Source organism: Corynebacterium pseudokroppenstedtii (assembly GCF_019754945.1).
Taxonomy (GTDB): Bacteria; Actinomycetota; Actinomycetes; order Mycobacteriales; family Mycobacteriaceae; genus Corynebacterium; species Corynebacterium pseudokroppenstedtii.
The window spans coordinates 173,014-230,684 of the sequence record NZ_JAEUWU010000005.1; the positions used below are offsets into that span (position 1 = coordinate 173,014).

Consider the following 57,671-nt stretch of genomic DNA (forward strand, 5'->3'; position numbering starts at 1 on the left):
GCCTTGACTAGCCGGTGAGCATCGTGGTGAGCGTTGTCAATGGCCGTCGCGAGTGCGGCGTCAACAGGGTGCTCAGGCATCGACGTGGGGTGTGCCATGGCCACATTAGCGCCACCGAGAACCAAGGCTGCGGACGCCATAATGGCCGCCGACGAAGCCGCTACACGACGCGTCCGAGCAGTCATGCCGGAATGAATAGGAGCGGGGGATTCACAAGGGGACAATGTTTTCGTATCCATATTTCACAACATAATCACTGCAACGTTTCGACGTAAACAGAATGCTCAACTATGTACTAATTGTGATGAAAAAAGAATAAAAATAACGATTTGTTCACGATTTGTGAATCCCGGACATGAAGGTAATTATCACTTCCGACGCCGACCGCGACGCATACTCCAGACCGCAACGGTAATAACGAGCACGGCAATTCCAGCCGTAATACCAAACGCCTTCGGGTGCCGACGCAGCTCGTTTCCACCATGTGACGCAGAGTGGTTCTCCTCCGCACTATCGCCACTAAAGCTTTCATTCTTCCCCGCCTTCTTGGCAGCAGGGGAGCCGACCAGATACCCCACGGAATCGTGAACGGGCCACGCAGCGTCAAGAAGCCTCGTGGCTTGATCCCAGCCTTTTCCGGCAGCATTGGTGGCGTTCAGCTCGATGACCGCTAGTTTTCGCCCGTTACGCTCTGCGCCACCGGAATACGTGTGGCGGGCGTCGTCGGTAAACCCGGTTTTCCCACCAAAAGCGCCCTCATAGTTGAAGAGCATCTCATTGTCGTTAGAGATTTGGAAACCTGGATTATCTTGATAGCCGGGAAAATCAATGAGTTTCGTATTGACTATTTCGTTAAACGTCTTGTTGTGAAACGCCTCGCGGTACAGCAGCGCCAAATCGTAGGCGGATGTTTGTAACCCCGGCGCGTCGAGCCCCGAATACGACGTCACCCGCGTGTCCTGCGTACCCAACCCCTCGGCCCGTTTTTGCAAGTCAGCCAGGACTTTTTTCTCTCCACCCAGGGTGCGCATGAGCAGATGAGCACAGTCATTACCGGACCGCATGAGCAGCCCCTGCAGCGCCTGCCTCACCGTATATTTCCCATCCGGACCAATTCCAGCACGAGAGCCCTCCATATTGGCATCCTCTTGCGTCGCTGTGAGCACCTTGTCCAGCGGTAAACGATCAATGGCTTCGCGGGCTAACAACACTTTAAAAATGGAGGCCGGCCGGTACCGCCCATGTGGGTCCTTCGCGGCAATAACATCGCCCGAGTCGACGTCGTAAATAAGCCACGATCCGACAGTGAGTCGCTCCGGAACCTTAAACCCCTCCGGAACAATGACGCCGCAGGACTGCAGTTTTTTGCCGCCCTCGGGGTCCGTGTTGACCGGGATGGGAGTGGGACTGGTGTTGCCTGGTTGGACCGTCTCGGATTCATCGACGGCCGGGGGAGTGTGCTCCCGGAAGGGGCAAGACTCGGTGTGGAGAGTGGGATCGTCGGGTAGTGGCTGGTCAGGCGGCACCTCAACGGGGATCCAGTTGGGATCAATCGGGCGAGTCGGGGTTGTCTCATCCTGAGCTAACACCGACACCGAGGGAGCCGACGCAGCAGCCGGGGTTGCCGCAGCCGGCGGCGTGGCTAATGCCATGCTTGGGATAAACGACGTAAAGCCCAGCGCGATGCCCACGGTGCTGGCCACGATGGTTCGCCGTAGAGCCGTCGGCGAGTGTGGGCGCCGCTGATACGCGGACCGCTGAAGGTGGGGAGCAAAGCGCTGGGAAGCCATAGTCCAGCATCTTAGGAAAAATTAGGCCCTGAACACATATGACACTTCGGGGTGCCATCAGGTTGCGGCAATGTTGCGGCCTCGACGGCATGTCCTACCCATCGGCTAGCCTGAACCCTATGGCAATGAACGCGCAGAAATCACCGTATTCCGCCAGCATGGGGCCGCGCCCATCGATTAGTCCGGATCACAAAAGTCTCGACCGTGACACGGTCGCCCAGCTGCCCAAGGTGGAGCTTCATGATCACATTGATGGTGGTCTCAGGCCTTCCACGCTGCTCGAGCTTGCTGAGCAGTCCGGCTACTCCGGTTTGCCGGACAGCATCATGTCTCAGCCCCAGGACGCGCGTGCGGACGCATTAGAGGAATGGTTCCGCACGTCCGCCGAATCAGGGGATCTCCCCTCGTACCTGGAATTATTCGCCCACACCACCGCCGTGATGCAAACGGCCGAGGCCATCGAGCGCGTGACCCGTGAAGCCGTCGAAGACCTAGCCCGCGATGGCGTCGTGTATGCGGAACTCCGTTTCGCGCCGGAACAGCACCAGGAGCAGGGGCTCGATCTTCAACATGTTGTCGACGCCGCGATCGCCGGTGTTCGCGCTGGCGAACAGAGTGCCGCGGCGGAGGACAACCCGATCGTTGCGCGGCTCATTCTGTGCGCGATGAGAAATAACAATCGGTCTACGGAGATCGCGCGCCTCGTCGTCGATAATGCGGGGGATGGATCCGGATATGTTGTCGGCTTTGATTTGGCTGGCCCGGAAGAAGGATTCTCGGTCCGTGAGCATGCCGAAGCATTGGAGCTGCTCCGTGAAAACCTCGTTCCGTTCACGATCCACGCGGGCGAAGCTGACGGAGTGGGCTCGATGAAGGACGCATTAGCCCTGGGTGCGTCACGCATCGGACACAGTGCTCGCATTTACGAAGATTTCGGCGCGTCCCTCGACGGGATTGAATTGGGCCCTGTGGCTGCTCGAGTTCGCGACCGCACTGTTGCCTTGGAACTCTGCCCGACGTCTAACCGCCAGACAGGCCTGGTCGACTCGATGGAGGATCACCCGTTGTCCCTTCTGTATGAACTCGGTTTCACCTGCACCGTGAACACGGATAACCGGACCGTCTCCGGCACGACGATGACCGACGAGATGTTGCTGCTTGGAGAGTATTTTGATTTCGGTTACGACGAGCTGCTGCACCTGACCCTGAACGCGATGGATGCCGCATTCCTCCCTCTGCTGGATCGGCAGCGCCTGGCCAGAGATCTGATCATTCCGGCGTATGAGGAACTGGTTGGCGATCCCGATATGAGGGCCACCAGCCGAAACGACGGCTCCGGCCACCACGACGATGGTGCCGACGAGAATGGCGCTGAGGGGCACTCGCATGATCACGCTCACGGAGCCCACGGGCATAACCACTCGGGCGCGGGCACATTGAATATCGATCTGGGTGATTTAGGCCTTGATGACATTGACGGGCTCGCCGGTCTGGACGGATTAGATTTAGGCGATCGCGGTTCAGATAAGCGTGAATAGCTGGGCCGAAGCGAGCTACAGGGTGCGGGGGCAAAAGGGGGTAAAAAGTGACGGTAACCGGTCACAGCTATCCCTGTTCAGATTATATGAATCGTTCAACACCAGCAGAAACAGATTTGACCACCCCCACTGAGGAGGGTGAAATAGCGAGATTGATCAGACATGTCCGTTATTCGCAGCCGCGGGTAACGGGATCTAGCCACTGACACTCTTAAGGATCGGGATACCTGTGCACCACCGTGTCTCTTACACCGTTCGACGGTGTGCCGTCGCCCTCGTGGTTGGTGCCGTAGCTCTTGCGGGCGCGGCATGCTCATCCACCGGCGGAGCGCCCCGGAGTTCCGGAAGCTCCGGCGGGGGAGGAACCGTCGACACTCCCCGTATGACGGTGGCGATGGTCACCCACGGTGCGCCCGGGGATACCTTCTGGGACCTCGTGCGTAAAGGTGCCGAGGACGCCGCGAAAAAAGACAACGTTGACTTCAGATATTCCTCTGATCCTCAAGCGCCGAACCAGGCCAACCTGGTCCAGAACGCGATCGACTCCAAGGTGGATGGGATCGCTGTCACCATGCCGAACCCGGAGGCCATTGGGCCCGTCGCCAAGAAGGCCGACGATGCGAAGATTCCAGCAGTCGGGTTGAACGCCGGGATGGACGTCTGGCAGAAGTACGGGCTGAAAGGGTTCTTCGGCCAGGATGAGAAAGTCGCTGGGGAAGCAGTGGGCGACAAGCTCAAAGAACAAGGCGCCCAGCACACCTTGTGCGTCATTCACGAGCAGGGCAATTCCAGCCAGGAAGCCCGCTGCGGTGGCATTAAAAACAAGGTGAATACGGAAATCCTCTACGTCAACGGGCAAGATCTGCCTTCGGCACAGGCCACCATCGAATCGAAACTCGCGCAGGATCACAGCATTGACTGGGTGATGGGGCTGGTTGCGCCGGTCGCTCTCCGCGCGGTGGACGCGGCTCGCGACGCCGGTTCGCAGGCCAAAATCGCTACCTTCGACACCAATGCGGAACTAGTCAACGCCATTAAATCGGGCAACGTTCAATTCGCCGTGGATCAGCAACCGTATTTGCAGGGGTACCTGGCCGTGGACTCGTTGTGGCTGCACAAACGCAATGGGACATCGATCGGAGGCGGCCGTCCCGTGTACTCGGGGCCGTCCTTCGTCGATTCCTCCAACGTGGATTCCATTGCAGATGCTGCTAAGGAGGGTCTGCGATGACGACAGCGTCCGAATCTGTGCCGGCCACTGAATCGTCCGCATCGACGTCTGAATCTGTGCCGACGCGGCGACCTTTGTGGCAACGAACTCTCATGAGGCCGGAAGCAGCCTCCATCTTGGGTGCCGTCATTGTCTTCGCCCTATTCATGGCGGTGGCCCCGTCATTCCGCTCCTTCGCCGCATTCTCGACGGTGCTCTATGCGTCGTCGACCATCGGCATCATGTCCCTGGCCGTCGGCTTACTCATGATCGGCGGCGAGTTCGACCTATCCTCCGGCGTGGCCGTCACCACGGGCGCGCTGGCCGCCACGATGATGAACTACAACTGGCACCTCAACTCATGGACCGGCGTCGCGCTGTCACTGCTCCTCGCCGTTGCGATAGGCACGTTCAACGGTGTCTTGGTGATGAAAACAGGGCTGGATAGCTTCCTCATCACCCTGGCTAGCTTCCTCATGCTTCAGGGCCTCAACTTGGCGATCACCAAGTGGGTCACCAACGCGGTGTCGACGCCGTCCATTTCGGACATGCAGGGCTTCGGCAGCGCCAAAGACGTGTTTGCGTCGTCCATCACTATCGGCTCCGTGTCCGTGAAGATCACGGTGCTGTGGTGGCTCGTCTTTGTTGCCATCGCGACCTACGTCCTATATTCCACTCGCTTCGGCAACTGGATTTTTGCCGTCGGTGGGGACCACGCCTCGGCCCGCGCACAAGGCATCCCTGTCACCCGGGTCAAAGTGCTCCTCTTCATCGGGGTGTCGGTCGCCGCGTGGTTCGTCGGTATGCACACACTCTTCGCCTTCGACTCCGTCCAGGCGGGGCAGGGCGTCGGCAATGAGTTTTTGTACATTATCGGCGCCGTCATCGGCGGGGTGTCGATGAAGGGCGGAAAGGGAACCGCGATCGGCACGGCTATCGGCGCGTTCATTTTCGGCATGATCAACCAGGGCATTGTGTACGCGGGCTGGAACCCCGACTGGTTTAAGTTCTTCCTCGGGGCCATGTTGCTGCTGGCGGTGCTGTCGAACCGGGCCATGGAGAAAAGGAACAGCACACGATGACTGATACCGCGATGATATCATCAGCCACCACGAGAGCAGAGGCAGAGTCACAGACCCCGATTCTCGCCCTTGACGACGTCACCAAGGCCTACGGGACGCATGTCGCGCTCTCTCATATGACGCTGTCGGTCTATGCCGGCGAGGTGACCTGCGTGCTAGGCGACAACGGCGCAGGCAAGTCGACGCTGATTAAGACGCTATCGGGTTTGCACAAACCCACTGAGGGGCGTGTTCTTATCGACGGCGAGACCGTTGCTCTGAAGTCCCCGAAGGACGCGATCGCTCGTGGCATTTCCACTGTTTTCCAGGATTTGGCGGTGGTGCCGGATATGCCGGTGTGGCGCAATTTCTATCTCGGGCACGAGGTGGTTCGTGGGCCAAACTGGCTGGGCATGGTTGCTCCCTTGGACGCGGAGCACATGAAGAAAACCACCGACAGCGCGCTGACGTCGATGGGCATTGATCTACCCGACGTGACGGTCCCGATCTCGACGTTGTCCGGTGGACAGCGCCAGGTTGTGGCGATCGCCCGAGCGGTCCACTTTGGTGCGCGCGCAATCATTCTGGACGAGCCGACGGCCGCGCTGGGCGTGAAGCAATCGGGCATGGTGCTGCGTTTTGTTCAGCAGGCGAAGGAACGAGGGCTGGGCGTTATCTTGATCACCCACAACCCTCATCACGCCTATTTGGTTGGGGACCACTTTGTGCTGTTGGGGCACGGCCGGATGCAGTTGGATGCGGGCCGCCAGGACATCACGTTGGAGCAGCTCACCGCGCAAATGGCTGGCGGTGAGGAGCTCGAATCCCTATCCCACGAGCTAGGGCAGGTCCGCGCCTAGCCCGCGCGTGGGTTTTAGGCTCGTGCCTAGGACTTGCTGAACCGCTCGCTCAGCGTTTCTTCCAGGCGACGCCATCCGTCGGCCTCGGTGTCATACGGTGCCGAGGGGAGGTAATTCGACGACGTCCCCAGCATGTACGAGATGTATTCCTGCAGCTCGGGCACGGCGAGGAGCACGGAGTTCACGGCGTCGTCCTCTGCCCAGTCGGAAGCGTCGGCAATGACCTCATAGGCCTGGCCGAGCTGATCAGTGTCGACGGCGTTCGGCCCCTTGGCGATGGACTCCGCCAAGTTGGTGAAGACGTAGTTGTTCGTGGGGTGCGTTTCTACCTTGAGCTCACCGACGTTGGCTTTGTCGACGAGTTCTCCCCAGGTGGAAACCGTCGCCAGGTCGTGGTCTTTATGGTCAACGATCCAGCGGCTGAGAGCGCGCCCGGACGTGAACGTGTAAATCTGGCCGAATTTGCCGAGGAACACGGGGCGGTCGTTGATGTAGCACCGCAGGGTGTAGAGAGTACGTCCATTCATCACGATCGTGATCGGATCAATGCCGACGGACGCCCAAATGGTGGAGTCATAGGGGTCGGTGGCCGGCGTCGAGCTGGCCTCCTCGTTCTCTGCCTGGGTTGCGCGCTCTGCAGCGACCTCTTTTTCGTGGTCCTCACGTGCGGCAATAGCATCGTCGATGCTGCGTTGGGCATTGTTGATGGAATCGGTGGGGTTGTTCCCGGGAATGGCGGGAGTGACGAAGACGGGAGCAGTGCGCGTTCCAGTTGCGCCCGCGTTGCTTACCGTGTCGCCGGTCGGTGCGCCGACGGGGACGCTTGTGCTGGTAGACGATAGGTTCGCGGCATCGCCGGATGCGCCGGCGTTGTCGTCGAAGCCGCCGTCGTTCACGGCTTCGTTGTCGAGCGCGTCGAGGACAGGGCCCCAGTTGGAGAGAATCGTTTGGCCGATGGCAGACCATTCGCCATTGCCGTCGTCGCCAGTAAAGTGCTCAGCTCCGCGGCTGAGGTTGGAGAGCAGCGAGTAGCTGTTGAAGAACCCGTTGATGCGGTCGATTCCGCACACCCGGCCGAGGGAGCGCGCCATAGCTAGGTTTCGCTCGACTTTGTCGACGGAGGCATAGCTGGGTTTTTCTGCCAGCATGGCGGGAACGGCGACCAGGTCGTAGACGTGGCGGGGCGTGGGGACAGCCTGCGATTCCGCGTCCTTATGCAGGAATGCTCGCCACTTGGGGTGCTCGGCGAGATCGATGGGTGCGCCGGAATTGATATACGCCAAGAGTTCGGCGGGCGAGGTGAAGAAGTAGAGGCTATCGTCTGATCCGAGAAACGCCTGCCATTCTTCACCGTTCTCTTTCCAGGACGGTGCCCATAGGGTGTAGTACGTTCCGCTGGTCAGTTCCAGTTGGACTGGGATTATGCTCTCGGTGGCCATGACCCCTCATCGTAGCGTGCTTTATGGTTAGTGCTAACAGGTTGGGTGCGTTAGTGCCGGCAGTTACCCCGTGGGCCGGTAGAAGCCGAGGAAGTTCATCCCCATGTTGGTGGTCCGCAGCGGCGAGGTTTGGACAGGATCACCTGCTTCTATCATCATGCCGTCGCCGACGTACATCGCGACGTGCCCATCCCACACCACAAGATCACCGGGAAGAAGCTGGTCTTGTGTGACCTTCGTGCCGACGGTTTGCGCCTCAGCAAGCCGAGGAATGTCCACTCCTGCCTGGGCATAAGCCCAGTGCGTGAGCCCTGAGCAGTCAAGACCGACGCCGGGGGTGTTTCCTCCCCACTGGTACGGGGTTCCGATGGCACTGCGTGCGGCTTCCACCGCTTGCAGTGCTTGGGGTGAGGCCCCGCTGGCAGACGCATGAGACGCCGGCGGTGGTGCAGTAGGTGGTGCCGAAACGGCAGGTGGTTGGGTGGCCGGTGCAGACGCCGACGCTCCCGATGATCCTGACATCCCCGGTGATCCGGCCGCCACATCATTCGCAGCGTTAAGCGCGGGTGGGGCTCCAGCGGGGGTCGTTACCGCTGCCGATGGCGGATCGGACGGTATGTCCACCTCACACTGCGGGAAGCCAGGCGACGGCTCCTCCAACAACCGCTGAAGTACTGCAACATCGCCTTCGAGTTCCGTGTTAATGCGGTCCGCTGCGGTGTCGGCCTCGTGCCGCGCGTCGGCAGAGGCTTTTTTCAACGCCGGCATGATCCCGGTCCCGGGCTTCAGAGGGATCGGGCCCAAGAGGATAGGGATGCTCATACTTCTAGTGAGCAGTGACGTCGCGGTCGTGAGATATCGGTTAGCAATACCGGAGATGTCGAGAGCGCCTTTGATGATGGTGCTGGCTATGCGGATGCTCGCGTGCGACGCGGCCTCGGCAGAGCGTCGGAGCGATTCCGAGCCCTTGCCAGCACGATCCAGTCCGTCGTGCCACGCGTTTCCCGCCTCACCAACCAGCGCACTATCGACGGTCGACATGCTCTCTTTCCACGGCCCGGATAGCATCGCACCGAGTTCGCGTTGCGTGGCGTCGAAAAGCGGGTAATGGTGAGTGAAATCTGGCAGTGGCGTCTCCGGGGTGATCGGGAGCAGCGACGTGATGTAGTGAACGGTATCTTCAATGAGCGTTGCGGCCTCGGACGATACGGGCGATCCAATAAACGAAGGCATGAGTTATCGTTGCCTTCCCCCGGGGTTACCAGGAATTGTGCTGGTCAGCGTGTTCATACGCACGGCAGCCACGGTGTCAGAATGATCGACGGCATCGGCCAGCGTCCGCGTGCCCTGTGAGATCGATAACAACGATTCGTTGAACCGTCCGAGTTCGTGTCTGAGGCGGTCATGGTTCTGTCCCAGCGACTCGATAGCGCGCTGAAGAGCGGGTATGTGAGGGGAACACTTGGCAAAGCCCGGGGGATTGGCCTCATAACCATCGCGTAGTCGGCTGACAGTATCTGCACACCCGGCCAGTTGATCGGCAGCGGTGCGTAAAGCGTCAGGTTGGGCGGTAATCGAGCCGGTCTCCATCATTGCGGTGTCCTCCTGTGTATCGGTCGAGCCAGAGGCGTTCGAGGTGCGCCAGGCGTGCCCGCCGGGCTATGTGACATTTCTCGTGCGGTGGGGTTAGACGCGCGAGTTTCGTTATGGTTCCCCACAGGTAAGCTGGTTTTTATGGAGATTAGGGTCGTTGATCATCCGTTGGTGTCGTCGAGGCTGACCATCATGCGCGATAAGCGCAGCACAAATGAAGTCTTCCGCGCGGCGTTGTCAGATTTAGGCATGATGCTGGTGTACGAGGCCAGCCGAGATCTCGCAGTGGATACCTTCCCCGTATCCACCCCGGTAGACCAGGCTGATGGATTCCGCCTGACAGAGCCCCCAATTATCGTTCCGATTATCCGCGCCGGGCTTGGCATGGTGGACCCAGCATTGTCCATGATTCCCGACGCTCAAGTGGGGTTCATCGGCTTGGCTCGTGATGAGACGACGCACAAGCCTGTGCCTTATTTAGAGGCGCTACCGGATGACCTTTCTGGCCGCCCCGTTTTCCTCGTCGACCCCATGTTGGCGACGGGGGGCTCGCTGCTCCACGCGATCCGCCTGTTGGCCAGTCGGGGTGCGGACGACATCACCTGCATCTGCATGGTGGCCGCCGAACCGGGGGTGCAGGCGCTGAAGGACGCCGACCTTCCTGTCACACGGTTGGTCACGGCGACGATCGATCCGTCATTGAATGAGGATGCCTACATTGTCCCTGGTCTAGGAGACGCGGGCGATCGTCTGTATGGTCCTCGCAATATCGATCTGTAGCTACAGGCGCGATGTGTAGACACTCAGCCCCGACGGTCTACCCCTCTTTGTGGCGTCGGTGGTGTCTGCTTTTAGCCCGAACCAGGGTTATGTGTGGGGTTTAGTTTATTCTGAAAGAGACGAGCTGCGCCTTGACGACGGCCGTAGTGAGCCTTGCACATGTGACCGTGTGCCGGGTTCGGTCCTTGTCTCTGGGCGTTGAGTATGCCCCTGAAACATCACCACATCGAGGAGCGAACTGGTGGCTAAACGGATCGTGATTATCGGCGGAGGCCCGGCGGGGTATGAAGCCGCATTAGCAGGTGCGAAATATGGTGCGGAGGTCACGGTCGTTGAAGATCAGGGCATGGGGGGATCGTGTGTTCTGCACGACTGTGTACCGTCGAAGAGTTTTATTGCTGCCACGGGTATTCGTACGGACATGCGCCGGGCGGATGCGATGGGTTTTCACGCAGGTTACGACGGCAAACGGCTGCCGTACGCGGAAGTGAATAAGCGCGTCAAGCACCTGGCTCAGACGCAGTCGGACGATGTGCAGCGGCAAATGATCGCCTCGGAAATTCGCCTGATTCCGGGGACCGCCAGGTTGAACGATTATGAGCCGGGCCGCACCATTCACCGCGTTTTGGTGGAACAAGCCGATGGTTCAGAAGAAACAATTGAATGTGACCTTGTTCTCTTGGCGACGGGGGCCACGCCTCGTATCCTCCCCGGCGCGAAGCCCGATGGGAACCGCATCCTGACGTGGCGTCAGATTTATGACCTGGAGGAAGTGCCGGAGCACCTCATTGTTGTCGGGTCCGGTGTGACGGGCGCGGAGTTCGTGTCGGCGTTCACCGAGTTGGGGGTAGAGGTCACGATGGTGGCCTCGGGGGACCAGATTCTTCCGCATGAGGATTCCGACGCTGCACGCGTGCTGGAAAATGTGCTGGATGAGCGGGGAGTTCACCTGGTCAAGCGTGGCCGGTGTAAGGCTGTCGAGTACACCGATAACGGGATCAAGGTCATCCTTAACGACGGGCGTGAGGTGGAGGGTTCTCACGCGTTGATGACCGTGGGTTCTGTGCCGAATACGCGCGGTCTGGGGCTCGACAAGGTGGGGGTTGACCTCACACGTTCGGGCCACATCAAGGTTGACCGCGTATCCAGGACGTCGGTTCCTGGCATTTATGCGGCGGGGGACTGCACCGACTTGTTTCCGCTGGCGTCCGTTGCCGCGATGCAGGGACGTATTGCTATGTATCACGCTTTGGGTGAAGGCGTCACGCCGATCCGGTTGCGGACGGTGGCGTCGGCCGTGTTTACCCGCCCGGAGCTGGCAACGGTGGGTGTATCCCAGAAGCAAATTGAATCGGGTGAAGTGTCCGCGCGAATTGAGACCTATTCGCTGAAGGGGAATCCGCGTGCCAAGATGCGGTCCCTTAACCACGGTTTTGTCAAGGTTTTCTGCCGCAAGAATTCCGGCATCGTCATTGGTGGTGTGGTGGTTGCCCCGTCAGCGTCCGAATTGATTTTGCCGATCGCTATTGCGGTGACGAACCGGTTGACCGTCGAGGACCTGAGCCGGACGTTCTCTGTGTACCCGTCGCTCTCTGGTTCGGTGACAGAGGCTGCCCGACACCTGGTTGCTCACGACGACTTGGATTAACGACGGTGCCTGCGGGCTCCAACGTTAGGCGAGCCCACGCCACATAAAGCCCTGTTAAATGAGGGTGACGGTGAGCCCGAGATAACCTTCGGCCCATCGCTTGATTGTTCCCTCGGCTTCCTCAACAGCATCGCCGACGGTTTTCTTCTCTGCGTCCGGTTCATTAGGAACGACGCGAGTCGGGTCGCCTGCGGGACGAATAGAGAGAGTCGCGTGCGTGGCCTTGGGGACACTGTGTGCATCATCGCTCTGACCATAATCGCTTGAGGCTTCGCTGTCCTCGGACGGATCCACGATGACGCCGTCGTCGGAAAAGAGGATGGCCTCTGCGAGCATTTCAACCTGAGTTTGTTCGCACACTGCCCAGGATAGAGCCGTCCCGGTCAGCCATTGATTGCGGCGAAGTTCGATGAAACTTTCATCAATCGTGCTGCCCGAACCGGCACTGTGCGCGGACTTATCGCTGGAATGATCCGCCCAGTCGGCGGCTAGCGTCAGCGCGGGGACGTCGTTAATGCGGTCATCGGCGGACAAAGGACGCAGATAAAAGCGGCCGCCGTTCAATTGCATGGGTTCCATGAGAATCAATTTTAGGAGGCCGAGGGAAGGCCAGCGTAGCGTCGTCGAGTGACATTGAGCGCACGCTACAACCCAGCGACCCCTACCGACGCCGGCGGGCAGAGATTCCTTTCGCGGAATTCACCACGGTGTGCGCAAAATCCACGGCGGAACCCACGGCTTCTTGTTGAATATCCCGACGCCGTTGCTTCTGCTCCAGCTGCAGCTTCCGCCGCTCCAACTCCAGCTCTTCCTTCTGCGGCCTCAGCTGATTGCGCTGCAGACGCTTCGCTTGGCGGATCCGCGACGCGGTGTGCCACGATTCCGGCCCCACCTTCATGATGTAGAGCAGGATGAAAATCAGGGGGATCAAGAACAAAATCGGTGCGAGCGCGGCATTAATCGCGACGGGCATAGCCAGAAGAGTTGATGACCCCAGCAGCAACCCTAACCGTATATTGCGCCCATACGACGCAGGAGGAAGAACAGTGCCATCGGCCATCGTCACCAGCGATTGAGAGCTCTTCGTAATGGTTGCAGAGGGAAGGCCCGGTAAGTCCGTGAACAGTGCGTTGAGGTCATTATTATTCTGCGCAGCAGAGGCCACCGACACCCTCTGGTCATATTCGTCAATCGTCAAACGGCCTTGTGAGAAGTGGATGCCCAATAACTCGATGGCGTGCTGGCGATCCTCATCGCTTACTCGGTAGGCGCCTGAAGGGAAAGGCCCCGTGTTGGTAGGCATCCGAAGCGCTCCTTGGTGTCATCGGCGTCGCTGGTCGGGAAACCCGAGCCCACGCGCCGGACATCCCTTTATTCCTCAGGATAGCGCAGTGGGATTGTCGCCGAAGCCATCATGGTCATCGTCGGCAAGACCATACGACGACCCGCGAGGCGTGTCGTGAGCAGTCGTACCATCTTTGTGCGATGCAGGGGCCCTTGTACCGGTGTTAAACATGAGGTTCAGCACAATGGCGGCAACCGAGCCGATGCAAATCCCGGATCCTAGGAAAGTCTGCGCCCATGTCGGCATCTGTGAAAATAAAGTCGGGGACGTTGCGGGTAACAGCGCCAGCGCCAGCGGAATCGCCACGACCAAAATGTTTGACGAGTTAAACCGAACCGTGGAGAGTGTCCTCACTCCCGACGCCGCCACCATCCCGAATAAAGCAATCCCAGCGCCACCCAACACAGGTGCTGGAATAGCGGCCACGACTGACGCCGTCTTTGGGATCAGACCGAGCACGATCAGCATCCCGCCGGCGACCGAGGTTACCCATCGCGAGCGCACGCCGGTGATCGACAACACGCCGATATTCTGGGCAAATGCCGTGTACTGGAACGTGTTGAAGACACCGCCCAGCACGGTAGCAGCGCCGTCGGCGCGGAGACCGTCGGCAATTCGTTTGTCATCAATGGGGGACTCGGTGATCTCCCCAATCGCGACAATGTCACCGGTGGCCTCCACCATGGTGACCAGGGACACGATGCACATCGCGCCGATTGCCGAGGGAATAAAATGCGGCGCACCAAAGTAAAAAGGCTGTGTGGCCCCGATCCACCGCGCCGACGCCGTGGAACCCCAGTTCACCATCCCCAGCGGAATGCATGCCACCAGGCCTGAGAGCATCCCGACCAGCACGGAAATGCGGGCCAGCCACGCCGGCCCCCAGCGCTCAATGACAAGGATTAAAACTAAGACGAAACACGCGATCAGCAGGTTCTTCCCTGTCCCGAATTCGTGGGTGCCTTTTGCTTCGGACCCGCCACCAATCCAGTCGGCGGCTACGGGCATGAGGGTTGACCCAATAATGAGCAACACAGTGCCTGTGACCAGCGGCGGGAACAGCCGCAACAGGCTTGAAAACAGTGGCGCGAAGATGATCATGAACAGACCGGAGGCAATCACTGATCCATAAATGGCGGGCACACCATAGTGCGAACCAATACTCACCATGGGAATTGCCGCAGAGAACGTGCATCCTTGGATCAGGGGCAGGCGGACACCGAAGCGCCACAGACCAACAGACTGAACTATTGTCGCGATGCCAGCGACTAACAGGTCGGCAGCAATTAAATGTGGAATGTCGGACGACGACATCCGGCCAGCGTCAACTAACGCGTAGCCAACAAAAAGAGGCACAGCCACTGCACCCGCGTAGGCCGCCAGCACGTGCTGGAAGCCGAGAATGAGTGCTTTGACTGTGCCGGGCCAGGCATCGACGGCGATCGCCTGGCCTGAGGGGTTGGGAGAGTGGTTAGGGCTCGAGTGTGATGTGGTCTTAGCAGGGGAGCTCACAAACACTTAGGTTAGTCATGCACCACCTGCCGACGTTCATCACCTGCCAAGGTTCACTGCCCGACGTTCGCCGCCTACTTGAGTTCCATCAGCGGATCTCCCTTGGAGACACCCCTGCCCTCTTCCACATCCAGTCCGGTAACCGTACCGGACTTCGTGGCCTTCACAGGGTTCTCCATCTTCATGGCCTCCAGGACGACGACGGTCTCGCCTTCCTGAACTTCCTGGCCTTCCTCAACATTGACCTTGATGATGGTGCCCTGCATCGGAGCCACAACGGCGTCACCCGACACCGCCTTGCCGCCACCGCGACGCTTCTTCGACTTCTTCTTCTTGGCGCCACCATTGCCGCCGCCCAGCGCCAGATCGCCCGGCAGCGCCACCTCAACCCGTCGGCCGTCGATCTCGACAACGACCTTCTGCGACGGAGTGGTGTCCTCATCCGCATCGGTGTCACCCGCGTACGGCTCGATCGGGTTGGTCTCCATCCACTCTTGCTCGATCCACTTCGTGTAGACGTCGAAGGAGGAGCCGTCGCCGACGAAGGCAGGGTTCTTCACGATGTGGCGGTCGAACGGGATCACCGTCGCCAAGCCCTCAACCTGGTACTCGTCCAGGGCGCGGGCCGAGCGGGCAAGCGCCTGGTCGCGGTCCTTGCCCCACACAATGAGCTTGGCCAGCATCGAGTCGAACTGGCCACCAATGACCTCGCCCTCATTAATGCCGGAATCCATACGGACACCCGGACCAGAAGGCTCAACATACTTCGTGACCGTGCCGGGAGCCGGCATGAAGTTGCTGCCCGGATCCTCACCATTGATACGGAACTCAATGGCGTGGCCATTCGGAATCGGATCTTCCTTGCGCGACAATTCCTTACCCTCCGCGATACGGAACTGCTCTTGCACAAGATCCCACCCGGTCACTTCCTCCGACACGGGGTGCTCCACCTGCAGACGAGTGTTCACCTCCAGGAAGGAAATCAGACCATCGTCGGCAACCATATATTCGACGGTGCCGGCACCGTAGTACCCAGCCTCGCGGCAAATATCCTTCGCCGACTGGTGCAAACGCTCATTTTGCTCATCCGTCAAGAAGGGGGCGGGGGCCTCCTCCACGAGCTTCTGGAAACGACGCTGCAACGAACAGTCACGGGTAGAGACCACCACATAATTGCCATGCATGTCCGCCACCACCTGGCACTCCACGTGGCGAGCCTTATCCAGGTACCGCTCGACGAAGCACTCCGACCGGCCGAACGCCGCCATGGACTCACGGACGGCGGAATCGTAAAGGTCACGGACCTCATCCAGACTGTGAGCGACCTTCATACCACGGCCGCCACCACCAAACGCCGCCTTAATCGCAATCGGAAGTCCATGTTCCTTGGCGAACTCGACAACCTCATCCGCATCCTTGACGGGTTCCTTCGTTCCCGGAGCCATAGGAGCATTCGCTGCCAGCGCGATGTGGCGGGCCGTCACCTTGTCGCCCAGCTTCCGAATCGAATCAGGAGATGGGCCAATCCAGATCAACCCAGCATTCTCGACGGCCTCCGCGAAGTCACCGTTCTCGGACAAGAAGCCATACCCGGGGTGGATCGCGTTCGCGCCCGACTTCTTCGCCGCGTCTAAAATCTTGTCGAAATTCAAGTACGAATCTGCAGATGTTTGGCCACCCAGTGCGAAGGCTTCGTCGGCAAGATGGACGAACGGCGCCTCGGCATCGGGCTCGGCATAGACCGCAACGCTGGGGATCCCAGCGTCCTTGGCGGCGCGGATCACACGAACCGCGATCTCACCACGGTTGGCGACGAGAACTTTCGTGATTTTTTTGGTCTCGATTGTCTTACTGTCGGCGGACACGAAACCCTCCTGTATTCGCTGTGCAACTCTCGGCTGGTGTGCATCAGTAGTCGGTCACGCGGGCAGGCCTGGGCTGGTTAACTATCGTCAACGCCCCATCATCAGGGATCAAGGGCATTCACTCCGGCCAAGCGGCGACGAACTCGCGGTAATCGTGTCCAGATGCACATATTCAATGGACAGCTTTAATTCTGGCACAATGGTGGCTAAGACCCGTGAACTTTGGCGAGCTGATCGCCCTCAATAGGGGGGCTAAATATGAAATGACCCGCAGCTGTACCGCGACAGGCTGATAAACAAAGTTCGCTACGAAATTCAATAAGGGGTAAATACGGGGGTAATAGATAAAAGCGGACTACATCAGAGCGGGCGGTCACCGCGCGCGATGGGCATCCCCACCATGTTCCCCCACTCGGCCCACGAGCCGTAATAGCTCTTCACGTCATCCCATCCCAACAAATAACGCAACACGAACCACGTATGAGCACTGCGCTCACCCGTCACGCAATAGGTCACCGTCGGGTTCGACGAATCCAACTCACCGAAAATCTCGCGCAATTCCTCCATGCTGCGGAAATTGCTATTCGGATACACCGTCGAATCCCATGGAATATTCACCGCGCCGGGAATGTGGCCGGTCCGCAACGTTGATTTCGCCGTCGACGACGAGGCGTCATCGGGGGTTCCGCCGCGGTATTCCTCGGGTGTACGGACGTCGATAAGCTGGGATGATTCGTAGGATGTGCGGAGGTCGCCAACGGAGATCAGTCCCGTCGTGCACACATCTGGCACGGGGTAGGTGGACTCCGGGTTCTCCGGGACGGCGAATGTTGTTTCTCGCTCGGCCCTGATCCACGCATCGCGGCCGCCGTTGAGCAGGCGAACATCGGGGTGCCCGTAGAGGGTGAAAACCCAGAACGCGAAGGCCGCCCACCAGTTGGAGTGGTCGCCATAGATAACGACGGTGTCTTCTCGGCGGATCCCCTTCTCGCGCATCAATCGCGCAAACGCTTCGGGGGAGATGACGTTTCTGGTGATTGGATCGGAGAGGTCCCGTCGCCAATCAATGCGAATGGCCGTGGGGATGTGGCCGAGATCGTAGAGCAAACTGTCTTCGTCCGACTCGACGACGTGAACGTCGGGAGTGCCCAATTTTGCCCCCAACCATTGTGAGGTAACAACTTTTTCCGGGTGGGCGTAGTCCTGAAGCAAGGGGTGGGGGTCAAGTGGCGCGGCCATGGTTCCCAATCCTATAAGAAACCTGGGGTGGGGGAGGGGGACAGTGGGTAGCGATCCCTTCTGCGCAAGTAACAGCGGTGGAATATAACCGCACTCGGGGGTGAAAACGGGTGGTGTTATTTCCCACAGCTCAATATCCAGCGTGGCCCGGGGAGGTCTATTAGTGTTTTAGCTGGTACATCCATTAATTCAGGGCTTGTGCAGTAGGGATTAGAGGACTCTGAAGATGGTAGTGACCTGCACCCACACCACATGGGGGCGCGAGACGTAGACGGTGCTCACCCTATATCCCACAGTGGAGAGCCGGGTTTACGTTGATAACACCAACCGACGGCAATACCGAGGAGAATAGCCAGTGCAGAAGAACATCGTTGTGTTCGAAGTTGAAGGCGGAAACGACAAGGGACCCGATGGTCACCGCAAAGACACGATGCCCATCGTTAACGCAATTAAAGCTCACGACGGCTGGGATTCAGAGGTCATCTACTACGACAACACCAAGGCCGACGAAATCTTCGAGAAAGTATCCAAAACCTCAGGCGGCTACATTTCTCGCGTGAACCCCGGCAACATTCCCGGTGGTGAAAAGGGCTACTTCGAGTTGCTTACCCGTTTGAGCGACGCTGGCCTCGTCGGCATGTCGAGCCCTGAAAAGATGATGGACTACGGCGCGAAAGATGCGCTGGTGAAGCTCAACGACACGTCGCTCGTGCCCTCGGACACGGCAGCGTACTACGACGTCGAGAGCTTCCACGAGACCTTCCCGAAGTCCCTCTCGTACGGCGAGCGCGTGCTCAAGCAGAACCGCGGATCCACGGGTTCGGGCATCTGGCGTGTTCGCATCGAAGACAAGGAACTAGCCGACTCCGTTGAGCCGGGCACCGCTCTTCCGCTCGACACCATGCTGGTCTGCACGGAAGCCGTCGATAACCACACCGAGCACAAGAAGCTCGGCGAGTTCATGGACTTCTGTGACCAGTACATCGTCGGCGATAACGGCATGCTCGTGGACATGCGCTTCATGCCCCGCATCGTGGAGGGTGAAATCCGCATCCTCCTCGTCGGCGACAAGCCCGTTTTCGTCGTTCACAAGAAGCCAGCCGCCGGTGGGGAAAACTTCTCGGCCACCCTGTTCTCTGGCGCGCAATACACCTACGACAAGCCGGAAGAGTGGCAGGACCTAATCGACGAATTCGCCGCTGTCCGCCCTGTTATTGCCGACAAGTTGGGTGGCGACGGCAACGTGCCGCTGATCTGGACCGCTGACTTCATGCTTGACGACGGTGAGGACGGCGAGGACACCTACGTGCTGGGCGAGATCAACTGCTCGTGCGTGGGATTCACCTCTGAGCTGGACATGGGCATCCAGGAAATGGTTGCCGACGAAGCAATCCGCCGTGTTGAGGAAGCCAACGCTTAACAGCTCTGACTGGTTGTTATAGCCCGGTTGTTATAACAATCTGCCCCCATCGATCTGTGATCGGTGGGGGTAATTGGTGTGTGGCTTTAGTGTGGCGCTAGTTCTGCTTTGCTGTGCGTCGAGCCTGACGACGACCTTTGCGACGTAACCACCACACGCGGATGGCGCCGAAAATGGACAGAACAATGACGAGGCCGATGTTGCCAAAGATGTCGAGAATGACGACGCCGATGCCACTTTGGCCGGTCGGATCCTGGTGCGCGAGGTAAATGAACGGGATGGCGAACCCGGCGTAAATCCCCGCCGCGGCGGTGTATGCACCCGTGTAGATGCGTGGCGTGAGGCAGGACAGTGCTGACGCTGATCCCACTATCAGAACCATGACGGCAACGATTTGATACGGCGCGGTGTTTGTCGGGGGAGGCCACGTCGGCATGGTTGTCGGTGACCAGGTTAAACACACACCGGCAGAGACCAGGGACGCCACGATTGACCAGAAGAAAATGGTGAATTCACGCGTGGCGGGGACGCCATTCGGGACTGTACCTGCCTCGTTGTTTTCCGCCTGGACTCCGGCTTGGTTATCCGGCACTCCACGTCGGCGAGCCGATCGACTCGCAGTTTCAATCCGGTAGGTCGCGCGGATGATGACGTACCACACCATCAGCGGGAGCCCGAAAAAGAACAAGACACCTAATAGAACTGACATCGGCTGTCACTCCTTATGTCGTTACTCGCTGCGCCGTCTATTCTGTGCCGACTACTTTGCGCCGAGCTGATCATCTATCAACGATGAGACACATGACGGATCAGAGTCCTCGAGGAGTTTCCGGCAGCGGTCGTATTCGTTATCTTCCCCAATAGCTCGGGCAGCGAGCGCAAGAGCAGCAATAGCTCGGAGAACCCCGCGGTTCGGCTCATGCGACCACGGCACCGAGCCCCATCCTTTCCAGCCGTTCGCGCGCAAGGCATCAAGGCCGCGGTGATAACCCGTTCGCGCGTACGCGTAGGCCGCAACGGCCGCATGGCGATGATCGTCGGAACTCTGAGCAGTAGTCACGTCGACAGAACGCAGTGCATCTTCGGCAAGTTCTGCCCATGCGAGTGAACTTGTGGGCACGGCGACGACGACGTCGTTGAGGTTCTTTCCCTCGTCAATCAGCGCTTTTGCGGGATCGGCGGGTAGTTCGACGGGCGCGGGGGCTAGGAAATCACGGTGCTCACTCATAGGCCCAGTTTAAATGCGCCTACATAACAATGCTAGGGACTGGATTGCCTGCCCTTCGGCGCGCCGGCGGCCACCGCCGTCGGCTAACTAGCTTCAGGCTCGCTATTCCCCGGCCCGATTCCGTGCTCAATACCGGCAATGATGAATTCAACTTTGCTGTCCAGGAAACCTGTTCCCGGCATGTCCTTCATACCGAAGACATCATCGTTGTCATCGGCCGATGTGGTGTACCGGTCAAGCGGAGTTTCTCCAGCGTCGTCGGTTGTTGTGAACGACCGCATCTGAATAAACGTGGTGATGGTGATATCCCCAATAAAGTCCACGGCGAATGACGCGGACGGGAACCCACCGGGAATATTGAGGCGAACCAGCCGATCAATGAGCCTTCTGAATCCAGGCAGAACACCGATAATGGCCTCGGGTTTGGTCATGATCACCGTGGGCGCCTCGGGATAACGGGAAAAAAGGTCCCATGATCGTGAGCTAAACAGCCTCAGCGCGTCCTGCCACGTCGTGGCCACGGCCGGGTCATTGATGTGCTCGGCAAGCTTTTGCATCGCCGCTGCTTGGAGTTCGTCCCGGGAGGAAAACATCCGGTACAGCGCCGGGGGCTTGATCCCGAGTTTGTCGGCAACCCCCCGGAGACTAAAAGTAGCGACGCCTTCCTCGAGCGCGGCTTGTACAGCCTGTTCCTTATCGAAGACGGGTTTGCGACCGGGCCCGGGACTCAAATTAATGACCATCCTTGTGCTGCTTCGCGGGCACTCCATAGGTGTTGGTACATTCCACTCGATGCGATGAGTTCATCGTGGGTGCCGACCTGCACAACGTTACCATCCTCATCGAGCACGACGATCTTGTCAGCATCGCGGATCGTGTTGAGCTTATGCGCAATAACAAGCACCGTCGAGCGATCCCGGAGGTCATTGATGGCCTGCTCGATGTTCGCCTCATTGTCGGGATCCAATGCCGACGTCGCCTCATCGAACAACACGATGGGCGCCTGCTTGAGCAAAGCCCGCGCGATGGAAACGCGTTGACGCTCGCCACCAGAGAGGCGGTTTCCGCCCTCACCCACGGTGGAGTGCCACCCACCGGGGAGCCGCTCAGCAATTTCATGAACACCGGCCAGGGCTCCAGCGTGGTACACGTCATCGTCGGTGGCATCGTCGTTTCCGACCTTGATGTTCTCGTACAGGGTGGTGTCGTAGAGATACACATCCTGGAACACCATGGCAATCTGTTCCATCAGCTGCTCAGTGGGCTGTTCCTTGACATCGACACCGCCGACGCTGACGCTTCCCGAGTCGACATCCCAAAAGCGGGCTATGAGGCGGAAGAGCGTTGTCTTTCCGCTTCCCGACGGGCCGACGATCGCAGTAAGACCGTGTTGAGGTGCAGTAAAAGACACGTCATGAACGACGGGGTTGCCGCTGTGGTACCCGAACGTTGCTGACTTCATTGCCACTGTGCCCGGTTCGGGGAGCGATACACGTTTGGCAGGCGTCGGCAATTCGGGTGCGGACATAATCTCTTCGACCTGCCCAATAGGCTGACGTGCAACTTCAATAGCCAGAGTATTGCCGACGATCTCCTCAAGGATTTTTGAGAATCGAAGCGACACACCGATGAATGCCACTGTTGCAATGGGGGTCAACGTGCCGCTTGTGCCCAACACTACGGCCACGATAATGAGCGCCACGGTGATAGCTTGTGCGCCGATCCCTGAGATCACATTGCCCGCCAGGCTCACCCACAGGTCTTTAGCATGGCTGCGGTAGTTGCCAGATCGTGCGCGGTCGAGCGGTTCATACGACTGTGCTCGCCCGGAGGCCCTCAGTGACGGCTGCGTGTGCGCAAATTCCACCACACGGCTGGCGAAGTCGATTTCCGTCGGAATAGTCATCCGTTCGCCGGCACGTTTCAGCGCGCGGGTTCCCGTCGTTAATAAAAGTATGACCGGAATGGCGATCAAGAAGACGAGCCCAAGTTGCCATGCCCAGAACCAGGCCAGGACGGTCATCACGATCATGGTGGTTAAACCACGAACCAGTGGCCCGAGGAAGTGCGCCGCACCCTCACCAATCTGCATGAGTGATTGGGTGAGGAGGATGGATAACCGCGAGGACATCGTGCGGTCGAACCACCCCAGGGGGAGCCGAGCTACTTTATTGCCGACGTTAACAGTGCAATTGCGCAGCAGATCCATGGCCGCCATATACCCGGTTGTTTGCTGGGCGTAGGTCATGATGGCCCCGGCGATGGCGAGAACAATGAGAACCAGGATCCATTGCGGCCATGTGAGCCCCATGGAGGTATCGCCATTGCTGTAGGCGGTGATGGCGGGGATCACCGCGAAGATGCCCACGCCTTCGATAATGCCGAGGACCACGGCAAACCACAGGCTGCGGGTGAACCTCTTATAGCCTTCGGCGGTGAGGATGTGCCGGAAGTCCTTAATAAGGAGCAGGTTACGTGCCCACGCAAGGGTGGATTGAGATTCAGAGCTCATTGTGCGACTCCTTGTGTGAGATGCTTCCAGAAGGGCTGCTCGGCCAGCTCATCGGCGGTGCCTTGGGCGACGATGCGGCCGTGCTCCATGACACAAATATGGTCAGCACCGGCGACGGATTCGGCGTGGTGCCCGATCGCGAGGACCGTCCGACCACGTGCAAGCTGGGCGAGTGCGCGTTGGATGTCCGCCTCACAATCCGGGTCGGTGGCGGTGGTGGCTTCGTCGAGGACGAGGACGGGGGCGTCGGCAAGGAGAGCGCGGGCGATCGCTAGCCGCTGCTTCTGACCGCCGGAAAAGTCTGTTTGCCCGCCGAGGGTGGTATCAAAACCGTGGGGCAGCGCTTCGATGTCGTCGAGAATGTTGGCCTGACGTGCGGCTTCGCGTATTGCGTCGTCGGATGCGTCGGGGCGGGGCAGCGAGATGATGTCGCGGATCGGGAGGTCCTGCAAGTAGGGGTTTTGTAGGACGAAGGACACTGTGGAATAGAGCTCCCGTTCGCTTAACTCTGTTAGCGGTGTGCCGCCGATGGTGATCGTTCCCGAATCGGGATCGCGGAAGCGGGCGAGCATTGTTGCAAGTGTGGATTTCCCGGACCCCGACGGGCCGACGAGGGCTGTCACCGTGTTGGGGCGAAGTCGGAGGTTGATATCGCGCAGGGCGTCGACTTTGCCGTCGGCAGTGGAGTAGGCAAAGGAAACGTGCGAGAAGACGATGTCCTGGTCACCAGCGCTGGCTGGAGCTTTGTCCTCCTCGGGATTGCGCTCCTCGGGATAAGGAATTTGTTCGGTATCCAGCACTCCCTTGAGGCGTAGCGCTGCGTTGCCTGCTTGCTGATACGCCCACGCCGTCGATCCCAGAACCTCAATCGTCCGCGGGAGGATCAGCGCGATGAGGGAACAGGTGAGAACCTCGGGGACCGTGACCCATCCCGCGCTGGCCATCAGCAGCCCAAATCCCACGTTGATGGCCATGAGTGTCGAGACCGAGATGAACGAAAGTGATAGGGCCGAGGCGCGGATGAGTGGCCCACACCATTCCCAATAGAAGGAGGCAAAGTCTTTACATGCCTGGGTAAAGCGGGCGTGCGTCTCTCCGGTTCGTCCGAAATTCTTGACGACGTAGATGCCCTCGGTCAGTTCGACCGCTGCGGAGGAAATATCGCCCAGTTTGTCGTCCATTTCGGCGGTTTTGGTGCCCATGTTTCTCATGGTGAGTGCTTGTAGCGCGCCGTAAATGGGGAACGTGGCGATGGAGAGGAGACCGAGCCTCCAGTCGACGATGAATGCGTACGCCAGGAGAACCAGTGGCCCGGCGACCGCCGCAGTTTGTTCCACGGGGGCGTGGGCGATGAGCGTATGCACTTGTTTGACGTCGTCGTTAATTGCTTTGCGCACTTTGCCGGTCGAGGTGTCGCTGAACCACGACAGGGGCGCCCGCGCAAGGGTCTTTACCATCTTGCTCTGGATCGTGTCGCGCAACCGCAAATCTGCGAAGTGCGAAATAGCCAGCGCAAGCGTGTACAAGAACGCCTGCGTCAGGAAGGCGTAGACAAGAATGATGGCGTTGCGTTTGATGTCGTCGTGGCTACCGTCGTTAAGAAGATGATCACCGATGTGGGTGAGTGCGACATAGGGGGCGACGGCGACGATGCACGATGCGAAAGCCAGGATCCTGCACACCAGCAGCCGGCTCTGAACTGGCTTGATGAGCTGTTTGAGTGCGGCTTGGCTGGCTTTTCTTTTGTTTGAGTAACTCTCGGCGGCAGCCGTCGATGCTGATTGTGACGACGGTGATGGTGTGGATGAGTCAGCGGTAACTGAAGTCATTGTTTTCTCCTTGGTGACGGATTACCGCGCGAGGCCGGCCCGCTCGAAATGCTTACGGCTCATGCGGACACCGAACCACCCTCCGATAATGCCGAGGATGACAACAGTGATTCCCCACCCCACGAGGACCGGCACAGAGAACAGTGCCTGCATATCGTTCGCGTAGGAATCGCCCATTTGTTCACTCACCTGCTCGTAGTAGCTGTCACTGTTAAAGACCATGGGCAGAAGGGGAACAATCATCCAGATCTGTGTCACTGCATAGGCGACGATGAAATTAGTGGGGCGAACACGGGTGGCACGGCCGCCTTCTGTGGCAATGAGATCGGCAATAAACCAGATGACGAGGCCAACCGGGATGATCCATATGGTGTGTCCCGGTGCCATGCCTAAGCCGATGATGAACCCGGTAAGTGTTAACGCGCCGAGCTTGGGAACGCGGGACACCAGCAAAGCGATGATGACCCCGCCGCCGATGATTCCTACCGCCCACCCAACGAACATGAAGGCTGGCCCAATAAAACCGACCATTCCGCAGATGTAGAAGAAGACGAAGTCAATGACGGCAAAGATAGCGATGTTGATGAGATCGCGTGTGGAAAGCGAAATCTTCATGAGCATCCTTCCAGGTGTAATTCGTGATCTGCACAGAGGCCGATCAGTTCTGAGTCGTGGGTAATGACGATGACCACTCGCCCGTCGATCGCGAGCTGCCGGAGCAGTGAGGCAATTCCACGTAGGTGGTGGGCGTCGACGCCTGACGTGGGTTCGTCGAAAATGACAATTCTTTTGTCGGCGGCGATGGCTGTCGCGATTGCTAATCGCTGGGCCTGGCCGCCAGATAAGGACAGGGGGTGACGGTCGGCGACGTCGGTGAGGCCGAGTTCCCCGAGTAGATGATCCGTGTCGGTATCGGTGGAGCACCCGAGGGTGATTTCCCCGGTCACGGTGTCGCTGAATAACTGACGCCGAACGTCTTGCAAGACGAAGGCACAGTGTTGTCGTCGACGACGACGGGGCAGCGGACGGCCCTCGTATTCGAATGAACCCTGCGCCTTGTTGAGGCCACAGATGGCGCGGGCCAAGGTCGATTTTCCTACTCCGTTGTGCCCGGTGATGGCCGTTATTTTTCCCGACGGGAAAGACAGCAGCGGGTAGGACAACACCGGGTGGTCCCGTGTGTAGGAAAACTGGAGGTTCCGTAGAACTAAGCCATTGTCCGACGGCGGAGGCGGAGGAACGTGGGCGTCGGTAAAAGACAGTGCGCGCAGCCCGCGTGCGGTGCGTTCCTCGCGGTCGAGGGAAAAGAGCTCTGCGCCCGTCATGTGTTCGACGACGCGGCCATGATCCATGCGGTAGACGTCGTCAACAAGATCGCGGAACAGGTGGAGGCGATGCTCGGCAATGACGAGTGTCTTCCCGGCGCGTTTGAGGTCGCTTATAATCTCGCGGAAATCTGTGATGGCCTCGGGTGAGAGGTTCGAGGTGGGTTCGTCGAAGAAGTACAGATCAACTCCGGCGACCAGGGCACATGCGCACGCGACGCGTTGGAGCTCGCCGCCGGAGAGCGAATCGATGCGCCGGCCGAGGAACTGCGTGATGTGGGTGTGCCGGGTGGCTTGGGCGATCTTGTCCTCAATCACCGCCGGCGACACGCCATAGTTCTCGAGGCAAAACGCAAGCTCGGTGTTCACGTGAGAAGTGAAGAACTGTGTGCGGGGGTTCTGGAAAATAGATGATGAATAGCGCCCAATGTCATGCAGCTGAGTCGTGGCTACGTCGCAACCGGCGAATACCTCGCCGTCGAAGTCCCCGCCATAGAAGTGTGGGACCAAGCCATTCATCGTTCGGAGAAGAGTGGACTTCCCGCAACCGGATGCGCCGACGATGAGCGTCACCGACCCAGGCGCAAGGTTCAGCGTGATATCCGATAGCCCGTAGGCAGGCGAAAGATCAGAGGGGTACTTATAGCTGATGTTACTGAGCGTGATCGGGGCACTGGGGGAGGCCGTCATGTGATCAACCCCCAGTCTTTCGCCATTTCGTAGCCTCGGAAAGTCATCACCACGCCGAGCGCGATGAGTATGCAGAGGTCAGTGGAGGAAAACCGGAGGTGGCTAATCGTGGTTCGTGGGCCTGATCCGAGTCCTTTGATGATGGACGCTGCAGAGAGTTCGTCGGCTAGACGGGCACCTGCCGCAAGCAAGGGGATAATGACATATTCGACAGTGCGGAGAGGGCCTATTGTGTTGAGCTTTCGTAGTGCTAAGGCCTGACGGATTGCCTGGATTTCGGCGACGGCCATGGGGAAGAACCGGACGATGACCATGATGGGAACGAAAAGAACACGTGGAGCGTGCATCCGAGTGAGAACCGCGCCAATCTCGTCGATCCGGATGGCGTATACAGCGGCAACTGTCGCACCGACGATCCCTGCGAATCGGAACATCCAGTACGCGATGAAGGTGAGGAACACGGAGACCGGTGAGTGCCATAGGTGGGGGAGGATGTAGAAACAGCCAGCCCAGACGACGATGAAAAGTGCCCACCCCGCAGAGAAGGCGAGTGGAGTGGTGGCAGCGAGAAATACTCCGATGATGATGAGGGTCAGGGCGATGAGCGGTAACGATGAGCTACCCATCACGACGAGGTTGCAGACAATCACGTAGAGCGCGAGGGTTCGTGGATCCGCATGTATGCCTCTGCGTGACCGCGTCCACATGTGTTAGCCCTAACTACATTATGAAAAATTAAAGCAATTAATAAATATAGGGCAGGTGGGCTGGGGTGTCAATAAGGTTTTATTTGATATTTCTCACCCGACGAGTCGACGTCGTCGCCGGGTGTGATTCACAGTGACGGTGGGTTTAATTCGCGTGTTCGGAGCGGTTCCAGAATTCAGAAACCTCGTAGCCGAAGCTGTATAGCGCCTCCCGCACAAGGGGGAGTGAGAGGCCAATGACGGAGGAGGGATCCCCTTCGATGCGGTCGATGAACCACCCGCCCATAGCCTCGAGTGTGAACGCTCCAGCGCAGTTCAAGGGCTCCCCGGAATTCGCGTACGCGCGGATATCGGCGTCGGAAGCCTGTGCATAATGCACTGTGGTGGAGACGGCACGGAGGAAGGTGTCCTCGTCCGTCACCGTGGTGTCCAGGTTGATAATGCAATGCCCGGTAATGAGTCGCGCGGTTTTCCCGCGCTGGTTAGTCCAGCGCCGGATCGTTTCCTCGACGGTGTGGGGTTTGCCTTGGAGTTCACCATCGAGATAGAGCATCGAATCCGCACCAATAACCACACGTGGGGTGGGATTTTCGCCTCCCGGGTGGACCGATGTGAGATGCCGCGACGCAATAGCCGTGGCTTTCGCGTGGGCGAGGGCGCAGACTTGATCTTCAGGGGATTTGTCGCGCACAGTGCGCAAAATGGCGTCCTCGTCGACCTCGGGCGGTTCGATGGCCGGCTCGACGCCAGCAGAGCGGAGGACGGATAACCGCGAGGGAGATGAGGACGCCAGAATGATCATGGTCCCATTAAAACACGAGTAAAACACGCCGAACCATGAGATCAGCGGGCTTAGTAGAACCTCAGGTTCGGGAAGTTCCCTGCATTCGACGTGTGTGTGTTCGTGAACTTCTCGTCGAAGCGTCCCCAGTTGTTCGGTGTCTCGGGTTCGCCATCGTCGCTCGCGTTAGCTGACATACCTGCGAACAGAGCCGTCAGGGCTGCCACTTGTGGCGCGGTGGGATTTCCCTTGATCACTTTAAGGAAAACAGGCTTCTTCTCAGTCGCTGTTCCGTCACCGGGTGCGCCCGTGTCCCCAGCGCTGGGTGTGGTGTCGTCCGCGTGTGAGCCGTCAGACATGTAAACTCCATTTCTCGCTGTTACTCCCGTGGAGGCCGTCGTCGTTAATAGCCGTCGTTAATAACGGTTACTAACGACGGAGGGGCAGGGAAGGTGGTCGCCCCTCGGCCACGTTGGTTACAGCGGAATGTTTCCGTGCTTCTTTGCTGGGACGTTTTCCACCTTGCGGTCCAGCAGACGCAAGCCTTCGATGATCTGGCCGCGAGTTTCGCTCGGCGGAATGACGGCGTCGACGAAGCCACGCTCTGCTGCAACATAGGGGTTGACCAGGGTGTCTTCGTACTCCTGCTCATACGACTTCTGCAGAGCAGCAACGTCCTTGCCCTCTTTAGCCGCTTTCTTCAGCTCCTTGCGGTAGACGAAGCCGACGGCACCGGCAGCACCCATCACGGCGATCTGAGCGGTAGGCCATGCGAGCGAAATATCCGCGCCCATGTCCTTGGAGCCCATGACGCAGTACGCTCCGCCGTAGCCCTTACGCGTGATCACCGTGATCTTCGGGACGGTGGCCTCGGCGTAGGCGTACAGCAACTTAGCACCGCGACGGATAATGCCGTCGAACTCCTGGTTCGTGCCGGGCAGGAACCCTGGAACGTCGACAAGCTCGATGATTGGAATATTGAACGCGTCGCAGGTACGAACAAATCGCGCAGCCTTCTCAGAGGCCTTAATGTCCAAACATCCTGCGTATTGCATGGGCTGATTGGCGACGAAACCGACGGCACGTCCCTCGACCCGGCCGAAACCGATGATGACGTTTTCGGCGTAGCCTTCCTGGATCTCCAGGAACTCCTCATCGTCGGAGATGTGGGTGATGACATCTTTCATGTCATACGGCTGGTTGGGGGAGTCTGGGATGATCGTGTCGAGTTCGCGGTCCGCGTCGGTGATGTTGTCCTCGATGGAACCCTCGAATGGATCGGCTGGGACTCGCGGTGTTTCGGCCCGGTTGTTTTGTGGCAGGTAGGTGATGAGTTCCTGCACGAAGTCCAGGGCGTCTTCGTCGTTTTCCGCGGTGTAGTGGGATGTACCTGAGGAGCTCATGTGGGTTGAGGCACCACCGAGTTCCTCCTGGGTGATTTCCTCGCCGGTCACGGTCTTGATGACGTCCGGGCCGGTAATGAACATCTTGGAGGTTTTGTCCACCATGATGATGAAGTCCGTCAGCGCTGGCGAGTACACGTGACCACCTGCGCACGCACCCATAATCAGGGAGATCTGCGGGATAACGCCCGATGCGCGCGTGTTGCGGAAGAAGATCTTGGAGTACAGGCCCAGGGACACGACGCCCTCTTGAATACGGGCACCAGCACCTTCGTTGATGCCGATCAGCGGCACCCCGGTCTTAATGGCCAAGTCCATGATCTTGACGATTTTTTCGCCGTACACTTCGCCGAGTGCACCACCGAAGATGGCGACGTCTTGCGAGAACACGCAGACCTTGCGGCCATCGATCGTTCCGTAGCCCGTGACAACACCGTCGGTGAGAGGGCGTTTAGCGTCGAGCCCGAAGTTCGTGGACCGGTGCCGGGCCAGGGAATCAACTTCGACGAAGGAACCGTCGTCAAGGAGATATTCGATGCGCTCGCGGGCGGAAAGCTTGCCGCGGTCGTGAATCTTTTCGATGGACGCTTGGCCCATAGGCATCTGGGTCTCTGCGAGACGCGACCGTAGATCGGCCAACTTGCCGGCGGTGGTGTGGATGTCTTGTGCGGTTGTATCTGCGGTGAGTGTGGCGGCTGTCATGTGGTTAAGTCTAGGCCCAAATACCAACAGGAACAGACTGAAACGTCTGCAATTCCCCCGGATGAGCCCCCCATAAAGAGGGAAAGGGATGGAAAGGAGCATGATGTGCCGGTGTGCGCTCTTTGTGGTTGCTGGGCGACCTCACTGCGTCATCAATACTTATGCTTCTCAATCCTTATGGTGAAGAATAAGAAACATGACTCACGACGATAAGCACGGCAAGAACGACGACACAGGCGACGAGCGACGGAACGCGCAGAACGGCGGAGATCCTTCTGCCAAGGGTGCTCAGGTGCCGCCGGGCAAGTGGTCCGACGGTGGCGATGCGTCGGCGAAGGGTGCGCAGGTCCCGCCGGGAAAATGGTCCGGTGCAGGTGATGCGTTCGCGAAAGGTGCGCAAGTGCCCCCAGGCAAGTGGTCCGAGAGCTCGCAAGGGGGCTCCGGCGAGCAAGTCAACCGCACCGACACCACGTCGCCAAATGATAATGAAAGTGAAAATGCGGGGGTAAGGCCACCGTTAGATCACGAGCGCGTGGTGAAGGCTCTGCGTGAGCAAGGGTGGAACGATATTGCGATCGTTGAGTCAACGGGATCGACCAACACTGATCTTCATGCCGCAGCCAGCACGTTGCCGGACCTTTCCGTTCTCATTGCTGAAGAACAGGTGTCCGGACGTGGCCGTTTGGGGCGAGCATGGAGCGCGCCGCGACACAGTCAGGTCACGCTGAGTGTGTTGCTCCGTCCGGAAGTGCCGCCGACGAAACTCGGGTTGCTCCCACTTCTGACCGGGGTGGCGGTGGCCGATACGGTTCGCTCTTATGGGATCGACGCCCGTGTGAAGTGGCCGAACGACATTTTGGTGCGGGGCGACAAGATGTGCGGAATCCTCGCCGAAGCGGTCAGTATGTCTGATAATCCCACAGTCGTCGTCGGGTTCGGGCTCAATATTGATCTCACGAAGGCGGAACTGCCCATTGATAATGCGACCTCGTTTGCCCTGGAAGGCAAGCATGTCGATCGAACAGAGGTCACCATCGCGGTCCTGGGCTCGCTGCTCGAGAGGCAGCGGCAATGGAGAAATGCTGGGGGATCGGCGTCGTCGTTTATCGACGATTACAAGGCGGTGTCCGCAACCCTGAATGAGTCGGTTAGCGCCGGGTTGCCCAATGGCGGAAAACTGACCGGCACAGCAGTGGATATTAGCGACGCAGGCGAATTGCTCATTCGCGATGCTCGGGGACAAATTCACACCGTGGCGGCCGGCGATATCACGCATCTGCGCTACTCATGAGCCTGTGTCCACGAGGTCGTGTCCCGTCGCCCACTATGATGTTGCAGCAGATAACACTGGGATACTGACGTTAATCATGTGACAATTGGTAAAACTGGTAGTTTTGTCGAGGATCCCGTCGCGAGCTACATACACCAAAGACCAATACACGTCGCGAAGGGACTCACGCTGAGAAGGGAGGTGCCCCACTGTGGCCATCCGAAGCCATGCGTACCGACCGACGGATGACCTCGACGAACGCGATGGCCGCAGAGGTTACGGAGGCTCCGGCCTGTGGGGCCAAGATGACAGTGGCGAGCCCCTCGACGACGATTCGTTGGAACCACTCCCGCCCTTCAACGGCGGCTTCCCCGAATACCGCATCGCGGACGATGAAAGAGTTCTCGTTGACGTCCATTCCAAACGTGGCACACTCGTTTTCCCAGTCCTAGAGACCATCCTCATCAGCGGAATTATGTGGGGAATCATCGGAATGATCGATGGCGCCGCCGGCCCCTTTGTCGATGGTGGCTTCGGCGGACTGCGCCAGTTCCTCCTCATAGCGTGGGTCGTCGCCGTTGCCTGGTTCTTCGCCCGCCCAGTCATGAAGTGGTGGCGCAATCGCCTCGTCGTCACAAACTATCGCGTCGTCGCTAGGTTCGCTAAGGACGACATTGTCGATATCCCATTAGACCAGGTCACCGGGCTGCACCGTCGTCGATCAACCCTTATTTTCGACGTCTACCGCATGCCTCCCTTGATGGTCCCCAATGTGGCAAAAGTACGCAGAGTAAAACGTGTGACCACCAGACGCCTGCGACACCGCTGGTAGCGGCCCCTATACTTAACCGGGTGAGTGCTAGATCGGAAGATACCGTAGACAAGGCAGATCGGGTCGCGTCGGATTCGCATATCGAAGGCCAGCCCACTATCGCTGTTGTCGGCGACGGGCAATTGGCTCGCATGATGCAGCCTGCCGCGGCGGAATTGGGGCAGTCCTTGCGATTGCTCGCCTCAGATACCTCCGCGTCCGCTGCCCAGATCATTCCCGACGTGGTCATTGGTGATTACACGAATCTCGACGACTTGCATCGCGTGGCATCGGGGGCGACCGCTGTCACTTTCGATCACGAGCACGTACCCCCGGAGCATTTGCGTACATTGCAAGCCGAAGGGGTGAATGTGGAGCCAGGCCCCGACGCGCTGCTCTACGCCCAGGACAAGCTGGCTCAGCGGAAGAAACTCCGCGAGATGGGCCTACCCGTGCCTCCCTTCATGGCGATGGAGTCGGTCGATGACGCGCGCCAGTTCTGGCATGTTATGGACGGGGAAGTATGCATCAAGGCGTGCCGTGGCGGGTACGACGGGCATGGCGTCTGGTTCCCCGAATCCGAAGACGAGTGTGCGGACCTCGTCGCTACTCTCATCGACGACGGCACGCCTGCGATGGCCGAGCGCAAAGTCCACCTGGTCCGCGAACTTTCCGCGATGATTGCGCGCACGCCATCGGGCGAGAGCGCACTGTGGCCCGTCGTCGAATCGGTGCAAAAAGACGGAATTTGTTGGTTGGCTATTGCTCCCGCGCCGGGGTTGGAGCCTTCTCTTCGCGACGAAGCGCAGCGGATTGCCACGCGCATTGCGACGGAACTCGGCGTAACTGGCGTGATGGCCGTCGAGCTTTTCGAGACGACGGATGTGGACGGCGATCCGGCCGTGGTGGTTAACGAGCTGGCGATGCGGCCGCACAACACCGGCCACTGGACGCAAGATGGATGTGTGACCAGCCAGTTTGAGCAGCATATGCGGGCGGTGGCGGATATGCCGCTCGGAAGCACCGCGATGACCGCTAACTGCACGGTGATGGCCAATGTGCTGGGCGGTGACGAGGATCCCGATATGGCCTGGTCAGAGCGCATGGTTCATGTGTGGAAGCGCTTCCCGGAGGCAAAAATCCATTTCTATGGCAAAGGGTTCCGGCCTGGGCGGAAGATAGGGCATGTGAACATCTCGGCGTCGTTGGTGTCGGATTCTGCTGACTCAGCTGGCTCCTCCGGCGAGCAGTCGAATGCTGTGTCTCCTGACGATGTTCGGAAGAAAGCGCAGGAAGCGGCTTATTTCTTGGTTCACGGGCAATGGCCGGAGACTGCCGATTAGGTTTGGCGCACCGAGGCAACAAAAGTTCCGGGCAAGAGAGGACAATTGACATGACTGACAACAGTGGACAGACAGCTAGCGCTGATTCGCAGCCCAGCGGCCCCAAAGTAGGCCTCATCATGGGGTCGGACTCAGACTGGCCAACAATGAAACCAGCCGCCGATATTCTTCAGGAGTTCGGGATCCCCTTCGAGGTCGGCGTGGTCTCAGCGCACCGAACCCCACAGCGCATGCTTGATTACGCACGTCAGGCCCACAAGCGGGGCATCTCGTGCATCATCGCCGGCGCCGGCGGGGCGGCGCACTTGCCCGGCATGGTGGCAGCAGCGACGCCACTCCCAGTCATCGGTGTTCCCCGTCCACTGGATAATTTGGAAGGCATCGATTCCCTCCTCTCTATCGTCCAGATGCCCAGCGGCGTTCCCGTCGCCACGGTCAGCGTCGGTGGTGCCAAGAATGCGGGCCTCCTGGCCGTGCGGATTTTGTCGGCAGGGGATTCGTCGTTAATCACGAAAATGGTGAAGTACCAGGAAGATATGGAGACTAGTGTCCTGAAGAAGGACCTTGCGCTCCGCCAGAAGCTCATGTCTGGCGCGGAGTGACCTGCCAGAAAGCGAGCTGCCAGTGAAGAAGACCGCGCGGACCCCTGCAGCCGCTGTTGCCCTGACCGGAGCTGGGGTGATCGGTTGGTCACTCTCTTTTCTTATCGACGTGGGAACGTGGCGCTTACTTCCCGCGGGGCTTGCCGTGACCGGGGCAGTGGGGGCGTGGACAGCGCGGAAGATGGGCCGAGCCTTACACACGCCCGACGGCCGAGGGCCTATCCACCTGGCTGCGGTGACGGCGACAGCGTGGTGGACGTCCACTGTCATCCCGGCCGCATGGATTGCGCTGATGCCGACGGATGTGCAGCCACTCGTCAGGGTTGTTGCCGGCGGGTATTCGCTGGTGTTCGTAGCGCTAGGTGCCGGCTTTGTGTGTTTTGTGCGGGCTGTGCGGCGTCATCGGTCAACGCTTCGGTTGCGTCATGTGGGCCAGCATGACAGTCCTGGTCATCGTTATGCAGGCGTTCCGGACGGGATCATCGTCTGCGGCGCTGGGCTGATTCAAGGTCGGGTGTCCCGCGTTCTGGCGTATCGCGTCGACAAGGGAATAGCAGTCTGGCGTGACACAGAGCGCGCATATCCGCCGAAAAGCTCCCGCGATGAGGGGCCCGAGCACGAACCGGTGTTGGTGCTCTGCGGTGGGCGGGGAAATGATGAGCCGCGCCCCGAGGCGGAGGCGATGGCGGAGTACGCGCGCGAACAAGGCATGCAGCCGCAACACATTGTGGTTGAGGACACCTCGACGACGACGGAAGAAAACCTCCGGCATGCTCACGCGATAATGACGGAGCGGTTGGGGAGGGAACCGGAATCGCTCGTGGTGGTGAGCACGGATTTCCACTGCATACGCATTGACATGATTGTGGAGCGGTTGCGTCGCGCCGGGCTCTTTCGTGAGTGCGATGTTGAGGTTGTAGGAGCGACGAATCCCCGCAGTGTGCAGAACCATAGCTTGTTGAGGGAATATGCCGCGGTGGGAATGCACTACGCGAAAAATTTGTTTCGTTAACCGTGTGGGCGTCTGCAGCGTGAGCGTGTGTGCAGAGTGGCTGCATTTGCGACGAAAACCACACTACAGGCGCGTGGATGGTGATTAATGTCCTGAATGCGCCTACAATCGACAACTGACCTTCACCAGAATCATTACTGAACCAATCCGACTCATGAGGTGAACATTTATGTCTAAGCTTCTGCGTTTCATTGGCCGCGCGGCCATCGCCCCTGTTTTTATCGTCGGCGGGAAGAACGCCTTGGACAACTCCGAGCAGCTGTCCGGTGTTGTTGAGCAGGCCGCTGACAAGCTGGGAATTAAGGAACTCCCGGTTTCCTCCAACCTTCTTGTTCAAGCAAATGGTGTTTCGATGATGGGCTTGGGAACCGCCTTGGGCCTCGGCATTTTCCCGCGCCTTGCAGCACTTGGCTTGGTGGGCTCCCTCGTGCCGACGACCTACGCCGGCCACCGCTTCTGGGAGGAAAATGAACCAGAGAAGAAGAACACTCAGGCTCTGAGCTTCGCGCTGAACACCGCTATCGTCGGTGGTTTGCTGAACATCGCTGCTGCTCCGCGCACGAAGCACAAGGAAGTTTCCAAGAAGGAATCCCGCCGTGCACGCAAGGCAGAGAAGAAGGCTGCACGTGCAGAGCGTAAGGCCAAGATTGAATCAGCCAAGAGCAGTGGCTTGCAGAAAGTTGGCCGCACCGGCGGGAAGCTGGCTTTCCTGACCAAGTGCCACTCGAAGTGCCACTCCAAGTAAATTCTGCTTGCTAATTTTTAGATGAAGCGGGTGCCGACGAGACATCCGCTTTTGTCATGCAGTGACGTTTGGTCTCTGGTTCCTGTGCCGGTTAGTTCCCCGCGGATTGTACCCTTAGTGCGGATAATCACTGGTAGCTGCTTTTTCTGTCTCCGCAATATCGCGGTACCGGCCGTCATTCCGGTTGGTTTCATCGGAATAAATGACGAGTGAGCCATTATTCATCCAGGTCCCGACGGCGACGATCAAGAAGTCACGGATGGTTGGCCACGCGCCCAGAAGTGCACGGTGTGGCTGAGGTGTGGTCTCGCTGTCGTCCGCTGCCGCATCATTGTCGTGAAGTTGCGCCTCGTACCAGCGCTGACCAGCGTCATAGAGCTCGCCGACGGTTAGCGTTCCGTTGCAGTCGTGGAGAACGATGTGGTCAGGATCGTCCGCTGCCGAGTCGTCGCCCATAAACGCATCGGGGCACAGTCGGGCCTCGCCAAAAAGATCCACCGGTTCCTCGACGTCGAGTTCGTCCAGGTCAACCCCAGTGTCTTCGACTGAGCGTCCGAAGGGGTCGTCGGTGCAGAGATAAACCGGGGCGCCAGAATATGCCGTCATGCTGTCGGTGTAGCGCAAGAAGGGGTTGTCAGTCCGAAGGCCGGCATCCTCTGAAGGTTCCGCGCTACTTGCGTCCTCGTCCGACGGCGCAAAAAGAGATTCAACAAACGCAACAAGACCATTGGTCTCTGCATCGGCAGCGTTCTCGTCGTCGATAAGTGTGATGCCAGCTCGAACTGCCCCGAGGATAATCGCGGCGGTCTGCCACCGGGTCGGCATGGTCACGGCCACCGAGTCGCCGGGCTCCATCATGGCTTCGTCGAGGAAATAATTTCCGAGCTTGGAGGCCCAATTATCCAGAGTGATGGTGCTGAACTCCATGCGGGACGATTTCCGCGGGTTGGGGGAATCCACGTAGACAGTCAGGCGTGGCGCACTGGGGTCGTGCTTCAGCGCAGCTCTCAGCAGGTCCATCGGTGCTCCATTTCTAGGGTTGCGTTGTTTTCAGGTCGCTCGCTGTTTCCGGGGCATGGGGGCCGGTTGCCCTAGCACCCCCAAACACCCGTTAATTCACGCACTTGGGGCTGTCACCAGCATCAAACTTCGGCGACTCGCCAGGCTGAGTATTGGTCTCACCCTTCTCACCAGGACCAGCATCGCCGGCACTCCCAGCCCCAGCGTTCGCATCTGCGTTATTGGCGTCGTCGGATTCCTCGCCGTCAAGATATTTCTGCAGAGAATCCTCGGTCTTGCCCGGGCCGTTGTAGTCATTAGTCAGGTACACGTTGATCTCGTTATCCGAGAGCGACGAGTCCTGCTCCACCTTGAGATGCAGCTTCTGGGCCAGGAACTTCGCGGGGTGCGAATCGGGATCGGCAGCCTTTACGACGCTGGTCTGCGGGCTGCCCTCCGTATCGTTCGCCGTGGTCCCTTCCGCGTAGCCCTCGCTGGTCGCGATCTTCGAGACCCGGCTGGCCAGGCCCGTGACGGATGAACCATTCGTCACCGTCACCGTGTATTGCGAGGCCATGAAGTCCCGTTCGACCGGTTCTTCCTCAGCTGAGCTTTCAGACGGCGATTCGCTCGAATCCTTGTGCTTATCCTCGCTCTTCTTCGGCGACTCCTCGCCGACGGTCTCCGCGACGAACGCCTTCACCTGGTCGGGATCAACGGTAACGATCGATTCGCCATTGTCGCCCGTTCCGTCCAGGCTGGTCGTCGGGATGGTTTGGAAGGACACATGTCCGCCGGCAACGTCCTGCATCTGTGTCGCAAAGCTCATGACATCCCAGTCGTTGTCCAACACCACCGACCGCTCAACGGCCTCAGAGAGTTTCGAGATTTTCGACGTGTTCGTCAGCGTGCCCGTCGAGAGAATCTTGTGAGCCAACGACGCCATGAACGCCTGCTGGCGCGCGATGCGGTCAAGGTCGCCACGAGGAAGGCCGTGGCGCTGGCGGACGAAGGACAGAGCGTCCGCTCCGTCGAGAGTCTGCTTGCCCTTCTTGAAGTGCGCCCCGGAGAAGTCGTCGTCAACGTCGTTGTTCAGACAGACCTCCACTCCACCGACAGCGTTGGTGAGCAGCACAAACCCCAGAAGCCCGATCTCAGCGTAGTGATCGACCGTAATCCCCGTGAGGTTCGCCACGGCATCGATCAGCGCAGAACGCCCAGCTTCAGTGGACTCCTTATCTATGTCGTCCTTATCCTTCCCCTCTTCCTGGAGCTCCTTCTCCTTCTCAAACTTGGTCGATCCGAACACCGCATTGATCTTCGTGTTCCCCAAGTCTTTCGTATGAATATAGGAATCGCGGGGAATGGAAATGGCCGTTGCCGACGACCCATCATTGGGCACGCGGATCAGTACGATCGTGTCGGTATTCAGGGTTGCGACGTCATCCCCGGCGCGGAGCATTTTCGCCTCTTCCTCCGTGAGGGGGTTGCCCTTGGCATCGGTGCGTGAATCCGCGCCGACGAGGAGAATGTCGGTGGCACCGTCCTTCGCTTTGCCCTTTTCGCCCAGCTTGAGGTTCCCGGCGGAGGCCATCTCATTGCCCAACCCGCCGATTGCTTTATAGCCGACGGCGGGCAGTATGACGCAGACCAACGCCATGACCACTAAAAGCGACTTGACCGCCCGCGAGCCGACCTGTTTGTGGCTGGGGCGTGCGTTCGGCGGTGCCTGAATGACGCGGGCTCCGGCGGCGCGATTCGCGGGACGGTTTCTCTCGCGCGATGGGCGGGAGGATTCCGCGTAGGTGCTCCTGCGTCGGTACGCGTCGGTGGACCGGTGGCGGTGATTGCCGCGCTCGCGAGGGGTGCGGTCGCGCAGGTTCTCGTGACCAGAGTGGTCATCAGGGGTGTGACGTGAGGCGGAATAGCGGGTAGATCCGTTGTAGCCGCGACGCCCGGCGCCAGACTGTTCGCTGGTGGCGTCGTTGGCCCCGGCTCCGGATGGCGACTCATGGCGATAGGAACCCCGCCGTGATGCGTCGCCGCTGCGTTCGTGCGACGAGCGTCCATGTGAGTCGTCACCGCGCCAGTAGTGCCCCTTCGGGCCCTGGCCTCGAGAATCGTCAGTCCTACCCATACAAAAAATTTCCTTTGGTCGATAGCTATGCCTACACATTAAGGCGGCATGACCGTGAAGCTTTTCGAGAATATACAGCTTACGCTGTAGTTTATGCGAGACGCGATAACCGTTTGGCATGTCGAACGTCATGACCGTTATGACGGAGCACACATGGGAGTACATATGGGTAGCGAACGACGGTGGTGCGACCCGGCCCCGTGTACACAGGCACAAGGAGAGTAAAGACTGTGAATATCCTCATCGCCGGAGGGCGAGGCCAACTAGGAACCGCGTTAGCAATGACTGCTCCGGCACCGGTACGGAGCGGGCACATCTCATGTTTGGGGCGGGCGGAATTGGACATCACCCAGCAGGACGTCATTCATGACGTTCTGGATTCGGAACAGCCCGACTTGATTATTAACGCCGCCGCCCACACCGCCGTGGACCGCGCCGAAGACCCTGCTCATCAGGACGCCGCACGTGCTGTCAACACCGATGGTGCTGCGTATTTAGCGCAGGCGGCCGCCCAGGCAGAAATACCTTTTATCCACATCTCGACGGATTATGTCTACGGCCAGAGTGACGCCGTCGAGTCGGACGGGGGCGGCGAGCCAGCCAATCCGACAGACGCGTCGGAGCCCTTCGTCGGCGGGCACGCACCCCTGCGCGTCGACACCCCCACCCACCCGCAGTCGGTCTACGGTCGTACCAAGTTAGCCGGCGATCGCGCTGTTCAGGCAGCGTTTGAGAACACCGACGTCCCCTGCGTCGTCGTCCGAACCGCGTGGGTCTACTCCGGCTCAGCCTTGCCCGACCACCACGACTTTGTCTCCACCATGATGCGCCTGGAGCAGCAGTCCCGTGGCGACGATAGCCCTCACGTCCGCGTCGTTAATGATCAGTGGGGAAGCCCCACCAACGTTTTCGACCTTGCCCGCGGCCTGTGGGAGCTCTCGGGCGCGTCGTCCGCGACGATCAACTTTCCCGCGATCCTTGCCCCCGGGAGTGTCGTGCATTGCACAGGAGCGGGCGCGTGCACGTGGTGGGACGTGGCGCGTCGAGTATTCGCAGAGGTCGGAGCAGACCCAGATCGTGTTATCCCGATTTCCAGTGAGGATTACCCGACGGCGGCGGCGCGCCCTCACTGGTCTGTTCTCGACAATTCGTCGTGGCTCGCGCTGGGTCTGACACCGCTGCCGGCCTGGGAGGATGGTGTACATCGTGCTGTCACCGGTGTGTGCTGATTCACCGCGGGATCGAGTACAGTATGGAACCTGTGAGCGATAAACAGGCAGAGTCACCAGCAGAACACCAGCTCAAGGGGGATCGGGCTCCGCTAGCCATCGTGACCGTGACCTATTCGCCAGGGGATCACCTCCGTCGTTTCCTCGATTCTCTTGCCGACGCGACCAGCCGGGAGTTCGTCGTCGTGATGGCTGATAATGGGTCGACCGACGGCGCTCCGGAAGCGGCTGTGGCGCCCAATGTGGAGCTACTCCGCACGGGCGGAAATGTGGGGTACGGAACCGCGGTGAACATTGCGGCTCGTCTGTTGGCCCGACGGCGGGGCCACGACAACGCGGTAGACAGCGAATTCTTTGTGATTGCTAACCCCGATGTGGAGTTCTCGCCGGGCTCGATTGACCGCATGATTGAGGCTGCGCATCGCCACCCACGGGCCGGAGCAGTGGGGCCGAAAATTGTGGAGCCCGACGGCAGTGTGTATCCGTCCGCGCGAGAAGTACCGGAAGTTATTAGTGGTATCGGGCACGCGCTACTGGGCCCGATCTGGAAGGATAACCCCTGGTCAAAGAAGTACCGACGTGGCGCTGACCTTGACCGCGAACGCGAAGCAGGATGGGTGTCTGGTTCCTGCTTGCTCGTGCGGTGGGATGCGTTTGAATCCATCGGCGGATTCGACGAGCGGTACTTCATGTATATGGAAGATGTGGACCTGGGCGATCGCATGACCCACGCCGGGTGGCAAAACATCTTCACCCCAGAGGCGACGGTGACTCACGCGCAGGGCCATTCCGCGAATAAGCACAAATCAACGATGCTTCCAGCCCATCATGACAGCGCCTATCGGTTCCAGGCGGATCGGCATCCTGGACTTCGGTGGTTGCCATTGCGTGTCGCGCTGTGGTGCGGATTGAAAGCGCGAACGGGGATTTCTGTCGCCTTGGCTGGGCTGGATAGTCATACCAAAGGGCATCAGAGTTAAAGCTTTATAAATGAGGGGGGACTCGACGGAAGTGCGGGGCACGTCGTCGCCCCTAGGCGCGGGAGCACAGTTTTGTCCTAGGGGAGTGGTAGTTTAATCGCGAATCGTTGTACGCACGCGCGTCGGCCACTTTTCGCGCGTCCATTGATAGCGGTGACACAGGCCGTTGACCCGGCTTGGAGTCACGCACGTCTAGAAAGGCATGAAAAATGGTCGTTGATTTCAGGGGTGCCCAAGGATGGGCACAGGATTCTGCAGATCAACAGCAGCTAGAAGTCGGTGCGCATCTCGCGGAGAACACGGATGCCGTCATTCTGGTGGGCGGTAAAGGAACGCGCCTGCGTCCTCTGACGAATTCTGTACCAAAGCCAATGATGCCGACGGCGGGGGTGCCTTTCCTCCAGCATTTGCTGGGCCGGATTAAAGCAGCCGGAATGACCCACGTCGTGCTGGGAACGTCGTTCAAAGCAGAAGTGTTCCAGGAACACTTTGGTGACGGCTCGGACCTAGGCCTCGAGATCGAGTATGTCGTGGAGGAAGAGGCCCTGGGTACGGGCGGCGGTATCCGTAACGTGCTGCCATCGCTCCGCCACGATAACGCCCTCGTTTTTAATGGCGACGTGTTGGGCGGCACGGACCTTCGCGCGGTGTTAGGGACCCACGCGACGAAGGATGCGGATGTCACCATGCACCTGGTGCGCGTTCCCGATCCGCGTGCTTTTGGTTGCGTTCCGACGAATGAGGATGGCCGGGTGACGGCGTTCTTAGAGAAGACGATGGATCCGCCGACGGACCAGATCAACGCCGGTTGCTACGTCTTTAAGCGCGAGATTATTGGCCGTATCCCAGAGAACCGTGTGGTGTCTGTTGAGCGGGAGGTGTTCCCGAAACTCCTTGACGACGGTCTACGCGTGTATGGCCACGTTGACCAGGCCTACTGGCGTGATATGGGTACGCCGGCTGATTTCGTCCGTGGTAGCTCGGACCTGGTGCGGGGCATTGCGTATTCGCCGATTTTGGTGGGGAAGACCGGGGAAGCCCTGGTGGACTCGTCGGCGCAGATCGGCGGAGGTGCGCTCTTGCTCGGCGGCACCTACGTGGGCCGTGGCTGTGAAGTCGGCGGCGGCTCCCGCTTAGATACGACGGTCCTTTTCGACGGTGTCGAAGTGGAGGCGGGCGCAACCTTGGAGCGCTGCATCGTTGCCGCCGGGGCCCGGATTGGCGCCCGTGCTGTTCTTCGCGACGCGGTGATCGGCGAGGGGGCCGTGGTCGGTGCGCGGTGTGAACTGATCGATGGTGTCCGCGTGTGGCCCGGGGTGAATATCCCCGATAGCGGAATTAGGTTTTCTACCGACGTTTAGCCTCCGCGGGAAGGATCTATCCCACCCATTGATGAAAAATTGGTAAGGAAACGTATATTAATCATGCGAGGTCGGTAGACCACAACATCTAGTGGTCTGCAGGTTAAGTATGAGGGTATGTCGTGTTTTCTCCGAAAAAGGGTCAGCGTCCCTATGTAACCTGTGTGACAGATGTGACTAAAGGGGTTTATGTGGCGTGTTTACGCAGGTGACGGGGCTTGACGTATTCGAATTACACGTGTGTAATCGTCCTGTAGAAAGACTTTCCGCCGACACGGAAAATGTGCTTGGTTTGTCCTTCCGAGAGTGGTAATGCCTGGTTTTTCCAGGCGAATCTGACTCTCTATCAGGGCGAATGGCGCATATCGGGCGGAAAGTGCGCGAGAAGCGTGCCGGCCTGCACAACATAAGACCCCACAAGATGTAGTGCTAGCTTGTCGGCCCGTTGACCGCATGAATGACCCTTGATGTGGATACCGCGACGCGTGCCAGTAGCCATCCACCCCGGCGCGACCACGTCGTTTGACCAAAAAGGAGAGGCATGGCTGATTCATCCGCGCACTTCCCTCGCGCTACCCTCCATGCGCTCATGGGAGAGGAAGTTACACAGCCGGACCAGCCTGGCGACGTCTCCTACTCGTCCGACCTTGCCGAGGACTTTGATATCCTTTTCGATTCTGTGGAGCAAGAGTGGCAAGAACAAGCTCTCTGCGCAGAAACAGACCCTGAGGCTTTCTTTCCTGAAAAGGGTGGTTCAACCCGCGAGGCAAAACGTATTTGTAAAGCCTGCGCGGTTCGTGACGAGTGCCTTGAATATGCCCTCGAGCACGATGAACGCTTCGGTATTTGGGGTGGGTTATCCGAACGTGAGCGTCGTCGTCTGAAGAGGCAGATCGGCTAAAGCAGCCGGCTCATTCCAGATCTGGATCGATCATGCGTGGCTCGACGTTCAAATACGTGGCCACCAGCTTCCCGATAATGTAGTGGAGCAATTCCGAGCGCTCGGTCATATTTTGTGTGCGCATTTCAATGGGGCGTCGGAAAACAACAATCCGGGGGCGCGTCGGACGGCCATCATCGTCGACACCGGCAGGTATCAGCCGGCCCAGAGGGACTGCACCGTCGGCCACAACTTCGTCGGGCCACACCGTCGTCAATTGGCGGGAGCGCATGCGTGGCACAGTGTCTAGCGCGATGTCCAGGTGTTCTAACTCTTCGGACCATTGCTCGTGGATCGGGGCGTAGGCGTCTAAAACGGCTTGGTCGAATTCTGCCGGGCGGCTGGTCCACCGCGGAACTTCGGGGGGCAAGATCGGCCCACGTATGCCACGACCGTGGCGCTCAGCTCGGCGGGAATAATCCATGCCACCAACCCTAATGGGCTCCGCCGGCAGGATGAATCATCCACGCCGTCGGCGTTGAGGACATGGGCAGCTAGACTAATGCGACGTGAACGAAAAGCGCGTGAATAAGAAGCGACTGTGCTGCCGCCCCGGTTGCGGCCGACCCGCAGCTGCGACCTTGGTGTATTCGCACGCGGAGGAAACAGTCATCGTCGGCCCCCTCTCCTCAGACGACAATCCTCACAGTTGGGATTTGTGTGCGCGCCATTCCGCGCAGTTCCGCCCGCCCGAGGGGTGGACAGTTATTCGCGACGAGCCCGACGTTGATGATGTTGACGATATGACAGCGCTCTTAGATAGCGTCAATGATCCTCAGGGTGGCGACCACCGTGTCGACGCCGGTTCTGTTGCTGGTCCCGGTGCTCGGTTTGGTGCCGGCTCTGGCGCTCGTCATGCTGACGCAACCCAGGGCGCAGTTGCTGATATTCAAGACACTATCTCGCGCTTAAACGGACACCGCGGTGAGGCCACACGCCATCACAACGAGAAGCGAGCATTCTCGACTGAACCGTCGAGCATGAGACAGTCAGCCGACCGTCACAGTGCCGACAGCCACGCAGCCGCCGCCTATAACAACGACCCCGGTACCGACTCCGACGATGACGCCGAGTGGGAGATCGAATCCCCTCTCCTTCAAGCAGCGAAGGAGCGTGAGCGGCGTCGTCGCCTGTGGCGTGGCCGCGGGGAAGAACCCACCGTGGAGTCCTCCTATGGGAGATCCGTCATCACGACGGGGCAAACGGGCCGTCACCGCAGGCCGGACAACCACCACGCGTCGCACGTCGCACCCCATAACCGGGCTGAATCCCACCGCGCCGGGACCGAGCAGGAACCGTCGGCAAAGACAATGCGACGGGGAGCGTCGAACCACTCCGAACCACACGAGCCCGCCCAGGGGTGGTCGCGGACACAGGACTCGTCGGAGGTCCGGCACCCGTCGCTGCATAACATTCCGGGGCGTAAGCGCGGCCATCTCCACGCCGTTCCAGACCCGGATCCGGATGGCGATAGGTGACATCGATAAGTCAAGCCCGTGTAAGATAACTGCGAACATTATTCAGACGAAAGGATTCCCGTGCCTGCGCGCGATCGCTCATTTGTTGACTCCGTTATCAAGGCTTACGACGTCCGGGGGGTCGTCGGGGAGCACATCGATGAAGCTTTTGTGAAAGAGGTCGGCGCCGCGTTTGCTCGTCTGCTCCGGTCGGAGGGGGAATCCACAGTCGCCGTCGGGCACGATATGCGGGAAAGCTCACCATCGCTGTCCGATGCTTTCGCCGAGGGAGTCATGGACCAGGGGCTCGACGTCGTCAAAGTCCATCTGTGCTCCACCGACGAGCTGTACTACGCCTCGGGGAGCATGAAGTGCGCGGGGGCGATGTTCACGGCCTCCCACAACCCGTCCCAGTACAACGGCATCAAGATGTGTCGCGCGGGAGCTCGGCCGGTGGGGGAGCAAACCGGCTTGGCTGAGATCAAGGATGACCTCGTGCGCGGTGTGCCGGCGTATGACGGCGACCGGGGTGAATCGACGGACAAAGATGTGTTGCCCGGCTACGCGAAGTTCCTCAATAGCCTCGTCGACCTGACTTCCTCGCGTCCTCTCGTTGTCGCGGTGGATGCCGGCAACGGAATGGGTGGGTACACCGTCCCCGCCGTTCTGGGTGGCCTTCCTCTGGATATTCGCCCTCTGTATTTCGAGCTCGACGGAACATTCCCGAACCACGTGGCCAACCCTCTGGAGCCGAAGAACCTTGTGGACCTCCAGAAATTCGTGGTTGACCAGAAGGCCGACATCGGACTGGCCTTCGATGGCGACGCGGATCGGTGCTTCGTCGTCGACGAAAAAGGCAACCCTGTCACGCCGTCCGCGATCTGCGCGCTCATCGCCGAGCGCTACCTGAGCCAGAAGCCGGGCGCGACCATCATCCACAACTTGATCACCTCCCACACTGTCCCCGAAATGATCACGGAGAACGGTGGGAAACCAGTGCGCACCCGCGTCGGCCATTCCTTCATCAAGGCGACGATGGCAGAGACCGGCGCCATTTTCGGTGGCGAGCACTCCGCTCACTATTACTTCACCGAATTCTTCAACGCCGACTCCGGAATGTTGGCGGCCCTTCACGTGCTCGCCGCGCTGGGCTCGCAGGACAAGCCCCTGTCGGAATTGATGGACCACTACTCGCGGTACGAAGCCTCCGGTGAGATCAACTCGCGTTTGGATTCCGCTGAGGCTCAGCAAGAGCGCGTCGAGGCCGTGCGTGCAGCGTACGCCGACCGCGCCGAGAGCATGGATGAACTCGACGGCCTCACTGTTGAGCTCGGGGATGGCGAGTGGTTCAACGTGCGTGCCTCGAACACGGAACCGCTCCTCAGGTTGAACGCAGAGGCCAAGACCCGTGAGGCCGTCGATGCCCTCACTTCGGACGTTTTAGCGGTTATTCGCGCCTAGAATAGGCCGTTGTGTACCCCCGCGAAACGCTTGTAACGGTAGCTCAAGAAGGCGCGCGCATCCGCGCCGTCGCCCGATCACTATCTGACGTGATGTCAGTCCTTGATCGCCCGACGATCGAGAGCACGCCCGACGGCCCCAGCACAGAAAGTCTGCGCTCCGACTTTTTCGGGATTGCCGACGACACGACCGACGATTCCTCCGAGGATCTCCGTTCTTTCGCGAAAAGTATTCCCGACGTTGCTCGCGGCGTTGTGATTGTGGCGTGTTCGGATACCGCAGTTCACGCTGCCCGTGCCGCGGTCGCGCTCATCCCGGACCCGTCGGTCCCCATCGTGGTGGTGGACCGTCTGCCGCGGTACGTGGGAGCCATGGATTGCGTGATTGTCCTGACGCCGGATCCTGCGGACCGTGAAGCGGAGGAAGCTGTGGTGCGGTGCCGGCAGGTCGGTGCGATGGTTATGGTGGCTGCACCGACGTCGGGACCTGTTGCGGAGGCGGGCGAAGGGTATGGCCTCGTTGTCCCGGACATTCCGGGTGTCACGGAAGAATCGTGGGGGCGGTATGTGGCCACGGTGACGGGCGGGTGTGGTCTTGTCGGCCAACTGCCGATTCGAGGTGTGTTGGATTATGCGGCCGATGCCGTCGATCGTGAGATGGAGGCTAGTGGTCCCGAGCGCGATGAGTCCGTGAATCCTGCGCGTCAGCTGGGCTTGCGTATGAAGGATCATCGGGTGGTCATTTCCGGCGATGGGGTGACCCGGCATGTTGCTTCGTTCGCGGCGATGCGGCTGCTTCATCATGGGATTGTCGCTGCTACCGCCGATACAGCTGAGTTAGCTCGGTTCTACTCGGATCTCCATCGGGGGACGTCGATGGATACGGCCATCGATTCGTCGGGGGATGTTGCAGCTGGGTCGGGCAGCGCCAGTAGTGACGTCGATAAGTCAATTTTTTATGATCCATTCTTGGATGCTCCCGCGGTCCAGCCCCTGGCTGCCGTGGTAGTGCCGAGTTTGGGGGGATATTCGGTACGGGGGAGAAATGATGAGCCTGATGCGGGGGTGTCGCGGGCATATCCTTCCGAGCAGGAGCTCAGTAGACTCGAGAGGTATTTTGATGCGCGGCCGGTGACGGTGGTGGATCTGACGGCGTCGGATCTTCATTCCGCGGTCGCGTACATCTGTGTGTTGGCTGCGCGGTGCGCGGCCGCTGCTGCCTATGTTGTCGCTCAGGAGTGATGACGGTGTAGGTAGCTTGTCCGCATGAGTTTTGTGGCCAGCACATTGTTTTGGCCAGTACGTCACGCTGCACGATAGATACTTTTAATGGAGGTTTAGATGGTTCAGCCGCTCACTGGGGCAATTCGTACGTATCCGTGGGGGTCGCGCACAGCGATAGCGCAGATGGCTGGCCGGCCAACGCCGTCGGATCACCCCGAGGCTGAAATGTGGTTTGGTGCCCACCCGGGTGCCCCAGCAACAGTGGACGGCGAACCCCTGGATGTTCTCATCGCGTCGGACTCCGTCAGTGCCCTGGGTGCTGGCATGTCCCGAGCATATGAGGGGCGTTTGCCGTTCTTGCTCAAGCTGCTGGCCGCGGATAAGCCATTGAGTTTGCAAGCCCATCCGACGAAAGAGCAGGCCGAAGAAGGGTGTGCGCGGGAGGACACTCTGGGTATCGCGCGTGATGCACTGGAGCGAAATTATCGCGATGACAACCACAAGCCCGAACTGATCGTGGCGCTCACTCAGTTCGACGCGATGTGTGGTTTCCGCCCGATTGAGCAGACTCTCAAGCTTTTCGACGCGTTGTCTGTGCCGGAGTTGGAGCGCTACCGCGTGTTGATCTCCGGGATTCTTCCCTCTGAAGGGTTGCGCAGCCTGGTCACGACGTGGATCACTCTTCCCTCTGACCAGCGCAAAACACTGATCGCTGCCGTTGTTGAGGGGGCTCGGGCCTACCGTGATAGTGGTAAGACGGAGTTCGCGATTGTGGCCGATCACCTGATCGAGTTGGCCGACCGTTACCCGTCCGATCCGGGCGTGCTGTGCGCGTTGTTGCTCAACCACATTCGTCTTGAACCGGGGGAGGGGATTTACCTCAATGCGGGCCAGCTGCACGCGTACGTCCACGGGTTGGGCGTGGAGATCATGGCGAACTCGGACAACGTGCTGCGCGGCGGGTTGACCTCGAAGCACATTGATGTTCCGGAGTTGGTTCGCGTGCTCTCGTTCGATCCCTTGCCGGATCCCGTGATTACTCCGAATCAATTAACGACGGAGGCCTCGGGCTCAGGTGAGTCCGCCGATTCGCAGTCCTCTGCGCAGGGTGTTTATTATCCGACGCCGGCGCCGGAGTTCCGCTTGCAACGCTGGGAGTTGAATCCGGGTCAATCGGTTGCGGTCTCGAGTGTCGCCGCTGATGGGAAGTCATTGTCGGAGGCATTGGTCGGGCCTGCGATTGTCCTGTGTACGCGCGGCACCGTTCACGTTTCGCAGCCCTCGGTTGATGACGCTTCAAAGGCCGAGGGAGACGGCCACATTCGCGGTGATGGTTTTGGGCCGCTGGATCTCACGCCTAGTAAGGCTGCGTGGATTCCCGACGATGCAGAGAGCACTCTCGTGATGAATAACAGCGATGAGCTCGCTGAAGTTTTCGTCGCGACGGTCGCGGATTAGCCGGAGCGGCTACTCGCCGGGCTGCCGGTGAGAAGTGGCGACGCGAGAAGCGCCGTGTGGGCGCGGCTACTCGCCAGAGCTGTCGTCGGCGTTGTTCGCCCCGGTGCCGGCGGTAGTGTGTGGAACGGTGGCTGTGGGTGCCTCGCGAGTCGTCGTGGCAGCATTGCCAGCAGACTGTTGTTGTGGTGCCCCAGGTGTGCCAGTGGTGGTCGCGGTACGCTCCTGCGTCGGCACTCCACCCTGATTGCCCTGGCCAGATGGCGCTTGTACCGCACTCGGGTGGGTCGTCGTCGGTTCGGCAGCTCCACCTCGAGAATTCGAGCCATTCTGGGTACCCGCCGGTGTGGGTTCGTGTGACGGCTGGGCAGATGGCGTCGGCGCTTGCGATGACCCGGGGGAATCCGCAGAGTCGGTGGGCTTCGCATCCTTAGACGGATGAACGCTGTGCGGCTCCGAGGGATTGGGGGTCCCTTTGGTCTCGTGGGGTAGTCGGTCTTTGTCGTCGGCTACCCAGACCCCATCTTTGTTTCGATGCATGGGGACAGCTTCGGACTGTGCCTGTGCGGCCGAATCGTCGATAATTTCCCTAGCTTGGTGCAGCTGACTACTGCTCAGGACGCGTTGCAGACTTTCGGGTGTGTTGGTGAACCACAGCCCGATTCCCGGCGCGTTATCCGAGTCATCCGTGGACTCGCTGGCATCAGATGTGCCACTGTGCTGTCCCATCGCGGTGTTGCCGTTGTCGCGCGGGGCACCGAGCGCACCGAGATGTGTTTCACCCCGCTTGGTACCAGGGGGCAAAATGGGATCCTCATCCCATGGAGCGTTGGCGTTCGGCTGCTCGTTGGATTGCGAATTGTTCCCCTGCGAGCTGTTCCCGCCCGCGCCGTTTCCGGTTGAGCCTTGGTTGCTCTTATCGCCGCTGTTAGCCCGGTTGCCGGACTGGTTACCTAGCTGATTGTAACTATTGTTCTGAGCGTTCCCGGAGTTCCTATTACCCTGCCCAGAGTTGGACGAGCCACCACCGTTCGACCCCTGTGAACCAGCGGCTTCAACGTCGTTAGCCCTGTCGTTTGAAGATGCCGACTCTGTCTCGACGGTAGTGGGGTGCTTGGTAGTCGACGAGGCCGTCTCGGGTGAAGAGAGCTTCCAGACGCCTACTCCGATAGCGCATGCGAAGACCAAGCCAGTCCCGACGAACGTGTAAATGGGGAGGCGGCCGCGTGACGGCGGAGCGCCGTTATATACGACGCGTTCCGACGACACCGTTTGAGATGCGTCACTGGAAGCAGACAGCGAGGAACCGTCGGCAGATGAAGATGATGCCGATGATGCAGAGCGTGATGACGGCATTGATTGCGATGACGGATTTGTGCGTCCCGAGTCGTCTGGTCGCTCGGACTCGGAGTTATTCCCCGTGGTTGGATTGTTGTTGGTCAATCCGTGGCCTCCCTTGAGTGACGGCCGTCATCCCTTGTTTCCGCGGGAATTGGTACTCGCATCAATAACTGCCGAAGAGAATAACAAAAGAGTTACAAAATAGCTACGGACGTGCTGGTTTATGTGGGGAGCGAAGGGAGGCCACGTTATTGCCCCATCAGGCGACGAAGGTAAGGGCAAAGCAGTGATAGCCTGGATTACAGCGTGGGTAGAGAGCCATAAATGGGGCACCAAATGATCTATAATGTGATGAAAATCACTTCGAAAGGTGTCCAGAAACACAACGGCAACTCGATATCTACCCACCATGTTAGGAGTGAACACTGTGCCAAAGAACGTTGAAAGCTTTGAACTAGACCACACGAAGGTAGCCGCGCCCTATATCCGGCGCGCATCCGATTACGAGATCGCCGATGGCCACACGATCGTCAAATACGACCTGCGGTTCCGCCAGCCGAACAAGTCTCATATCGAGATGTCAACAATGCACGCGATCGAGCACAGCATGGCCGAGGCACTCCGCGACCACTTAAAGGGAGTCATCGACTTTGGCCCGATGGGGTGCCAGACCGGTTTTTACCTGACCGTAGACACAACTGCCGACGGTCCCACCTGGGATGAAGTTGCCGACGCTGTCAAGAAGGCCATTGCGGATATTGAGAAGTGGGATTCCGTGCCCGGCGCGGGAATTAAGTCGTGCGGTTGGGCGGAGCATCACGATCTCGACGGCGCCAAGAAAGAGCTGGCGGACTTTGATGCCCACAGCGATGAGTGGAATCAGGTTTTCGCGTGAGCGGTGACGAACCATCGGTCATGTCCGACGTTCCACGCCCGGGGCGTACCTATGGCGAATCTGATTCATCCGTAGCCCTGCTTATTGCAGCGATGCCGGAGGAATTCGAGCCGCTCAAAGCACGTTTGGGCGACGCACGTAGCGTCCAGTTTCCCGGTATTCACGACGCCGTTGTCGGCCGTCATGGTGGTAAGACTATCCTGCTGCTTCTGAGCGGTATCGGGTTGGTGAACGCGGCGCACGCCGCCACTGTTGGGCTGTGTTTAGGGCCATCCGTTGTGAGCGACGGAACTGGTAACGGTGGAGCCACGAGTGACGGAAATTCGGATTGCACATCGACCCAGCCGGCGCAACCTGGTGAGATCGGTTGCGTGATGTCCATCGGCACAGCGGGCGTTGTGCCCGGTCGTGCTTCGATCGGCGACGTCGTGGTGAGCGAGAAAGTTGTCCCGGGCGACTTTGACCTCACAGCGTTCGGCTATGAGCGCGGTCAGGTCCCCGGTCTTACCGCGGGCTACCCGGGCGACCGCGACCTGCTGGCCGCCGCAGATGCGTTCGGTGCGAAAGCGCTGGGTTTCGTCAGCGTGGATCGCTTCGTCGGCATCCCCGAGGCTGCCGCGATTCGGGAGATTTTCCCGGACGCGTCCGTCGTCGATATGGAATCCTCAGCTCTTGCGCAGACAGCGGTTCTTCACGAGACGCCGTTTATTTCGGTGCGGTCCGTGACCGACGTCATTGGGGAGTCGGAGACGTCCGTGCACCTCGATGAGGTTGATAATTCGTCCGAGCAGGCGGCTACTGCTGCGCTCGACATTCTTGGTCGGGTGTAGGGCTGCGCTTCTGCGTCCGGAACTTGCATCGCCCTCACTGCCGATCATGTCCGGGCCTCGCGGTAGGCTCGGTGCATGATTGTTGCGTGTGAGGGCATCGACGGTGCGGGCAAGAACACCTTGGTCACGGCCATAGAAAAAGAGTTGGTGGAGAGGGAAAGGCCCGTCGCGCTGGTGTCTTTTCCCCGCTATAACGACTCTGTTCATGCGCAGTTGGCCCGGTCTGCGCTGTATGGGGGGATGGGGGATCTCGTCGATTCGGCGTGCGGCATGGCCACCCTGTTCGCCCTTGATCGCGCGGAGATCGCCGATGACATCGCGGAGCTGTCGGAAGACGGATATTTCGTGCTCATCGACCGTTTTGTTGCGTCCAATGCTGCATATACGGCAGCGCGGTTGGGGTGGGATGGTCAATCGCCGTCGCAGGATAATCCCACTGTGTCGTGGATTGCTGAGCTCGAGTTCGAGCGCCTAGGTATTCCGGTTCCGGATCTCCACGTTTTCTTATCGACGCCACCGCGCTTGGCTTCTGAGCGAGCTGTGGCCCGCGAGGGCGAGGATGCGTCCCGCGCTCGCGACGCGTTTGAGAAGGATAGCGATCTGCAACAGCGGACGGCTGCAGCGTATGAAGCGTTAGCGCGCGATCAGTGGCAGTCTCCGTGGGTTGTTGTCGAGCCTGGTGAAGTCACCCGGCAAGCCACGGAGGTTGTCGAGGCCATCTTGCGACATGCGTGACAGCGCTCAACGCCATGAAAACGTCACGCTGAGTGAGGCATCAGGTCGCATAGGGCGTCGACCAAATGGTCAAGATCGTCACGCGTGTGAGTTGCCATCGTCGTCACGCGGAGAATCGCTTGCCCGCGAGCGACCGTGGGATACCGAATCCCGGGGACGTGGAATCCACGCTCGGATAGCCCTTGGGAAATGCGGACGGCGTCGGCCTCGTCGCCAATAAAAATCGGGATGATGGGGGTGCTGTCGCTTGTCCCATCGACCAGTGGGATACCGTGGTCGCGCAGCTGATCGCGCAGATAGAGGGAGTTTTCCTGCAGTTGGTGGACGCGTTCGGGCTCGCGAAGAATTGTCGTGACCGCGGCTTGAGTTGCCGCCACTGAAGCTGGCGCTGAGGACGTGGAAAACACATAGCCGCGCGCCCGGTTTCGCAAGAACTCAGCCACGGGGGTGGAACAGCACACAGCCGCACCCTCCGATCCGAGGGCCTTGGACGCGGTGATGACCAGTAGATCCGGCCGCAAATCGGAGTCATCCGGCAATCCTGCACCGAGCGGGCTGTCTGCGCCAGCATCCTGACGTCGAGCGTCGTTCCAGTACTCGACGATGCCGCGACCAGTCCGACCTAGCGTTCCCGTGCCATGCGCATCGTCGATAAGAACCCATGAACCATGAGCCTGTGCCAGCCGCATGATGCTGGGGAGCGGGGCAATGTCGCCGTTCATGGAAAACACGCCGTCCGACACGATGAGTTTCCGGGGGCTTGCGCACTGGGCGAGTGCGTTCTCGAGGTGCTCCATGTCCTTGTGCGGGTAAATGCGTACCGCCGCGTTTCCCCGGGTCGCCATTCGGATGCCATCGATCAGGCTCGCGTGGTTGAGCTCGTCGGAGAAAATGGTCATTCCGGGAGTGTTCGCGGGGGCGGTGCTGGGGGTCTTGGGGATATCGGTAGCCAGCGTGGCCAGAACAGCGCCGTTTGCTTGATACCCGGTACCGAACAGCACTGCGTCGTCGTACCCGGTGAACTCGGCCAGGGTTCGTTCCGTACTGGTGTGGATGGTGAAGTTTCCCGTGGTCAGACGACTACCGCCAGTTCCGGCACCGTAGTGTTTGAGAGCCTCAGTTGCAGCTGCGATGACATCGGGATGTTCACTGAGCCCCAAATAGTTGCTGGACGAGAACAGTAGTGTGTCGGACCCGGCCACAGTCGTGTGGGGCATAGGTGCCGACGAGAACTCCAGCGGGTAGCGTCGCAAACCCTTGTTTTCCCAGGCGGTGAGGGATTGTTCGGCGAACGTCGTGAGGTCAGTTGCGATGTCGGTTGCAGGAATAGCACCGAATGCGTCGGGTTCATCGCGGTGTGCCGAGTGATTGTCCTGTGGTGGCCACGGAATTCCGTGCACAATGACTGCAGTGTTTTCCAGGTAGTTGATGCAGTCAGCAATCTCGTCGTCAGTTCCCCGGACAAGGAACACGCGCCCGCCTTGGGGACTGCCCATTGGTTTGATGTTCTCAATCCGCACGTAGCGCCCCGATGTACTCACATATCCGGTCGTGTAATCGGGGTCGTCAGAAATGCACAGCTCCGCGCACACGGCGGGGTGGTACTGGACTTTCGACGCGAGCGTCAGTGCCTCACAGTAATATGGCTTCGTCGCCGCTGAGGACGACATTTCTTCGGCAGCGTCGGCCCCCGTCGCCATGTCATTATCCAATGCCGTCACTCGAACTCCGCGGATATCTTTCGTATCCCGACGCTCGCCGGTATCGGCGTCAAGGAGCATTGCGCCACGCATCCCCCGGATACGCGTCAGCGCCTTAAGCGCGTGCTCCGCGGTCGGAATTCCCGCGTCGCGAAGGATCTCCGTGCTCGTGCGGTGGGCGTCGTCGACAGTGTGTGTATGGCGCGTCTCCCGGGTGAGGGCGGGAATATGTGTGATTTCGTCCTCATCGACGCGGTGGACACTGACCACAACATCGTCGGGTTGCCCATTCGAGTGCGTCCAGGCTCGGTGCTCTAATTCGGTCACTGTCTGCATGATGTCCGACGCAGACACGATGCGCTCCGCGCCAGAAATATGCCGATCAGCACGATCACGTGATTCAGTGTGATCACCGGATGCACCGTCGCTGGTGCTGGGAGATGACGAGACCCGCGCGCTCGCCCGCATTTTGATGCTAAACCGCACCGTACACTCCTTTTATCAGGATCTGATGAAGGGTAATACCCGGAGCTATCATAAGTTGCTGCGACTGTGTCTCAGCCATATGCCAGAATATAGAAATATGAAGACAAAAATCCTCGTTGTCGACGATGACCCGGCCATTGCGGAAATGCTCATGATCGTCCTTCAAGGTGAAGGGTTCGATACGGTCGTGGTGGGTGATGGTGCAGAGGCCGTGACCGCCGCATCCAACGAGGATCCTGATCTCATTTTGCTCGACGTCATGCTGCCGAGCATGAACGGGGTCGACGTGTGCCGGGCTATTCGGAAGACGTCAGGGGTGCCCATCGTGATGTTGAGTGCTCGCACCGACACTGTCGACGTTGTCTTGGGCTTGGAGTCCGGCGCGGATGATTACATCAATAAGCCGTTTAAGCCGAAAGAACTGGTGGCGCGCGTTCGTGCGCAGTTGCGGCGTCGTGAGCAGGCCACGGGGGACATCATCCACGTCGGCGATTTGGTTATCGACGTTCCGGGGCACATCGTGAAGCGCGATGGGAAGGAAATTCCGCTTACCCCTATCGAGTTCGATCTGCTTACCCAGTTGGCTAGCCGGCCGAAGCAAGTGCTCACGCGTGAGGAACTGCTGCGGGAAGTGTGGGGATACAAGCAGCCCACGGACACCCGTGTGTTGAATGTTCATATCAACCGCTTGCGGATCAAGGTCGAGAAGGATCACAAGAATCCGAAGCTGATCCAGGCCGTCCGAGGAGTGGGTTACAAGATCGGTGAGTAGCGGAAATCCAGAGTCCCGGCCGGGACGATTACGTCATCCCCTCTTTGATCCGAAGAATCAAGAGGGGCTTAGTGCACTTGTCCGCCCTTCGTTGCGTGATAACGACTCAGATGGCCACAGCCGCTGGCCACTGAGCATACGGCGTTTTTGGCGCCGAATAGTAGACAAGTGGCAGACATCCGCCCAAGTGAAAACCGTGGGGCGGATGTTTATTGCGTCAGCCATCGTTCTATTCGTCCTGGGTTTCACGCTTATTTCTTTTATGACGACTCGGCTTACCCAAGCCAAAGTGGAGGCCGCTCAAGATGGCATCGATAGGGCCCGGCGTGCTGTCGAGCAGCAGATCGACGCGTCGGACACCTCGAACTCGATTCAGGTTCGTATCAACGCGGCCAGGACTGCCCTGACCGAGCGCGGTGGTGGATCCGACGCGTCGGATTCGTCATCAGGCCCGGTCAACTCGGCTTATGAGCCGGTGCTGATCGCACCCGATATCAATGGTGAGGACGTCGTTTCGCCTGACAACGCTCAGATCCCAAAAAGCCTCAGGAATTTTATTCACGACAATCAAGTGGCGTATCAGTTCGATACGCTGCGACACTCCGATGGCAGTCGGTATAAAGCCCTTATCATTGGTTCGCCTGTGTCCTCTGATGTGCAGGGCCTGGAGCTGTATCTGATCTTGCCGATGGATAACGACGAATCCACCTTGGCGCTGATGCGCGGGCTGATATCCAGTGGTGGGATCATTCTTCTTGTTGTGCTGGTCGGCATCGTCTGGACCTTCGCGCAGCAGGTCACGACCCCTGTGCGCACGGCCAGCCGCACGGCTGAAAGGTTTTCTCAAGGGCACTTGAGTGAGCGCATGGCGGTGAATGGTCGCGACGAGATGGCGCGCCTGGCCACGAGTTTTAACTCCATGGCAGACTCGTTATCGAAGCAGATTAAGCAGCTCGAAGAGTATGGTGACCTGCAAAAACAGTTCACGTCGGATGTGTCTCACGAGCTGAGATCACCCTTGACGACGGTTCGGATGGCGGCGGACATCATCGAAGACAACGCCGACAACCTTGACCCCGTGATGCGTCGTGCGTCGTCGTTGATGAATAAAGAATTGGGGCGTTTCGAGGGGCTACTCAGTGACCTTTTGGATATTTCCCGCCACGATTCCGGCGTTGAGGAGTTGTCGCTTGAGCAGGTCGATTTGCTGGGTGCGTTGCATGATGCGTGGCTGTTGAACGTCCAATTGGCGAAGAAACTCAACGTGCTTGTGCGTTTCCATGTGCCCAGCGAGCCGCTGTTTATGCCCATTGATACTCGACGGGTCCAACGCATTTTCCGCAACCTCATTGAGAACGCGCTGGACCATGCTGAAGGCAAGCCCGTCGATATCGCTGTTCGACGCAATGA

The 57,671-nt window shown here is 59.3% G+C and carries 52 protein-coding genes (2 of these 52 only partly in view); 26 read left to right on the forward strand and 26 right to left on the reverse strand.

Features of this window, described 5'->3' with window-relative positions; translation table 11 throughout:
• Window positions 1-185: the 5' portion of a hypothetical protein gene (locus JMN36_RS09650; RefSeq protein ID WP_204087413.1), read on the reverse strand. Its footprint begins 685 nt before the window's first position; the window shows 185 of its 870 coding nt (coding positions 1-185); the start codon lies at window positions 183-185; the stop codon falls past the left edge of the window.
• A 183-nt stretch (window positions 186-368) separates the two neighbouring features.
• Window positions 369-1,790, reverse strand: coding sequence for a D-alanyl-D-alanine carboxypeptidase family protein (locus tag JMN36_RS09655; RefSeq protein WP_221924335.1), 1,422 nt, complete (start codon window positions 1,788-1,790; stop codon window positions 369-371).
• 119 nt (window positions 1,791-1,909) lie between these two features.
• Here JMN36_RS09655 and JMN36_RS09660 point away from each other — a divergent pair, with 119 nt between their 5' ends.
• The 4 genes from JMN36_RS09660 to JMN36_RS09675 all read left to right on the forward strand — a co-directional run bounded on the left by JMN36_RS09660 (window position 1,910) and on the right by JMN36_RS09675 (window position 6,459).
• Window positions 1,910-3,328 carry an adenosine deaminase gene (locus tag JMN36_RS09660; protein WP_412728551.1) on the forward strand — a complete coding sequence of 473 codons (1,419 nt, stop codon included), beginning with the start codon at window positions 1,910-1,912 and terminating at the stop codon, window positions 3,326-3,328.
• A gap of 277 nt (window positions 3,329-3,605) precedes the next feature.
• The gene (locus JMN36_RS09665; RefSeq protein ID WP_236881896.1) at window positions 3,606-4,559 is read left to right on the forward strand and encodes a substrate-binding domain-containing protein; all 954 of its coding nucleotides are present in this window, start codon (window positions 3,606-3,608) and stop codon (window positions 4,557-4,559) included.
• A gap of 92 nt (window positions 4,560-4,651) precedes the next feature.
• A complete protein-coding gene (locus JMN36_RS09670; protein ID WP_221924380.1) occupies window positions 4,652-5,620 on the forward strand; it encodes an ABC transporter permease in 969 nt (322 codons plus the stop codon).
• Complete coding sequence (locus JMN36_RS09675; protein WP_236881865.1) at window positions 5,617-6,459, forward strand: ATP-binding cassette domain-containing protein; 843 nt, start codon at window positions 5,617-5,619, stop codon at window positions 6,457-6,459. Before JMN36_RS09670 ends, JMN36_RS09675 begins: the two co-directional genes overlap by 4 nt.
• 26 nt (window positions 6,460-6,485) lie before the next feature.
• Here JMN36_RS09675 and JMN36_RS09680 read toward each other — a convergent pair whose 3' ends face one another.
• The 3 genes from JMN36_RS09680 to JMN36_RS09690 form a co-directional block, all read right to left on the reverse strand.
• The gene (locus tag JMN36_RS09680) at window positions 6,486-7,898 is read right to left on the reverse strand and encodes a hypothetical protein (protein ID WP_221924338.1); all 1,413 of its coding nucleotides are present in this window, start codon (window positions 7,896-7,898) and stop codon (window positions 6,486-6,488) included.
• Window positions 7,899-7,961: 63 nt separating this feature from the next.
• Window positions 7,962-9,131 (reverse strand): C40 family peptidase, encoded by a 1,170-nt coding sequence (locus JMN36_RS09685; protein WP_236881864.1) that lies wholly within the window; start codon window positions 9,129-9,131, stop codon window positions 7,962-7,964.
• Window positions 9,132-9,134: 3 nt separating this feature from the next.
• On the reverse strand, window positions 9,135-9,491 hold the full coding sequence (locus JMN36_RS09690) for a hypothetical protein (RefSeq protein ID WP_221924339.1): 357 nt from the start codon (window positions 9,489-9,491) through the stop codon (window positions 9,135-9,137).
• A 141-nt stretch (window positions 9,492-9,632) separates the two neighbouring features.
• On the opposite strand from JMN36_RS09690, the gene upp reads away from it, so the two are divergent.
• Together upp and JMN36_RS09700 are read left to right on the forward strand one after the other, a co-directional pair.
• Complete coding sequence (gene upp, locus JMN36_RS09695; protein ID WP_221924340.1) at window positions 9,633-10,271, forward strand: uracil phosphoribosyltransferase; 639 nt, start codon at window positions 9,633-9,635, stop codon at window positions 10,269-10,271.
• A gap of 241 nt (window positions 10,272-10,512) precedes the next feature.
• On the forward strand, window positions 10,513-11,919 hold the full coding sequence (locus tag JMN36_RS09700) for an NAD(P)H-quinone dehydrogenase (RefSeq protein ID WP_221924341.1): 1,407 nt from the start codon (window positions 10,513-10,515) through the stop codon (window positions 11,917-11,919).
• 54 nt (window positions 11,920-11,973) lie between these two features.
• Here the strand turns inward: JMN36_RS09700 and JMN36_RS09705 are convergent, their stop codons facing one another.
• The 5 genes from JMN36_RS09705 to JMN36_RS09725 form a co-directional block, all read right to left on the reverse strand.
• Window positions 11,974-12,498 (reverse strand): GNAT family N-acetyltransferase, encoded by a 525-nt coding sequence (locus tag JMN36_RS09705; RefSeq protein WP_221924342.1) that lies wholly within the window; start codon window positions 12,496-12,498, stop codon window positions 11,974-11,976.
• Window positions 12,499-12,580: 82 nt separating this feature from the next.
• Window positions 12,581-13,222, reverse strand: a complete 642-nt coding sequence (locus JMN36_RS09710) for a DUF1707 SHOCT-like domain-containing protein (protein WP_221924343.1) — start codon at window positions 13,220-13,222, stop codon at window positions 12,581-12,583.
• A gap of 75 nt (window positions 13,223-13,297) precedes the next feature.
• Complete coding sequence (locus JMN36_RS09715) at window positions 13,298-14,776, reverse strand: nucleobase:cation symporter-2 family protein (protein ID WP_236881862.1); 1,479 nt, start codon at window positions 14,774-14,776, stop codon at window positions 13,298-13,300.
• Window positions 14,777-14,850: 74 nt separating this feature from the next.
• Window positions 14,851-16,641 (reverse strand): acetyl/propionyl/methylcrotonyl-CoA carboxylase subunit alpha, encoded by a 1,791-nt coding sequence (locus JMN36_RS09720; protein WP_221924345.1) that lies wholly within the window; start codon window positions 16,639-16,641, stop codon window positions 14,851-14,853.
• 360 nt (window positions 16,642-17,001) lie between these two features.
• Entirely contained in the window at window positions 17,002-17,880 is an 879-nt protein-coding gene (locus tag JMN36_RS09725; protein WP_204087400.1) for a sulfurtransferase, read from the reverse strand.
• Window positions 17,881-18,235: 355 nt separating this feature from the next.
• Here JMN36_RS09725 and JMN36_RS09730 point away from each other — a divergent pair, with 355 nt between their 5' ends.
• Complete coding sequence (locus JMN36_RS09730; RefSeq protein ID WP_204087399.1) at window positions 18,236-19,300, forward strand: Cj0069 family protein; 1,065 nt, start codon at window positions 18,236-18,238, stop codon at window positions 19,298-19,300.
• A gap of 97 nt (window positions 19,301-19,397) precedes the next feature.
• On the opposite strand, the gene JMN36_RS09735 is transcribed toward JMN36_RS09730, so the two are convergent.
• The 11 genes from JMN36_RS09735 to JMN36_RS09785 form a co-directional block, all read right to left on the reverse strand.
• Entirely contained in the window at window positions 19,398-20,009 is a 612-nt protein-coding gene (locus tag JMN36_RS09735; RefSeq protein WP_204087398.1) for a hypothetical protein, read from the reverse strand.
• Between the two features lie 51 nt (window positions 20,010-20,060).
• Window positions 20,061-20,528, reverse strand: coding sequence for a DUF3151 domain-containing protein (locus JMN36_RS09740; protein ID WP_204087397.1), 468 nt, complete (start codon window positions 20,526-20,528; stop codon window positions 20,061-20,063).
• An 83-nt stretch (window positions 20,529-20,611) separates the two neighbouring features.
• Window positions 20,612-21,259, reverse strand: coding sequence for a TetR/AcrR family transcriptional regulator (locus JMN36_RS09745; RefSeq protein ID WP_204087396.1), 648 nt, complete (start codon window positions 21,257-21,259; stop codon window positions 20,612-20,614).
• A complete protein-coding gene (locus JMN36_RS09750; RefSeq protein WP_204087395.1) occupies window positions 21,256-23,040 on the reverse strand; it encodes an ABC transporter ATP-binding protein in 1,785 nt (594 codons plus the stop codon). The genes JMN36_RS09745 and JMN36_RS09750 overlap by 4 nt, the downstream gene beginning before the upstream one ends.
• Window positions 23,037-24,869 (reverse strand): ABC transporter ATP-binding protein, encoded by a 1,833-nt coding sequence (locus JMN36_RS09755; protein WP_204087394.1) that lies wholly within the window; start codon window positions 24,867-24,869, stop codon window positions 23,037-23,039. The genes JMN36_RS09750 and JMN36_RS09755 overlap by 4 nt, the downstream gene beginning before the upstream one ends.
• A 21-nt stretch (window positions 24,870-24,890) precedes the next feature.
• Window positions 24,891-25,484, reverse strand: a complete 594-nt coding sequence (locus tag JMN36_RS09760; protein WP_204087393.1) for an MptD family putative ECF transporter S component — start codon at window positions 25,482-25,484, stop codon at window positions 24,891-24,893.
• The gene (locus JMN36_RS09765; protein ID WP_221924346.1) at window positions 25,481-26,884 is read right to left on the reverse strand and encodes an ABC transporter ATP-binding protein; all 1,404 of its coding nucleotides are present in this window, start codon (window positions 26,882-26,884) and stop codon (window positions 25,481-25,483) included. The genes JMN36_RS09760 and JMN36_RS09765 overlap by 4 nt, the downstream gene beginning before the upstream one ends.
• Window positions 26,881-27,591: an energy-coupling factor transporter transmembrane component T gene (locus JMN36_RS09770; protein ID WP_204087391.1), complete on the reverse strand. Its 711-nt coding sequence runs from the start codon at window positions 27,589-27,591 to the stop codon at window positions 26,881-26,883. Before JMN36_RS09770 ends, JMN36_RS09765 begins: the two co-directional genes overlap by 4 nt.
• 145 nt (window positions 27,592-27,736) lie before the next feature.
• Complete coding sequence (locus JMN36_RS09775) at window positions 27,737-28,393, reverse strand: Maf family protein (protein WP_204087390.1); 657 nt, start codon at window positions 28,391-28,393, stop codon at window positions 27,737-27,739.
• 50 nt (window positions 28,394-28,443) lie between these two features.
• Entirely contained in the window at window positions 28,444-28,731 is a 288-nt protein-coding gene (locus JMN36_RS09780; protein WP_204087389.1) for an acyl-CoA carboxylase subunit epsilon, read from the reverse strand.
• Window positions 28,732-28,848: 117 nt separating this feature from the next.
• A complete protein-coding gene (locus tag JMN36_RS09785) occupies window positions 28,849-30,477 on the reverse strand; it encodes an acyl-CoA carboxylase subunit beta (RefSeq protein ID WP_204087388.1) in 1,629 nt (542 codons plus the stop codon).
• 196 nt (window positions 30,478-30,673) lie between these two features.
• Between JMN36_RS09785 and JMN36_RS09790 the strand changes: the two genes are divergently transcribed.
• From JMN36_RS09790 to JMN36_RS09815, 6 genes are all read left to right on the forward strand, one after another.
• Window positions 30,674-31,768, forward strand: a complete 1,095-nt coding sequence (locus tag JMN36_RS09790; RefSeq protein ID WP_221924347.1) for a biotin--[acetyl-CoA-carboxylase] ligase — start codon at window positions 30,674-30,676, stop codon at window positions 31,766-31,768.
• Window positions 31,769-31,958: 190 nt separating this feature from the next.
• Complete coding sequence (locus JMN36_RS09795; RefSeq protein WP_204087386.1) at window positions 31,959-32,579, forward strand: YdbT family protein; 621 nt, start codon at window positions 31,959-31,961, stop codon at window positions 32,577-32,579.
• Between the two features lie 20 nt (window positions 32,580-32,599).
• Entirely contained in the window at window positions 32,600-33,901 is a 1,302-nt protein-coding gene (locus JMN36_RS09800; protein WP_221924348.1) for a 5-(carboxyamino)imidazole ribonucleotide synthase, read from the forward strand.
• A 50-nt stretch (window positions 33,902-33,951) separates the two neighbouring features.
• The gene (gene purE / locus JMN36_RS09805; RefSeq protein WP_204087384.1) at window positions 33,952-34,503 is read left to right on the forward strand and encodes a 5-(carboxyamino)imidazole ribonucleotide mutase; all 552 of its coding nucleotides are present in this window, start codon (window positions 33,952-33,954) and stop codon (window positions 34,501-34,503) included.
• A gap of 22 nt (window positions 34,504-34,525) precedes the next feature.
• Entirely contained in the window at window positions 34,526-35,515 is a 990-nt protein-coding gene (locus tag JMN36_RS09810) for a YdcF family protein (RefSeq protein WP_204087383.1), read from the forward strand.
• A 169-nt stretch (window positions 35,516-35,684) separates the two neighbouring features.
• Window positions 35,685-36,260 (forward strand): DoxX family protein, encoded by a 576-nt coding sequence (locus tag JMN36_RS09815; RefSeq protein WP_204087382.1) that lies wholly within the window; start codon window positions 35,685-35,687, stop codon window positions 36,258-36,260.
• 114 nt (window positions 36,261-36,374) lie between these two features.
• Here the strand turns inward: JMN36_RS09815 and JMN36_RS09820 are convergent, their stop codons facing one another.
• Together JMN36_RS09820 and JMN36_RS09825 are read right to left on the reverse strand one after the other, a co-directional pair.
• A complete protein-coding gene (locus JMN36_RS09820; protein WP_204087381.1) occupies window positions 36,375-37,280 on the reverse strand; it encodes a TIGR03089 family protein in 906 nt (301 codons plus the stop codon).
• 91 nt (window positions 37,281-37,371) lie between these two features.
• Window positions 37,372-39,396 carry an LCP family protein gene (locus JMN36_RS09825; protein ID WP_236881860.1) on the reverse strand — a complete coding sequence of 675 codons (2,025 nt, stop codon included), beginning with the start codon at window positions 39,394-39,396 and terminating at the stop codon, window positions 37,372-37,374.
• A 230-nt stretch (window positions 39,397-39,626) separates the two neighbouring features.
• On the opposite strand from JMN36_RS09825, the gene rfbD reads away from it, so the two are divergent.
• The 4 genes from rfbD to JMN36_RS09845 all read left to right on the forward strand — a co-directional run bounded on the left by rfbD (window position 39,627) and on the right by JMN36_RS09845 (window position 43,867).
• Entirely contained in the window at window positions 39,627-40,625 is a 999-nt protein-coding gene (gene rfbD / locus JMN36_RS09830) for a dTDP-4-dehydrorhamnose reductase (RefSeq protein WP_236881859.1), read from the forward strand.
• A gap of 23 nt (window positions 40,626-40,648) precedes the next feature.
• A complete protein-coding gene (locus tag JMN36_RS09835; RefSeq protein WP_236883109.1) occupies window positions 40,649-41,605 on the forward strand; it encodes a glycosyltransferase family 2 protein in 957 nt (318 codons plus the stop codon).
• Window positions 41,606-41,814: 209 nt separating this feature from the next.
• Window positions 41,815-42,966, forward strand: coding sequence for a mannose-1-phosphate guanylyltransferase (gene manB / locus JMN36_RS09840; RefSeq protein ID WP_012732134.1), 1,152 nt, complete (start codon window positions 41,815-41,817; stop codon window positions 42,964-42,966).
• A 589-nt stretch (window positions 42,967-43,555) separates the two neighbouring features.
• Entirely contained in the window at window positions 43,556-43,867 is a 312-nt protein-coding gene (locus tag JMN36_RS09845; RefSeq protein WP_052292494.1) for a WhiB family transcriptional regulator, read from the forward strand.
• A 10-nt stretch (window positions 43,868-43,877) separates the two neighbouring features.
• Here the strand turns inward: JMN36_RS09845 and JMN36_RS09850 are convergent, their stop codons facing one another.
• Window positions 43,878-44,330, reverse strand: coding sequence for a metallopeptidase family protein (locus JMN36_RS09850; protein ID WP_012732132.1), 453 nt, complete (start codon window positions 44,328-44,330; stop codon window positions 43,878-43,880).
• Window positions 44,331-44,415: 85 nt separating this feature from the next.
• On the opposite strand from JMN36_RS09850, the gene JMN36_RS09855 reads away from it, so the two are divergent.
• From JMN36_RS09855 to manA, 4 genes are all read left to right on the forward strand, one after another.
• Window positions 44,416-45,384 carry a DUF3499 family protein gene (locus JMN36_RS09855; RefSeq protein WP_204087378.1) on the forward strand — a complete coding sequence of 323 codons (969 nt, stop codon included), beginning with the start codon at window positions 44,416-44,418 and terminating at the stop codon, window positions 45,382-45,384.
• Window positions 45,385-45,444: 60 nt separating this feature from the next.
• Complete coding sequence (locus tag JMN36_RS09860) at window positions 45,445-46,824, forward strand: phosphomannomutase/phosphoglucomutase (protein WP_012732130.1); 1,380 nt, start codon at window positions 45,445-45,447, stop codon at window positions 46,822-46,824.
• Window positions 46,825-46,835: 11 nt separating this feature from the next.
• Window positions 46,836-48,065: a hypothetical protein gene (locus JMN36_RS09865; protein ID WP_204087376.1), complete on the forward strand. Its 1,230-nt coding sequence runs from the start codon at window positions 46,836-46,838 to the stop codon at window positions 48,063-48,065.
• A 99-nt stretch (window positions 48,066-48,164) separates the two neighbouring features.
• On the forward strand, window positions 48,165-49,505 hold the full coding sequence (manA, locus tag JMN36_RS09870; protein ID WP_221924349.1) for a mannose-6-phosphate isomerase, class I: 1,341 nt from the start codon (window positions 48,165-48,167) through the stop codon (window positions 49,503-49,505).
• Window positions 49,506-49,571: 66 nt separating this feature from the next.
• Here the strand turns inward: manA and JMN36_RS09875 are convergent, their stop codons facing one another.
• Window positions 49,572-50,945 (reverse strand): hypothetical protein, encoded by a 1,374-nt coding sequence (locus JMN36_RS09875; protein ID WP_221924350.1) that lies wholly within the window; start codon window positions 50,943-50,945, stop codon window positions 49,572-49,574.
• Between the two features lie 325 nt (window positions 50,946-51,270).
• Between JMN36_RS09875 and JMN36_RS09880 the strand changes: the two genes are divergently transcribed.
• The 3 genes from JMN36_RS09880 (at window position 51,271) to JMN36_RS09890 (ending at window position 53,303) form a co-directional block, all read left to right on the forward strand.
• Window positions 51,271-51,738, forward strand: coding sequence for an S-ribosylhomocysteine lyase (locus JMN36_RS09880; RefSeq protein WP_012732125.1), 468 nt, complete (start codon window positions 51,271-51,273; stop codon window positions 51,736-51,738).
• On the forward strand, window positions 51,735-52,568 hold the full coding sequence (gene mtnN, locus JMN36_RS09885) for a 5'-methylthioadenosine/S-adenosylhomocysteine nucleosidase (protein WP_012732124.1): 834 nt from the start codon (window positions 51,735-51,737) through the stop codon (window positions 52,566-52,568). Before JMN36_RS09880 ends, mtnN begins: the two co-directional genes overlap by 4 nt.
• A gap of 75 nt (window positions 52,569-52,643) precedes the next feature.
• A complete protein-coding gene (locus JMN36_RS09890) occupies window positions 52,644-53,303 on the forward strand; it encodes a dTMP kinase (RefSeq protein ID WP_204087373.1) in 660 nt (219 codons plus the stop codon).
• 23 nt (window positions 53,304-53,326) lie between these two features.
• Here the strand turns inward: JMN36_RS09890 and JMN36_RS09895 are convergent, their stop codons facing one another.
• Entirely contained in the window at window positions 53,327-55,489 is a 2,163-nt protein-coding gene (locus JMN36_RS09895) for a 6-carboxyhexanoate--CoA ligase (RefSeq protein ID WP_236881857.1), read from the reverse strand.
• Between the two features lie 97 nt (window positions 55,490-55,586).
• Here JMN36_RS09895 and mtrA point away from each other — a divergent pair, with 97 nt between their 5' ends.
• Together mtrA and mtrB are read left to right on the forward strand one after the other, a co-directional pair.
• Window positions 55,587-56,261, forward strand: coding sequence for an MtrAB system response regulator MtrA (gene mtrA, locus JMN36_RS09900; protein WP_204087372.1), 675 nt, complete (start codon window positions 55,587-55,589; stop codon window positions 56,259-56,261).
• Window positions 56,254-57,671: the 5' portion of an MtrAB system histidine kinase MtrB gene (mtrB, locus tag JMN36_RS09905; RefSeq protein ID WP_301731861.1), read on the forward strand. 1,030 nt of this gene lie beyond the right edge of the window; the window shows 1,418 of its 2,448 coding nt (coding positions 1-1,418); it begins with the start codon at window positions 56,254-56,256; its stop codon lies off the right edge, out of view. The genes mtrA and mtrB overlap by 8 nt, the downstream gene beginning before the upstream one ends.

Bases quoted from the DNA above. Each gene is read 5' to 3' on its own strand.
- JMN36_RS09655 (WP_221924335.1), bottom strand. From the start codon at position 1,790: ATGGCTTCCCAGCGCTTTGCTCCCCACCTTCAGCGGTCCGCGTATCAG.
- JMN36_RS09660 (WP_412728551.1), top strand. From the start codon at position 1,910: ATGGCAATGAACGCGCAGAAATCACCGTATTCCGCCAGCATGGGGCCG.
- JMN36_RS09670 (WP_221924380.1), top strand. From the start codon at position 4,652: ATGAGGCCGGAAGCAGCCTCCATCTTGGGTGCCGTCATTGTCTTCGCC.
- JMN36_RS09675 (WP_236881865.1), top strand. From the start codon at position 5,617: ATGACTGATACCGCGATGATATCATCAGCCACCACGAGAGCAGAGGCA.
- JMN36_RS09680 (WP_221924338.1), bottom strand. From the start codon at position 7,898: ATGGCCACCGAGAGCATAATCCCAGTCCAACTGGAACTGACCAGCGGA.
- JMN36_RS09685 (WP_236881864.1), bottom strand. From the start codon at position 9,131: ATGCCTTCGTTTATTGGATCGCCCGTATCGTCCGAGGCCGCAACGCTC.
- JMN36_RS09690 (WP_221924339.1), bottom strand. From the start codon at position 9,491: ATGATGGAGACCGGCTCGATTACCGCCCAACCTGACGCTTTACGCACC.
- upp (WP_221924340.1), top strand. From the start codon at position 9,633: ATGGAGATTAGGGTCGTTGATCATCCGTTGGTGTCGTCGAGGCTGACC.
- JMN36_RS09705 (WP_221924342.1), bottom strand. From the start codon at position 12,498: ATGGAACCCATGCAATTGAACGGCGGCCGCTTTTATCTGCGTCCTTTG.
- JMN36_RS09710 (WP_221924343.1), bottom strand. From the start codon at position 13,222: ATGCCTACCAACACGGGGCCTTTCCCTTCAGGCGCCTACCGAGTAAGC.
- JMN36_RS09725 (WP_204087400.1), bottom strand. From the start codon at position 17,880: ATGGCCGCGCCACTTGACCCCCACCCCTTGCTTCAGGACTACGCCCAC.
- JMN36_RS09735 (WP_204087398.1), bottom strand. From the start codon at position 20,009: ATGTCAGTTCTATTAGGTGTCTTGTTCTTTTTCGGGCTCCCGCTGATG.
- JMN36_RS09740 (WP_204087397.1), bottom strand. From the start codon at position 20,528: ATGAGTGAGCACCGTGATTTCCTAGCCCCCGCGCCCGTCGAACTACCC.
- JMN36_RS09750 (WP_204087395.1), bottom strand. From the start codon at position 23,040: ATGAGCTCTGAATCTCAATCCACCCTTGCGTGGGCACGTAACCTGCTC.
- JMN36_RS09755 (WP_204087394.1), bottom strand. From the start codon at position 24,869: ATGACTTCAGTTACCGCTGACTCATCCACACCATCACCGTCGTCACAA.
- JMN36_RS09760 (WP_204087393.1), bottom strand. From the start codon at position 25,484: ATGAAGATTTCGCTTTCCACACGCGATCTCATCAACATCGCTATCTTT.
- JMN36_RS09765 (WP_221924346.1), bottom strand. From the start codon at position 26,884: ATGACGGCCTCCCCCAGTGCCCCGATCACGCTCAGTAACATCAGCTAT.
- JMN36_RS09770 (WP_204087391.1), bottom strand. From the start codon at position 27,591: ATGTGGACGCGGTCACGCAGAGGCATACATGCGGATCCACGAACCCTC.
- JMN36_RS09775 (WP_204087390.1), bottom strand. From the start codon at position 28,393: ATGATCATTCTGGCGTCCTCATCTCCCTCGCGGTTATCCGTCCTCCGC.
- JMN36_RS09780 (WP_204087389.1), bottom strand. From the start codon at position 28,731: ATGTCTGACGGCTCACACGCGGACGACACCACACCCAGCGCTGGGGAC.
- JMN36_RS09785 (WP_204087388.1), bottom strand. From the start codon at position 30,477: ATGACAGCCGCCACACTCACCGCAGATACAACCGCACAAGACATCCAC.
- JMN36_RS09790 (WP_221924347.1), top strand. From the start codon at position 30,674: ATGACTCACGACGATAAGCACGGCAAGAACGACGACACAGGCGACGAG.
- purE (WP_204087384.1), top strand. From the start codon at position 33,952: ATGACTGACAACAGTGGACAGACAGCTAGCGCTGATTCGCAGCCCAGC.
- JMN36_RS09815 (WP_204087382.1), top strand. From the start codon at position 35,685: ATGTCTAAGCTTCTGCGTTTCATTGGCCGCGCGGCCATCGCCCCTGTT.
- JMN36_RS09820 (WP_204087381.1), bottom strand. From the start codon at position 37,280: ATGGACCTGCTGAGAGCTGCGCTGAAGCACGACCCCAGTGCGCCACGC.
- JMN36_RS09825 (WP_236881860.1), bottom strand. From the start codon at position 39,396: ATGGGTAGGACTGACGATTCTCGAGGCCAGGGCCCGAAGGGGCACTAC.
- JMN36_RS09835 (WP_236883109.1), top strand. From the start codon at position 40,649: ATGGAACCTGTGAGCGATAAACAGGCAGAGTCACCAGCAGAACACCAG.
- manB (WP_012732134.1), top strand. From the start codon at position 41,815: ATGGTCGTTGATTTCAGGGGTGCCCAAGGATGGGCACAGGATTCTGCA.
- JMN36_RS09845 (WP_052292494.1), top strand. From the start codon at position 43,556: ATGGGAGAGGAAGTTACACAGCCGGACCAGCCTGGCGACGTCTCCTAC.
- JMN36_RS09850 (WP_012732132.1), bottom strand. From the start codon at position 44,330: ATGGATTATTCCCGCCGAGCTGAGCGCCACGGTCGTGGCATACGTGGG.
- manA (WP_221924349.1), top strand. From the start codon at position 48,165: ATGGTTCAGCCGCTCACTGGGGCAATTCGTACGTATCCGTGGGGGTCG.
- JMN36_RS09890 (WP_204087373.1), top strand. From the start codon at position 52,644: ATGATTGTTGCGTGTGAGGGCATCGACGGTGCGGGCAAGAACACCTTG.
- mtrA (WP_204087372.1), top strand. From the start codon at position 55,587: ATGAAGACAAAAATCCTCGTTGTCGACGATGACCCGGCCATTGCGGAA.